The 57,671-nt window shown below is 65.9% G+C and carries 46 protein-coding genes (2 of these 46 only partly in view); 22 read left to right on the forward strand and 24 right to left on the reverse strand.

Translation table 11 applies throughout. The features are described from left to right. The 9 genes from metW to ACT53T_RS21570 all read right to left on the reverse strand — a co-directional run. A protein-coding gene (gene metW / locus ACT53T_RS21530; protein WP_018267116.1) for a methionine biosynthesis protein MetW crosses the window boundary here: on the reverse strand, positions 1–650 show its 5' portion. Its footprint begins 10 nt before the window's first position; 650 of the gene's 660 nt are visible here — the first part of the coding sequence; its start codon is at positions 648–650; the stop codon falls past the left edge of the window. Between the two features lie 3 nt (positions 651–653). Then, positions 654–1,817 (reverse strand): homoserine O-acetyltransferase MetX, encoded by a 1,164-nt coding sequence (gene metX, locus ACT53T_RS21535; protein ID WP_157235437.1) that lies wholly within the window; start codon positions 1,815–1,817, stop codon positions 654–656. 126 nt (positions 1,818–1,943) lie between these two features. Continuing rightward, a complete protein-coding gene (gene bcsN / locus ACT53T_RS21540; protein WP_476162760.1) occupies positions 1,944–2,927 on the reverse strand; it encodes a cellulose biosynthesis protein BcsN in 984 nt (327 codons plus the stop codon). Between the two features lie 22 nt (positions 2,928–2,949). Further along, positions 2,950–5,043: a hypothetical protein gene (locus tag ACT53T_RS21545; RefSeq protein WP_476162761.1), complete on the reverse strand. Its 2,094-nt coding sequence runs from the start codon at positions 5,041–5,043 to the stop codon at positions 2,950–2,952. Next, positions 5,028–6,170 carry a family 8 glycosyl hydrolase gene (locus ACT53T_RS21550; RefSeq protein WP_476162762.1) on the reverse strand — a complete coding sequence of 381 codons (1,143 nt, stop codon included), beginning with the start codon at positions 6,168–6,170 and terminating at the stop codon, positions 5,028–5,030. Before ACT53T_RS21550 ends, ACT53T_RS21545 begins: the two co-directional genes overlap by 16 nt. Continuing rightward, the gene (locus ACT53T_RS21555; protein WP_476162763.1) at positions 6,167–8,845 is read right to left on the reverse strand and encodes a cellulose biosynthesis cyclic di-GMP-binding regulatory protein BcsB; all 2,679 of its coding nucleotides are present in this window, start codon (positions 8,843–8,845) and stop codon (positions 6,167–6,169) included. The genes ACT53T_RS21550 and ACT53T_RS21555 overlap by 4 nt, the downstream gene beginning before the upstream one ends. A 44-nt stretch (positions 8,846–8,889) precedes the next feature. After that, positions 8,890–11,178, reverse strand: a complete 2,289-nt coding sequence (gene bcsA, locus ACT53T_RS21560; RefSeq protein ID WP_476162764.1) for a UDP-forming cellulose synthase catalytic subunit — start codon at positions 11,176–11,178, stop codon at positions 8,890–8,892. A gap of 66 nt (positions 11,179–11,244) precedes the next feature. After that, entirely contained in the window at positions 11,245–12,060 is an 816-nt protein-coding gene (bcsS, locus tag ACT53T_RS21565; RefSeq protein ID WP_476162765.1) for a cellulose biosynthesis protein BcsS, read from the reverse strand. Between the two features lie 185 nt (positions 12,061–12,245). Continuing rightward, on the reverse strand, positions 12,246–13,055 hold the full coding sequence (locus ACT53T_RS21570; RefSeq protein ID WP_476162766.1) for an alpha/beta hydrolase: 810 nt from the start codon (positions 13,053–13,055) through the stop codon (positions 12,246–12,248). Between the two features lie 177 nt (positions 13,056–13,232). Between ACT53T_RS21570 and ACT53T_RS21575 the strand changes: the two genes are divergently transcribed. Together ACT53T_RS21575 and lpdA are read left to right on the forward strand one after the other, a co-directional pair. Further along, entirely contained in the window at positions 13,233–14,450 is a 1,218-nt protein-coding gene (locus ACT53T_RS21575; protein ID WP_476162767.1) for a glycosyltransferase family 4 protein, read from the forward strand. A 105-nt stretch (positions 14,451–14,555) separates the two neighbouring features. Then, positions 14,556–15,968, forward strand: a complete 1,413-nt coding sequence (gene lpdA, locus ACT53T_RS21580) for a dihydrolipoyl dehydrogenase (RefSeq protein WP_476162768.1) — start codon at positions 14,556–14,558, stop codon at positions 15,966–15,968. A 148-nt stretch (positions 15,969–16,116) separates the two neighbouring features. On the opposite strand, the gene ACT53T_RS21585 is transcribed toward lpdA, so the two are convergent. Both ACT53T_RS21585 and ACT53T_RS21590 read right to left on the reverse strand, forming a co-directional pair. Beyond that, positions 16,117–16,386 (reverse strand): usg protein, encoded by a 270-nt coding sequence (locus ACT53T_RS21585; RefSeq protein WP_018267127.1) that lies wholly within the window; start codon positions 16,384–16,386, stop codon positions 16,117–16,119. 178 nt (positions 16,387–16,564) lie between these two features. Then, a complete protein-coding gene (locus ACT53T_RS21590) occupies positions 16,565–17,056 on the reverse strand; it encodes a GlcG/HbpS family heme-binding protein (RefSeq protein WP_084570762.1) in 492 nt (163 codons plus the stop codon). 214 nt (positions 17,057–17,270) lie between these two features. Between ACT53T_RS21590 and ACT53T_RS21595 the strand changes: the two genes are divergently transcribed. Beyond that, positions 17,271–17,840: a hypothetical protein gene (locus ACT53T_RS21595; RefSeq protein WP_476162769.1), complete on the forward strand. Its 570-nt coding sequence runs from the start codon at positions 17,271–17,273 to the stop codon at positions 17,838–17,840. Positions 17,841–17,861: 21 nt separating this feature from the next. On the opposite strand, the gene ACT53T_RS21600 is transcribed toward ACT53T_RS21595, so the two are convergent. The 3 genes from ACT53T_RS21600 to ACT53T_RS21610 all read right to left on the reverse strand — a co-directional run bounded on the left by ACT53T_RS21600 (position 17,862) and on the right by ACT53T_RS21610 (position 19,581). Continuing rightward, a complete protein-coding gene (locus ACT53T_RS21600; protein WP_018267130.1) occupies positions 17,862–17,996 on the reverse strand; it encodes a hypothetical protein in 135 nt (44 codons plus the stop codon). Positions 17,997–18,209: 213 nt separating this feature from the next. Further along, a complete protein-coding gene (locus ACT53T_RS21605; RefSeq protein ID WP_476162770.1) occupies positions 18,210–19,202 on the reverse strand; it encodes a tyrosine recombinase XerC in 993 nt (330 codons plus the stop codon). A 58-nt stretch (positions 19,203–19,260) separates the two neighbouring features. After that, complete coding sequence (locus ACT53T_RS21610; protein WP_018267132.1) at positions 19,261–19,581, reverse strand: DUF1476 domain-containing protein; 321 nt, start codon at positions 19,579–19,581, stop codon at positions 19,261–19,263. A gap of 328 nt (positions 19,582–19,909) precedes the next feature. On the opposite strand from ACT53T_RS21610, the gene purC reads away from it, so the two are divergent. Beyond that, positions 19,910–20,704 (forward strand): phosphoribosylaminoimidazolesuccinocarboxamide synthase, encoded by a 795-nt coding sequence (gene purC / locus ACT53T_RS21615; protein WP_018267133.1) that lies wholly within the window; start codon positions 19,910–19,912, stop codon positions 20,702–20,704. 230 nt (positions 20,705–20,934) lie between these two features. Here purC and hemA read toward each other — a convergent pair whose 3' ends face one another. Next, positions 20,935–22,221 carry a 5-aminolevulinate synthase gene (gene hemA, locus ACT53T_RS21620; RefSeq protein WP_018267134.1) on the reverse strand — a complete coding sequence of 429 codons (1,287 nt, stop codon included), beginning with the start codon at positions 22,219–22,221 and terminating at the stop codon, positions 20,935–20,937. A 266-nt stretch (positions 22,222–22,487) separates the two neighbouring features. Beyond that, positions 22,488–23,798: a histidine kinase gene (locus ACT53T_RS21625; protein ID WP_400770065.1), complete on the reverse strand. Its 1,311-nt coding sequence runs from the start codon at positions 23,796–23,798 to the stop codon at positions 22,488–22,490. A gap of 109 nt (positions 23,799–23,907) precedes the next feature. Between ACT53T_RS21625 and ACT53T_RS21630 the strand changes: the two genes are divergently transcribed. Beyond that, positions 23,908–24,528, forward strand: a complete 621-nt coding sequence (locus ACT53T_RS21630) for a response regulator transcription factor (protein ID WP_018267137.1) — start codon at positions 23,908–23,910, stop codon at positions 24,526–24,528. Between the two features lie 217 nt (positions 24,529–24,745). Here ACT53T_RS21630 and ACT53T_RS21635 read toward each other — a convergent pair whose 3' ends face one another. Further along, entirely contained in the window at positions 24,746–25,378 is a 633-nt protein-coding gene (locus ACT53T_RS21635; RefSeq protein WP_018267138.1) for a response regulator transcription factor, read from the reverse strand. Positions 25,379–25,481: 103 nt separating this feature from the next. Between ACT53T_RS21635 and ACT53T_RS21640 the strand changes: the two genes are divergently transcribed. The 7 genes from ACT53T_RS21640 (at position 25,482) to ACT53T_RS21670 (ending at position 31,804) form a co-directional block, all read left to right on the forward strand. After that, the gene (locus ACT53T_RS21640; protein ID WP_018267139.1) at positions 25,482–26,876 is read left to right on the forward strand and encodes an ATP-binding protein; all 1,395 of its coding nucleotides are present in this window, start codon (positions 25,482–25,484) and stop codon (positions 26,874–26,876) included. A gap of 93 nt (positions 26,877–26,969) precedes the next feature. Continuing rightward, positions 26,970–27,374 carry an EF-hand domain-containing protein gene (locus tag ACT53T_RS21645; protein ID WP_400770068.1) on the forward strand — a complete coding sequence of 135 codons (405 nt, stop codon included), beginning with the start codon at positions 26,970–26,972 and terminating at the stop codon, positions 27,372–27,374. Between the two features lie 28 nt (positions 27,375–27,402). Further along, positions 27,403–28,587, forward strand: coding sequence for an ABC transporter substrate-binding protein (locus ACT53T_RS21650; RefSeq protein WP_476162771.1), 1,185 nt, complete (start codon positions 27,403–27,405; stop codon positions 28,585–28,587). An 83-nt stretch (positions 28,588–28,670) separates the two neighbouring features. Further along, on the forward strand, positions 28,671–29,723 hold the full coding sequence (locus ACT53T_RS21655) for a YVTN family beta-propeller repeat protein (RefSeq protein WP_476162772.1): 1,053 nt from the start codon (positions 28,671–28,673) through the stop codon (positions 29,721–29,723). Continuing rightward, positions 29,720–30,466, forward strand: coding sequence for an ATP-binding cassette domain-containing protein (locus ACT53T_RS21660; RefSeq protein ID WP_476162773.1), 747 nt, complete (start codon positions 29,720–29,722; stop codon positions 30,464–30,466). The genes ACT53T_RS21655 and ACT53T_RS21660 overlap by 4 nt, the downstream gene beginning before the upstream one ends. A gap of 50 nt (positions 30,467–30,516) precedes the next feature. After that, positions 30,517–30,918: a hypothetical protein gene (locus ACT53T_RS21665; protein ID WP_476162774.1), complete on the forward strand. Its 402-nt coding sequence runs from the start codon at positions 30,517–30,519 to the stop codon at positions 30,916–30,918. 43 nt (positions 30,919–30,961) lie between these two features. Further along, positions 30,962–31,804, forward strand: a complete 843-nt coding sequence (locus ACT53T_RS21670; RefSeq protein ID WP_476162775.1) for an ABC transporter permease — start codon at positions 30,962–30,964, stop codon at positions 31,802–31,804. 10 nt (positions 31,805–31,814) lie between these two features. On the opposite strand, the gene ACT53T_RS21675 is transcribed toward ACT53T_RS21670, so the two are convergent. The 7 genes from ACT53T_RS21675 to fdhF all read right to left on the reverse strand — a co-directional run bounded on the left by ACT53T_RS21675 (position 31,815) and on the right by fdhF (position 42,443). Continuing rightward, on the reverse strand, positions 31,815–32,651 hold the full coding sequence (locus tag ACT53T_RS21675) for a nitroreductase family protein (RefSeq protein WP_476162776.1): 837 nt from the start codon (positions 32,649–32,651) through the stop codon (positions 31,815–31,817). Between the two features lie 50 nt (positions 32,652–32,701). Further along, the gene (locus ACT53T_RS21680) at positions 32,702–33,721 is read right to left on the reverse strand and encodes an enoyl-CoA hydratase/isomerase family protein (protein ID WP_400770073.1); all 1,020 of its coding nucleotides are present in this window, start codon (positions 33,719–33,721) and stop codon (positions 32,702–32,704) included. Between the two features lie 81 nt (positions 33,722–33,802). Further along, complete coding sequence (locus ACT53T_RS21685) at positions 33,803–34,447, reverse strand: hypothetical protein (RefSeq protein WP_476162777.1); 645 nt, start codon at positions 34,445–34,447, stop codon at positions 33,803–33,805. Between the two features lies 1 nt (position 34,448). Further along, positions 34,449–36,779: a GumC family protein gene (locus ACT53T_RS21690; RefSeq protein WP_476162778.1), complete on the reverse strand. Its 2,331-nt coding sequence runs from the start codon at positions 36,777–36,779 to the stop codon at positions 34,449–34,451. Positions 36,780–36,815: 36 nt separating this feature from the next. Further along, a complete protein-coding gene (locus ACT53T_RS21695) occupies positions 36,816–37,523 on the reverse strand; it encodes a polysaccharide biosynthesis/export family protein (protein WP_476162779.1) in 708 nt (235 codons plus the stop codon). Positions 37,524–37,603: 80 nt separating this feature from the next. After that, positions 37,604–39,205, reverse strand: coding sequence for a sugar transferase (locus ACT53T_RS21700; protein WP_476162780.1), 1,602 nt, complete (start codon positions 39,203–39,205; stop codon positions 37,604–37,606). 367 nt (positions 39,206–39,572) lie between these two features. Further along, complete coding sequence (gene fdhF, locus ACT53T_RS21705) at positions 39,573–42,443, reverse strand: formate dehydrogenase subunit alpha (protein WP_476162781.1); 2,871 nt, start codon at positions 42,441–42,443, stop codon at positions 39,573–39,575. Between the two features lie 444 nt (positions 42,444–42,887). Here fdhF and ACT53T_RS21710 point away from each other — a divergent pair, with 444 nt between their 5' ends. The 10 genes from ACT53T_RS21710 to ACT53T_RS21755 all read left to right on the forward strand — a co-directional run. Then, entirely contained in the window at positions 42,888–43,934 is a 1,047-nt protein-coding gene (locus ACT53T_RS21710) for an ABC transporter substrate-binding protein (protein WP_476162782.1), read from the forward strand. Positions 43,935–43,946: 12 nt separating this feature from the next. Then, positions 43,947–44,945, forward strand: coding sequence for a FecCD family ABC transporter permease (locus ACT53T_RS21715; protein ID WP_476162783.1), 999 nt, complete (start codon positions 43,947–43,949; stop codon positions 44,943–44,945). A gap of 136 nt (positions 44,946–45,081) precedes the next feature. Next, complete coding sequence (locus ACT53T_RS21720; RefSeq protein WP_476162784.1) at positions 45,082–45,894, forward strand: ABC transporter ATP-binding protein; 813 nt, start codon at positions 45,082–45,084, stop codon at positions 45,892–45,894. After that, the gene (locus ACT53T_RS21725) at positions 45,891–46,622 is read left to right on the forward strand and encodes a hypothetical protein (RefSeq protein WP_476162785.1); all 732 of its coding nucleotides are present in this window, start codon (positions 45,891–45,893) and stop codon (positions 46,620–46,622) included. The genes ACT53T_RS21720 and ACT53T_RS21725 overlap by 4 nt, the downstream gene beginning before the upstream one ends. Beyond that, entirely contained in the window at positions 46,622–47,329 is a 708-nt protein-coding gene (locus ACT53T_RS21730) for a hypothetical protein (RefSeq protein WP_476162786.1), read from the forward strand. The genes ACT53T_RS21725 and ACT53T_RS21730 overlap by 1 nt, the downstream gene beginning before the upstream one ends. A 171-nt stretch (positions 47,330–47,500) precedes the next feature. Continuing rightward, positions 47,501–49,816, forward strand: coding sequence for a TonB-dependent receptor (locus ACT53T_RS21735; RefSeq protein WP_476162787.1), 2,316 nt, complete (start codon positions 47,501–47,503; stop codon positions 49,814–49,816). Between the two features lie 165 nt (positions 49,817–49,981). Continuing rightward, on the forward strand, positions 49,982–51,937 hold the full coding sequence (locus ACT53T_RS21740; protein WP_476162788.1) for an autotransporter assembly complex protein TamA: 1,956 nt from the start codon (positions 49,982–49,984) through the stop codon (positions 51,935–51,937). Beyond that, positions 51,937–55,695, forward strand: coding sequence for a translocation/assembly module TamB domain-containing protein (locus tag ACT53T_RS21745; protein WP_476162789.1), 3,759 nt, complete (start codon positions 51,937–51,939; stop codon positions 55,693–55,695). The genes ACT53T_RS21740 and ACT53T_RS21745 overlap by 1 nt, the downstream gene beginning before the upstream one ends. A 120-nt stretch (positions 55,696–55,815) precedes the next feature. After that, positions 55,816–57,192, forward strand: a complete 1,377-nt coding sequence (locus ACT53T_RS21750; RefSeq protein WP_476162790.1) for a TldD/PmbA family protein — start codon at positions 55,816–55,818, stop codon at positions 57,190–57,192. Next, positions 57,189–57,671, forward strand: partial view of a TldD/PmbA family protein gene (locus ACT53T_RS21755; RefSeq protein ID WP_476162791.1) — the 5' end (the start) only. 813 nt of this gene lie beyond the right edge of the window; only the first 483 of its 1,296 coding nucleotides appear in the window; the start codon lies at positions 57,189–57,191; its stop codon lies off the right edge, out of view. Before ACT53T_RS21750 ends, ACT53T_RS21755 begins: the two co-directional genes overlap by 4 nt.

Genomic DNA, 57,671 nt, shown 5'->3' on the forward strand with positions numbered 1-57,671 from the left:
TTTTTCGGCGCATCGCGCTCGAGCAGGAAGATCGCCTGCGCGCCGAAGAGATTCCACACCCACCAGGGCGCGTTCACGCGGATGGGCGCGCCGGCGTGATCCAGCGCCACGCCGCGCTCGATATGCGCCCCCAGCGCTTCGACGAGATCGACGAAATCCCTGATCGTGCAAAGATGTATGTTGGGCGTGTCGTACCAGGCGTGCGCCAGCGTCGTGGTCTGCGGCATGCGGCCCTTGGCGAGCAGCGACAGCCGCACTTTCCAATGGCCGAAATTGGGGAAGGACACGATCGCGCGCCGGCCTATGCGCAGCATGTCGACCAGCACCTGACGCGGATGATGCGTCGCCTGCAGCGTCTGCGAGAGAATCACATAATCGAATCCATCGGTCGGATAGTCGCGCAGATCGGTGTCGGCGTCGCCTTGAATCACCGACAAGCCTTTGGCCACGCAATCATTGACGCCGCGCTGCGACAATTCCACGCCGCGTCCGTCCACCTGCTTGGTGTCTGCCAGCAATTGCAGCAGCGCGCCGTCGCCGCAGCCGACATCGAGCACGCGGCTGCCCGGCGCGACCATCGCCGCGACGGCGGCGAGATCGAGACGAACCGGGCGCTGCTGCGCGCTCTGCGGAAAGATGGGAGCGTTCATCGGCTAGGCCTCCTCGGCCCGCGGCAGGCCGCGCGCAGCGGCGGCCGCCTCCAGAAATCCACGCGTCGTCGCGATGAAATCCGGCTCATAGACGAGAAATGCGTCATGGCCCTTGTCGCTGTCGATCTCGACGAAGGAGACCGAGGCGCCGCCGGCGTTGAGCGCATGCACGATGGCGCGCGAGGCGGAGGTCGGGTAGAGCCAGTCGGTGTTGAAGGAGACGACGCAAAAGCGCGTCTTCGTGCCCTTGAACGCCTGCGCCAGCGAGCCGCCGTAATCGGCCGCGAGATCGAAATAATCGCAGGCGCGCGTGACATAGAGATAGGAATTGGCGTCGAAGCGATCGACGAAGGCCATGCCCTGGTGACGCAGATAATTCTCGATCTGAAAATCCGCGTCGAAGGAGAATGTCGGCGCCGCGCGATCCTGCAGCTTGCGGCCGAACTTGCGTTGCAGCGCCGGCTCCGAGAGATAGGTGATATGCGCGGCCATGCGCGCCACGGCGAGGCCCTTCTCCGGCCGCACGCCCTGCTCGAGATAGCGCCCGCCGCGCCAATCGGGATCGGCCATCACCGCCTGCCGGCCGACCTCGTGAAAGGCGATGTTCTGCGAGGAATGCTTGGGCGCCGTCGCGATCGGCATGGCGGAGAAGACGCGCTCTGGATAGCTCGCCGCCCATTGCAGAACCTGCATGCCGCCCATGGAGCCGCCGGCGACGCAGAAGAGCTGGTCTATCCCGAGATGATCGATCAGCATCGCCTGCGCGCGCACCATGTCGCGAATGGTGACGACCGGAAAATCGAGCCCATAGGGCCGGCCGGTCGTCGGATCGATCGAGGATGGGCCGGAAGTGCCGAGGCAGCCGCCGACGACATTGGAGCTGACGATGAAATAGCGCTCCGTGTCGAAGGGCTTGCCGGGGCCGACCATGACATCCCACCAGCCGGGCTTGCCGGTCAGCGGATGCACATTGGCGGCGTGCTGGTCGCCGGTCAGCGCATGGCACAGCAGAATGGCGTTGGAACGCTCGGCGTTCAGCTCGCCATAGGTCTGGTAGGCGATCGTCAAAGGCGCGACGCAGCCGCCCCCGTCGGTGAGGAGCGGCTGGTCCGGCGGGAACTCGACGATGCGCCCATTGAGCGGGTCCGATGAGGACAACGTCTCTATGGCTGGAAGCGCATTGGCCAAATTCTTCTCTCCTGTTCGATATGCCGAACAATTTGTTCGGCAACATCGGCGGCCGAGAGGAGAGTGTCAAGACCTCGAGCGTTCAGGGCGCGCGTCTGCGGCCCCTCACCGCGCCGCGGGCTTGGGCGGGCCGGCGAAGGCCTGAGGCGGCAGGCCGGGATCGAAATGGACCGCGGCGGCCCGCGTCTCCACCGGCTTGGTCTCCACCGATTTGGCCGGCTCGCTGTAGCGGCGAACCTCGGTCGTCGTCTCCTCATGGCGATGGAGAGGCTTGACCTTGGCCTTGTGGACCAGCGGCCGCTTGGCCGGGGCGGCGATGCTCGCCACCGTCGCCGGGGCCGCGGGACGCTCGCCGGCGGCGGGCGAAGGCGCAGGCGTATCGACGCCGCTGCGGGCGGCCTCGACGACGCGCTCCACATTGGCGGACTCTGTGGCGCGCAGCCGCGAGAACCAATCGGCGAATTGCTGCTCGGTGACGCCCTTGCGGCAGAGGCGCATGCGGATCGAGGCGGGAATCTCGTCGCCGCGAACGATGGTCGTGGCGGCGGCGTCCGGCCGAGCGACGGCGCGCAGATCATCGACCCATTGCCAGGCGAAGGCGCAGCGCGTTCCCTCCGGCCCCGGCCCCACGGCGAGGCCGAAGGGTCCGAGCTCATTGCGTAGCGGCTTGGCGATTATGCGCATGCGCGTCGTCGGAAAGCGCAGCGACAGCTCCTGACGCACGCCGACCTCGGTGGGCTTGCCCATGGGGATTTCGCCCTCATGGCCGCTCCCGGCGGCCGCCGCGCGAATGTCGACGGTCAGCTCGTTCCAGCCCTTGCCCATTATCGCGCGGTCCAGCGCGACGCTCTGGCGCCAGCCATTGGTGTAACGGCGCTCCTCGAGGCCGCCGCGCACGCGCGCTTCCACCGGCAGCGCCAGAATGGAGGCGGCGCCGCTGCGCGCCTCGACGCCCTGCGCCGGCGGCGGCGCCGCTGTGGCGCCCGTCGGCGTCGGATCGACGGCGAGAATGCCGCGCGTCGGGGAGCAGGCGGAAAGGCCGAGCGCCAAGAGCAGCAGCGGCGGCGAATGTCTCGAGAAACGGCTCATGACGAAACTCCGAAAAAGAAATTCAGCGGGACTGGCTCTGCTTGGACGACGGCAATGAAAGCACCGCGGCGAGATCGGGCGGCGGCGGCGCGGCGCCGTAGCGATTGCGCGGCGCCATGGCGGTGGCGACATGCTCGGCGGCGCTGGCCGTGAGCTGCGTGGCGGCGTCGGCCTTCTGCTGGCCGATCCAGGCCGGATCGGCCTCCTGATTGGCCCATTGCGTGCCGGCCGGAGCGACCTGCTCGGAGGCCGGCGGCCAGCTCGCCAGATCGACGGCGTTCCAGCCGGGCGAGAGGATGAAGCCGTAGCGCTCCGAGGGCATGGGTCCGACGCCGGGCACGCGCCGCGCCACCAGCGGCGCCTTGCCGGCGAGCGGCTCCGTCCGCAGGCCGACCGGAACGGCGGCGGCCGCGACCGGCGCCGGCTGAGCGGAGGACGAGCGCGCCGCGACGAGCGGCAGCGGCGCGAAGCGCAGCGGATTTTCCGCCGTCACCGCCAGCGGGAATTTGCCGCGCGCGGCTTTCAGCACGCGCTCGCGCTGCTGCTCCTGCGCCGCCACCTTGGCGGCGTCCGGCGTCGTCGCCTCCTTCTTCTCGGCCTCGACGCGCAGGCGATCACGCTCAGCGGCGAGCGCCGGCCCGGCCGGCCCCGGCACCACATAGCCGGCCATTTTCACCGCCGGCCCATGCGCCTTGGCGGCGACGCGCGAGTCGCAGGGGAAGGGCGGATGATAATAATCATCCGGGAACAGCAGCTCGACGAGCTTGGGGAACAGACCGTCATAGCGGTTGATGAGCTCCAGCGCCTCCTGATCCTTGCGCAGCCGCTTCAGCGTCAGCACATAGCCGTAGAGCGTCGCCTCCTTCGGGAACCAGGCGACCGCGCGCTCGAACCAGAAACGCGCGACGTCGAACTGACAGGAATTATAGGCGTACCAGCCGAGTCCCTGCGCGCCTTCGCCGGAGGCCGATTCGATCGTCACCGCCGCATAGCGGGCGAGGCGCGCCGGCTCGACATAGGGCGGCGTCTCCTGCGTGAGATCGCGCTCCAAGAGATCGAGAAAGAGAATGCCGTTGTTCACCAGCGGCGCGCGCCAGGCGTAGGAGACCTCCTCCGCCTCGCGGCGCAGATCGAGCGCGCGCAGCGTATGGGCGAGCCCATGCGCGATCATCGCGTCGCCGCCATTCTCGATCGCCGCCTTGAAGGATTCGAGCGCGTTACGAAAATCGCGGCGCTTGTATCGCAGCCAGGCGACGAGGCCGAGCTGCTGCGGCTCGCGCGTGAATTTGGCGAAATTCTCGAAGCGCTGCAGCTCGTCCGCGGAGATATCGTCCTTGCGCTCGTCGCGCAGAACGGCGACGATGCGCGCGCGGGTGATGTCGATCGCCACTTCGGCGAATTCGTCTTCCGACCCTTTCGAGCTCTTGCGCGCCTCGATCAGCAGCGTCTCGACATCGCTCATGCGCAGCGTGGCCATCGCCTTCTGCATGGTGGCGAGGCGAATATGCTTATCCTCATTGGAGGCGAAGATCGCCTTATAGACCTCGACCGCCTCATTGATCTGCCCGGTGCGCGCAAAGGCCTCGGCGATCGTCCATTGCGCCTCCGCATCGGCGTTGGCGATGAAGAAGCGGCTGTCGCGCGCGAAGGAGGCGATGTCGAGCCAGCGCCCCTCGCGCCAGAAGGCGAAGATCTGATTGCGCTGCTCCTTCTGCTTGAGCTTCTGCATCAGATCGTCGGACGGACGCCAGCCGGGCATGTCCTTGCGGCGCGCGGCGATGTTCTCGCGCAATTCGTCGAGCCTGTCGCTCGAGAACAGCTCCCACAATCCCGCCTCGTCGACATCGCCGCGACGCGGTCCGTAGAGATCGGCCGGCGGCTCGAAATTGGGATAGAGCCGCCGCAGCCGCGAGAATTCGGCGCGCACGCGCGCGCGCTGATCCAGCGATGCGTAATAGCGCAAGGCGAGATCGTCCGGCTTCTCGGACGCCGCGGCGGCGGGCGCCGGCGCGACGAGAATGGATTGGGGCGCGGCGCCTTGGGCGTGCGCGCGCGGAGCCGCCGCAAAGGAAACGGCGCAGGCCGCGAGGAGAAGGGCTCTCAATTGGCGAGACACGACGAATACCTCATTTGCGCGGCGAGCAGAGCCAGCAGATGCAGAGTGGCGGGGTAATAATCTTCATTGGCTTTGGGCGCGGCGAAATCGGCGGGCAGCTTGGCGCCGTCGACGACGCAGGCGACGAGCGCGGCGATCGACGCTATGCCGCTGCCGCCGAACTGGCCGACCTCCTTGCCGGACGCGACATCGACGATCGGCGGCGCCTCCTTGGCGCGCTGCGCCCAGGCGAGGAAGGGCGCGTAATGCGCGCGCTCGCCGACGCCGGCCCAGGCGAGATAGAGCGGAATGCGCACGGCGTTATAGGCGAACTCCGGCGCGAAGCCTTCGGCCGGCCGCGCGCGCCAGCCCTCGAGCGCGATCCAATCGGCGGGCAGAGCCTGCGGCGTCGGCCGCGCCGCTTCCAAAAGATCGAGACCCGTCTGGGTGAGCCCGGCCCAATCGACTTCCGGCGCGACGCTGTCGAGCCGCGCCAGGGCTGGGAAGACATAATACGAGAGATTGACCACCGGCCCGTCGGAACGATCCGAGGCGTTGAAGCCCGCAACCGCCGGCAGCAGCAGCGCGCCCATCTTGGTCTTGAACAAGACTGCCTTGCGCGACAGCTCGACGGCGATGCGCCGCGACGCCATGCGAAACGGCAGATCGTCCCAATATTCCGCCGCCTCCGCCAGCGCCCAGGCGATGAGGAGATCGCCGTCCGACGCGTTGTTCATGTCGCCAACGGCGGGACGACGCTGCGGATCGAAGCGCCAGGCGACCAGCTCGTCATTGCGCACCATGAGATTGGCGCGCGTCCAGCCCCACAGGCGATCGAATGTGGCGCGGTCATTGGCGGCGACGGCGAGCAGCATGGCGTAGCCCTGCCCCTCGCTGTGGCTCACCTGGTCATTGGCCGTGTCGATGACGCGGCCCTGCTCGGCGATGAAGCGCTTCTTATAGGCGCTCCACGCCTCCGGCGCGCGCAGCGCGCCGCCGAGCTTGATCTTATGCGCGTCGAGCGACAGCGGAACGCCGATGATCGCGGCGATCTCCGCTATGGGCTCGGCGCGCGACGGCGCCGGCGCCAGAGCGACGGCGAGGCCGAGGGCTGCGAGAACAGGCGCGGCGAGAGACGCAATTCTCATCTCGAGCTCCTTCCGATATTGCGCGTCAGCCACAGAGTGGAAGCGGCGAAGAGCGCTGCGATGAGAATGGAGAGGCCGACATAGACGCCGGGATGCAGCGACATCCAGCCGGCGGCGATGAGCCTCAGATTGCCGAAGGAGAGCGGCCGCGTGACGATGAAGCGCGCGCTCTCCGCCGGAGTCGCCACCATTTTTGCGTCCTTCATGTCCAGCATGGCGAGCTGGCCCTGCACGCGGCGCGACACGCGCGGATCGACGAGACAGGCGGAGGCCTCCGCCAGAGTCGCGGCGTTGGGCGCTGTGACCACGGTCCAGACATCCTTGGCCGTGTCGCCGAGAATGGATTGGCTCATCGCCAGCGAGGCCTGCTGCGTGGCGACTTGATCGGCCGCCTCCGCCTCGAAGCCCGCGCGCAGCCATTGCGCCGCGTCGGCGACGCGCGCCGCGCTCCACACGCCGGCGACGCGCAGACGCTCGACGACGCCATAGCCCCAGCGGCCCTCGCGGCGCAGATCATCGCGCCAGGCCTCCAGCAGATCCTGCTCGCCCTCGCCGCGCTCCGTGCTTCTGCGCACCGAGCCGACGGGCGCGAAATCGACGCGCTCCGGCTCGCCGCCCGGCGCCGGCGCAGCGGCCGCGCCGCCCGCCTGCGCGGTGATGGTCTTGTCGAGCATGTTGCGCGGCGCATAGCAGGCCATGGGAAAATTGCGCTGCAGGACGAAGCGATTGCGCGCGGCGATCTCGAGCGGCGAGAGCCGCTTCTCCGACGCCTTGCGACGATCGGCGGTCAGATTCGGCCCCCAAGCCTCGCGCAGAGTGTCGGCCGGCATGTCGAGACGTTGCAGCAGCGCAGCGTCGAAGGAGTCGAGCGGCGCCACGGCGAGCGTCGGCCCCTGCCCTTCGCCGGGCGGCGCATCGACGATCTCGAAATCGATCGGCCGTCCGGCGGCGACGGCGAAATGCGCGACGATCGTCGCCGCCGCGCCCACCGCATCCGTGTCGAGTGACGGCATGTAGAGCTTGGGCCGCCCCTTGGCGCCGGCGTAAGGAAAGCCGCCGGTCGCCGTCACCGCGAGATCGGGCATTCGCGCGATGCGCGCGATCGGCGGCAGCTCGATCTCCGTCTCGTCGAGGAACAGGAAGCGCTTGGCCGCGCGCATCGACGCGAGCGGATCGCAATCGGCGTCCTGGCGCGTCGGCACATGCGCCTCGATCTCGATGCGATTGAGGCCGGGCTTGAGAAAGCCGAGCGGCAGCGGCAGCGGATTGTCGCGGAAGACATCGCCCGCGGCCTTCAGAAGATTGAGGCTCACCGCCGTGCGCTCGTCCACCTTGACGACGATCTGCGCATTGGAGTCGAGCCCGGCCGCATAGCCGCCGGCGAGACGCAGCAGCGCATTGCCGTAATCGGCCGCGTAGAAATCCGGCGGCATGACGATGTTGAAGGCGGCGCGATAGAGATGGCCGGTGAACTCCTCGCTGGCGACGCCGAGATCGCGCAGCTTCACCTTGCGTCCGCCGTCGAGCCGATAGCCCGGAAAGGCGGCCGATGCGCGCAAGCCTTGCGGCGAGCCCTTGGGCGCGGGCGAGACCGAGAGACGGCGGATCGCCTCATCCACTTGCGCGGAAGTCGCGCCGGTCACGACGATGCTGACGCGACGGCCGGGCGCGGCCGGCAGCACGAAGGCGCGCGGCTCGTCTATGGGGCCGACGCGCGAGAGATCGATGCGGCCGACCAGCTCCGACGCGGGGCCGACGAAGAGATTGACGCCGTAACGTCCGCTCGCCGCAGGGCCGGCGTCGACGACCGGCTGCTCGAAACGTCCGGCGAGCGAGATCGCCTGCGCCGCGCGCAGCATGCGCTCGATCTCGAAAGATTTGGCGTTGACGCCGAGCACGGCGCGGATCGGCAGCGCGCCTTGCTCATCCGGCGGCAGCGCGCCGAGATCGGAAATGCTGGTGACGCCGGCGTCGTCCTCCGGCAGCACCAGGCCGGTCTCGGTCGGATCGATCTGCGTCCATAACTCGTAAGTGGCCTCAAGCGAGCAATCGACCCGATGACGCTGGCTCGTCGCTATGCGCACGGAGTTGAAGCCCGGCCGCATCACGCCCGGCGGAATGTCGAAGACGATGGTCTCCACCTCCTGCACCGCGCGAATCTGCGTGTCGCCGATCATCTGATCATTGATGGTCAGAGTGAGCGCGGAGGCCTCCGGCATCACCGACACGGCGGCGAGATAGCCGATGCGAAATTGCAGACGGCGCGACGCCTGCGCCTCGGTGACATAGATCGGCCATTCCGAAGAGCCGATCTCGCCGGCGAGGCGATAGCCCTGAATATTATTGGTGAGATGCCGCAGCATGGCGCCGGCGACGGCGGGCCGCGACGCGACCGGCGCGACGGCCGCAGGTTGCGGCGCTTGCGACGGCGCGATCGACGGCGCGGGCGTCGACGCGGCGGGCGGCTCCACGGCGGCGATGCGGGCAGTCTCGCGCGCGGCGAAACGCGCGGGGATGATCGGCTGGAGGCCGGAAATCGTCGGCCTCGGCCTGTCGACTTTCAGATGAAACAGCTGCTCTTGCGGCGCTGTCGTGAAGATCGCCTGGGCGCCGACCGCGATCGGCGTCAACGCCGTCGTGGTCGCGAGCAGAAGGGCGAGGACTCGGAACTGCATCTTGGCACTCTTTTTTTTGCGAGAATGTTTTGTGAGGAAAAGGATCAGACGTTCTCGTTCTTCGAAGACGGCGCGCGCTCCGCCGCTCGCGGGGCTTTCGCTTCCGTTGGCGGTCGCAGGCGCGGCTGGCGCCGGCCGAGGAGATTGGAGAGATCGGCGAAGGGCGGCGGCTCGCGCAACGCGGCCTCGCTGGCGCGGGGGCGCAGATAGGCGAAGGCGCGCAGCGGCTCGATCACGCCCCACCAGAGAAACTGCACCGTGCCGGCGATAATGCCCTTGTGCTTGCGGCGCGCGGACTGGAAACGCTCGAGCGCGGTCGCGTCGCCATACATCAGATCGGCGAGCGCGAGATGATCCTGCGGCTGCGACAGCGCGAAGGCGATGTGGCGGCGTCCATCCGGCGCGACGCCGACGATGCGCGCGGCGAGACTCGGACGACGCGCGGCGTCGGCGATAGAGTCGATATAGAGGCGCCCTTCCGTCTCCTTCGCCGCGGCGAGCGCCTTGGCGTCGGCCTCGGTGGCGGCGCGCAGGCGGCAGCCGCCGGCGGAGACCTCCTCTATGGCGACGCGAACATGCTCCTCGCCGAGAGCGAGCGCGCCGCGCCGCTCTACCAGAAGACGCGGATGCGTCTCGCGGCGGCGGCGCTCCGCCACAGCGCCGAGCGCGACGCCGGCGGTGACGAGATTGAACATGTTCCACAGGCCGACGAAGAACATCAGCTGACGCACGCCGGGCTCCGCCACGCAGCGATAGACGGCGACGCCGGCGCCGAGCGCGAGCAGCCCATAGATGGCGAAGAAGGGCCAGGCGAGCTCGCTGAGACGATCCTGCGTCGGCGCGGCGCCTTTGGCGGTCACATTGAAGGAAGGGCTGCGCGGCCGCAGAAAGACCGAGACGATGGCCTTGGACAGAAACACGCCTTGGCAATATTCATACAGCTCCGACACCCAGGGCCAGCGCACCTTGCCGAAGAGATAATTCTGCAGCATGGCGTTCACCACGACATAGGTCGCGGTATAGGCGATCGCCTCTTCTATGTTGGAGACGAAGATCTTCACATCGAAGAGAATGAAGGCGAGCGGCGCCAGCATGAAGACGAGGCGCGGGAAAGGAAAGAACCAGAAGCTCATGCTCGACAGATAGCCGAGCCGCTGCAGCGGCTCGAGGCCGCGCTTCAGCAGCGGATTGCGCAGCAGGAAGATTTGCAGCATGCCCTTGCACCAGCGCACGCGCTGGCCGATGAAGGAGGCGAAAGTGTCGGGCTGCAATCCGGCGACGAGCGGCTTGTCGACATAGACGCTGGTCCAGCCGCGCGCATGCAGCTCCAGCGCAGTCTCGCAATCTTCCGTGACGGAGACGCCGGAGAAGCCGCCGGCCTCGTCCAGCGCGGCGCGGCGCAGCAGCGCCGCAGAACCGCAGAAGAAGGCCGCATTCCATTTGTCCAATCCGCGCTGCGTGACGCCATAGAACATCTCGTTCTCGGACGGCATGCGACGGAAGGTGCGCAGATTCTGCTCGATCGGATCGGGATTGAGGAAGACATGCGGCGTCTGCACCAGGAAGAGCCGATCATCCTCGAAGAAATAGCCGATCGTCTCGCGCAGGAAGGAGCGGAACGGCGCATGATCGGCGTCGAGCACGACGACGATGTCGCCATCGACATGCTCCAGCGCCGCGTTGAGATTGCCGGCCTTGGCGTGCTCATTGCGCTCGCGGGTCAGATAATAGCAGCCGAGCGCGGCGCAGAGCTCCTGCAGAGCGGCGCGGCGGGCGCGGGCGCGCTCGGCGATCGCCGGATCGGGATGCGCGCATTTTTGATCCGTGCCGCCATCGTCGAGCAGAAAAATGTTCAACCGATCGGCGGGATAATCCATGGATTTCGCCGCGGCGAGCGTCGTCGCGAGAATGGAGACGTCCTCGTCATAGCTCGGCGTCAGCACATCGACGATCGGCAGAGCGTCATCCTCTATCTGCGGCGCCGGCTCGCGCTTCAGCGGCTCGGCGTTGACGACGAGGGTGAGAAGCAGCATCGCGACGCAATAGAGCTCGGCGGCGAGCAATATGGAGCCGCAAGCAAAGCCGACCGGGTCGGACAGCGGCGGCAGAGTGGAGGTGATGCGCCAATAGACATAGCGCAGCACCACGAAGAGCGCGAGCGCGATGAACAGCTGGCGCGCTTCCGCGCCGCGCGAGAACTTCCACAAGAGGGCGAGGAGGAAGATGACCGAAACGCTGGTCGCCAGCTGCGCCTGCACGCTCACCGGCTGTGTGGCGAGAGCGACGGCGACGCCGCCCAGAAGGAGGAAGGAGAGAAAACGCAAGAGAGACATGGCGACGCCCATGAGCAAAGACGAACAACGAAACGGCGGCGAGGAGAAAAATCTGCGGCGGTAGACTTAGAAAGCGATATGCGTGTCGAGAATTCCATAGGCGCCGCTCCCCCGCACGCGATCACGCAGATAGCCGCTGGAAAGACCGATCTGCAGCGCGCCGAATTTCAGCCCGGTGAGATGCGCGCCGGCGCGCCATTGCGAGAAATAATCATCGCCGAGCGCCAGCGCCTCCGGGCCGACATAGACATAATCGGCGAGCTCCACGCCGAACTTCAGCCGCGTGTAATAGGAATTATGCACGGTGGAATAATAAGCGATGAGCGCGATCATGGTGGAGTCGGTCGGCCGCGCGAAAGCCTCGACGCCGACCTTGGCGCCGGCGGAGACGCCGCGCACCTGATTGCCCGGATCGAAAGGCGACAGGCTGTGATTCATCACATCCGGGCCGACATAGAGAGCGACGCCGCCTTGATTGGTGACGACCTCATAGCCGACCATGAAGGAGCCGTCCTCCAGCGTTCCATGCACGCGGCCATAGCCGGTATTGCTCGGAATGAAAGCGGCGCCGACGGGAACGTAGACGGGCAGATCGCTGGCGTCATAAGCGTATTTGCCGACGACGGTGGAGACGCGAATGCGCGGTCCGCTCTCCGCCAGCGAGCCGAAGGGCGCGATCTTGCCGATAGCGGCGCCGGCGATGGAGCTGCGCGACGTGCCGTCGACGGAAAGATCGATGGAGACCGTCGGCTGAGGCGTCGCCGGAGGCGGCGGCGCCGACGCCTCCGGCGCAGGGACGCCCGTATACCAATCGGCGGCGCGCGCCGTCGACCAAATCGCCGCGAAGAACACCAGCGGCAAAGCTGTTCTCGAGAGCATCATGACTCTTCATTCCCAGGCCCGATCGGGCGACGCGCGCGGGAATGTCCGCGAATATTCGCGTCTCTCGATCAAGAGCGCCTGACATGGCGCCTTCCTTAAGAATGGAGGTTAATGGGACAATGTTTATTGAATGCTTTCGCGCTTCGCAAAGAAGCCGTTATGCCTAATGCGCGGTACTGCTCAGCTCACGCGCGCTGTTTCGAGAGCGCCTCTATCGTGGCTGTGAGATGCGCGAGATCCTCGCTGCGCGAGAGACGATGATCGCCTTCCATCACCAAGGTCAGCACGACAGGATCGCAGGCGAGACATTCCATCAGCCGCAACGCATGACGATAGGGCACGTCCTCGTCGCGCATTCCCTGCATTATGTGCACGGGCGCATTCACGCGAATGACGTCCTCGAGCATGAGATGCGCGCGACCTTCCTCGATGAGCCGACGCGTGATCGGCGTCGGCTCCGGCGAATAGGGCGAGGGACGCATCCATGCGCCCTCCTCGAAAATCGCGCGACGAATAGCGTCGTCGGCGTTCTTCCAGATGAGCTCCTCGGTGAAATCGACGGCGGGCGCGATGAGCACGAGAGCATGCGGGCGACGGCCTTGCTCGACGAGTCGACGCGCCATCAGCAGAGCGAGCCAGCCGCCCATCGAGCTGCCGACGAGAATCTGCGGGCCGCGCGTCGAAGCCTCGAGGACGGCGAGACTCTGCGCCAGCCAATCGCCGATCGTTCCATCCTCGAAACGGCCGCTCGATTCGCCATGGCCCGAATAATCGAAGCGGACGAAAGCACGCCCCTCGCGCTCCGCCCAGGCGTCGAGATGCGCGGCTTTGGAGCCCTGCATGTCGGATTTGAAGCCGCCCAGCAGCATCACGCCGGGACGCTCCGCCCCCGCGCCGCGCGCCGCGCGAATGCGCCGGGCGATGCGCCAGGGCTCCCGCCCGGCGAGGGAAAGATCGACGAAGCTCAGCCCCTCCTCGACGCCGTCCACAGCCATCGTCTCCCCGCCGCGCGGGCGCGCCGACCCGCAAATTAAAGGAATTTCATCGCTTGCTCAGTAACATGGTCCGATCCAGGGACCAAAGGGGCCACATTGCCGGCCCATTTCTGGGGCGAAGAGGGCCCCCGCCTCTCGACCAAGACGACGATCTCGTTTACTGGGCAGGTTGGCTCCATGCTAGAGAATTTCCACGCTTTCCCCTCGACCAGCCGTCCCCTCGCCGGTCGCGCCGTTCTGCAGATCGTGCCGGCTCTCCAATCGGGCGGCGCCGAACGCACGACGATCGACATCGCCGAGGCGCTGCATATGGCCGGCGCGCGGTCGCTCGTCGCATCGGAGGGCGGCCGCATGGTCAGCGAGCTGCAGGCCAAGGGCGGCGTATGGCTGCCGTTTCCGGCCGCGACGAAAAACCCGCTCTCCATGGCGCTGAACGCCTACCGTCTCGCCCGCATTCTGCGCGAGGAGAACATCGATATCGTGCATGCGCGCTCGCGGGCCTGCGCCTGGGTCGCGCATCACGCCGCGCGGCGGGCGGGCGCGCGTTTCGTCACCACCTATCACAGCATTTACGGCGGCGCCTCCGCCATCAAGCAGCGCTATAATTCCATCATGGCGGCGGGCGATCTCGTCATCGCCAACTCGCGTTTCACCGCCTGTCATATCGCCGAGCTCTATCCGCAGGCGACACAGCGCATCGTCGTCATCGCGCGCGGGCTCGATCTGCGCGCCTTCTCGCCTTTCGCCGTCGAGCCCGCCCGCGTGGAGCGCGTGCGCTCCTCCTGGGGCGTGGCGCGGCACGAGCGCGTCGTGCTGCTGCCGGCGCGGCTCTCGGCGCGCAAGGGCCATGGGACGCTGATCGAGGCGGCGAAGCTGCTCGTCGCCGAAGGTTTTGCCGATGTGCGCTTCATTCTGGCGGGAGACGCGCCGAGCGCCGCTTTCCGCGCCGAGCTGGAGGCGCATATCGCGCGCGCCGGCGTCGTCGGAATCGTGCGCGCGACCGGCCATTGCGCCGATATGCCGGCCGCCTATCTCGCCGCCGCCGTCGCCGTCGCGCCCTCGACGACGCCGGAGGCCTTCGGCCGCGTCGCCATAGAGGCGCAGGCGATGGGCGCGCCGATCGTCGTCTCGGACATCGGCGCTGCGGTCGAAACCGTGCTGGCCCCGCCGCAAGTGGACGCGGCCGATTGCACCGGCTGGCGCGCGCCGCCCGGCGATTCCGCCGCGCTGGCGCGCGCGATTCGCGAGGCGCTGGAGCTGCGCCCCTCCGCGCGCGAGGGGCTGACGGCGCGAGCGCGGCTCCATGCGCAGACGCATTTTTCCGTGGAGCGCATGTGCGCCGCCACGCTGGACGCCTATGAGCGGCTGCTGGCGCCGCAATCTGCGGGCGCATGACGCGCACGCGGAAGAAATGGTTCGACCTCACCCCTGCGAAGCGGATATTCTCCTTGCATAAAAGCTATCTAGCGATCGATCGCAGCGCGACAAAGGAGTTGGCGGATGGCATATGATCTCATCGTCATCGGCACGGGGCCGGGCGGCTATGTCTGCGCGATTCGCGCGGCGCAGCTCGGCCTCAAGACCGCCGTCGTCGAGAAGCGCGCGACCCATGGCGGCACTTGCGGCAATGTCGGCTGCATCCCCTCCAAGGCGCTGCTGCACGCCTCGCATATGTTCGAGGAGGCGGGCCACGGCCTTTCCGATCTCGGCGTGATCGTCGAGCCGCCGCGGCTCGATCTCCAGAAAATGATGAAGCACAAGGCCGACACGGTGGCGGCCAATGTCGGCGGCGTCGCCTTTCTGTTCAAGAAGAACAAGATCGATTCCTACCATGGCGCCGGCCGCATTCTCGGCGCCGGCCGCGTCGAGGTGACGGACGAGAACGGCGCGACGCAAATTCTCGAATCGCAATATATCGTCATAGCGACGGGCTCCGCCGTGGCGCCGCTGCGCGACGTCGACGGCAAGGAGATCGCCTTCGACGAGAAGCAGATCCTCTCCTCCACCGGGGCGCTGGAGCTCGAATCGGTTCCGAAGCATCTCGTCGTCGTCGGCGCCGGCGTCATCGGCCTCGAGCTCGGCTCGGTCTGGCGGCGGCTCGGCGCGCAGGTGACGGTGATCGAATATCTCGACCGCATATTGCCGGGCGCCGACGCCGAGGTCGCGACCCGCTTCCAGAAAATTCTCGAGAAGCAGGGCTTTTCCTTCCATCTCGCCGCCAAGGTCACCAAGATCGACAAGACGCCGGAGGGCGTCGCCGTCTCCTACGCCTCCACCAAGGGCGGCGGCGGCACGCCGATCACCGCGGACGCCGTGCTGATCGCCACCGGGCGCATTCCCTATACGGCGGGCCTCGGCCTCGAAGAGACGGGCGTCGCCACCGAGCGCGGACGCGTCGTCATCGACGAGCATTTCCGCACCAATGTGCCGGGCATTTTCGCGATCGGCGATGTGGTGCGCGGCGCCATGCTCGCCCATAAGGCGGAGGAGGAGGGCGTCGCCGTGGCGGAAATCCTCGCCGGCCAGGCCGGGCATGTGAATTACGGGGTCATTCCCTCTGTGGTCTATACGATGCCGGAGATCGCCTGGGTGGGCCTGACCGAGGAAGAGGCGAAATCGGCGGGAATCGCCTATAATGTCGGCAAATTCCCCTTCTCCGCCAACGGCCGCGCGCGCGCCAGCCGGCAGACGGAGGGATTCGTCAAAGTGCTGGCCGACGCAGCGACCGATCGCGTGATCGGCGTGCATATTCTCGGCTCGGACGCCAGCGAGCTGATCGCCGAAGGCGGCGTGCTGATGGAATTCTCCGGCGCGGCGGAAGATCTCGCCCGCACCTGCCACGCACATCCGACTCTGTCGGAGGCGATAAAGGAAGCGGCGCTCGGCGTCGCCAAGCGCTCGATCCATTTGTGACAGGCTCGCAATTCCAGTCCCCTCGTCCCGAGGCGCGTTTTGCGGAACGCGAAAAGCCTCGAAGGACGCTCCAGTAGCGGGGCGAGGCCGCCCTTCGAGACGCCCGCTAAGCGGGCTCCTCAGGGCGAGGGGGCCGGCCTCGACGCGCTCAATGAAAACGGAACTCCTTGTCCACCAAGGAGATTTCCGCCGGGCGAATGAGCCCGCTATGCGCCACCTGCACCGAGTGGAGCCGCCCGTCGAGGCTCCTCTGCCAAAAATCCAGAAACTTCCGCAATTGCGGAAATTCGGGCTGCAGATCGTAGTCCTGCCAGATGTAGGACTGCATGATCGCGGGGTGATCGGGCAGACGGTAGAAAATATTGGCAGTCGTCAGCCCATAGCCTTCGAGCATTCGGCGAAATTCGCGCGACGCCATGAGACGCCTCCTCTTCGATCGCATGAGAACGATAGGTTCGACTGCGATCATCATGCAAGGCGAATGCCGAATAATCTTTTAAAAACAAATCACTAGCAGCAGTAGTGAGCGAGTGCTGATGATAAGGGCGTCCGCGCTCCGAAAATTCGGGGAGCGCGGACATCCTCGCGTGCGAAACTCACTGCGTGAGAGTGTCCGCGCCGATTTTCGCGACTTGCGCGTCCTGCTGCGAGGTCGCGCCGGAAACGCCGATCGCGCCGATGATCTCGCCCTTGTAGACGAGCGGCACGCCGCCCTCGAGCGGGGTGACATTGGGCAGGCTCAGCAGAGCGACGCGGCCGCCGGCGACGGCGTCCTCGAGCGCCTTGGTCGGGCGCTTGAACAGCGCCGAGGTGCGCGCCTTGCGCGTCGCCGTCTCGGAGGAGGAGGCCTGCGTGCCGTCGAGGCGCTGCAGATAGAGGAGATTGCCGCCGTCGTCGACGATGGCGATCACCACATTCCAGCCGTTCTTGACGGCTTCCGCCTCGGCGGCGGCGGCGGCCTTCTTGGCGCCGTCCAAAGTGAGCGAGAATTTCTGCTTCACGCCCTTGTTGTCGCCCTCCGCCGCGGCGGCGCCGGAAAGGGTGAGGAAGAGAGCGCCGAGAGCGGCGGCGGCCGTGAGGAAGCGCATTTGTTGTCTCCAATGTCTATAGAACTACTATAGTAGAATACGCCAAAAGGTTCTCGTCAAGGCGCGGACTGCGCCGAAAGCCGCCCGTGATCGCCGCGAAGTTGTGGCGCGGCCGGCGGAGAGCGCATATTTCTGTTCACGGCCCAACCCTTTGCGCATCGGCGCCACGATGGAGCGGGACAGGACGAAACGCCCGGGAACAGGACGAAACGCCATGGAATCGATCGGCCGCCGCCTCACGCGCGCATTCTGGTTCAGCCTCGCCGTGCTGTTCCTCGTCGAGAGCTGGCTGTGGGACCATGTGAAGCTGTGGCTGCTGCGCCTTGCCGCCGCGCTGGGCGTGAAGGAGCTGGAAGCGCGGCTGCGCGGCTTCATCGCCGGCCTCACGCCCATTGCGACGCTGGCCGTCTTCGCCCTGCCGGCGATCACGATCCTGCCCTTGAAGCTGCTGGCGGTCGCGGCCATCGCCCATGGCCATGTGCTCACCGGGCTTGCGGTGATCCTCGCCGCCAAGACGCTGGCGCTCGGCGTCACCTCTTTCCTCTTCGACGCCAGCCGCGAGAAGCTGCTGCAGCTCGCCTGGTTCGCACGCGTCTATGATCTGACGTTGCGCGTCAGCCGCTGGGCGCATGAGCGGGTCGAGCCGTTCAAGCAGAAGATTCGGGAGGCGAAGGATTATCTGAAGGCGCACATCGCCCGCATTCTGGGCGAGGAGGGCCGCTCGCTGTTCTTGCGCAAGCTGGCCCTGCTGCGCGCCCGCGTCCGCCGCCGCGACGCGGCGTGACCGAAAGCTCGGCTCCGCCGCTCAGCGGCAGAGCGCATAGCCGAGACAGGCGTCGGCCGAAGCCGCCTGTCCCGAGGTGACGATGATCCACACGCCATAGGCGAAAGCCATGACGAGCACCACTCCGAGCAGAGACAGTCTCGGCGTCTGACCCATTTTCCCCTCCACCGATCGTCGGCGCCCGTCCCCGTACGGGACGCCGTCAACCTGCCTGAGCCGGAAAATCGCGCGCGTGCGCGAGAGCACGATGCGAAAAACCAGCGGCTTCGCAAGGAAGGAAGGGCGGAGCCAGAAAAAGGCGAGACCTCGCCAGGATTCAAAATTTCAGCGAGGAAGCGCTTGACGAGATCATTCGGAATGTAAGCGAAATCAATTCGATTTCGAATTGTCGCGGCCGCGGGGATGGGCCGAGCGCCAGGCGTCCAAAAGCCGGCTCTTGTCGACGGCGGCGTAGATCTGCGTCGTCGAGAGCGAGGCGTGGCCGAGCAGCTCCTGAATGCTGCGCAGATCGCCGCCGCGGCCGAGCAGATGCGTCGCGAAGGAATGGCGCAGCGCATGGGGCGTGGCGCTCGCCGGCAGGCCCAGCGCGCCGCGCATGCGCTCCACGGCGAGCTGCAAGATTCGCGGCGAGAGCGGCCCGCCGCGCGCGCCGACGAAGAGCGGCCCGCCGGCGAGCTGATAGGGGCAGAGCGAGATATATTCCTCTATCGCGCGGCGGACCGGCTCTATGACCGGGACGACGCGCGTCTTGCCGCCCTTGCCGGCAATGGCGATGCGGTCGATGGCTCCGATGGGCGCGCGGTCGCGCTCGATCGACAGCGCCTCGGAAATACGCAATCCCGCGCCATAGAGCAGCGCCAGAGCGGCGGCGTCGCGGGCGAGGACCCAAGGCTCGCGCGCCTCCCCGGCGCGGGTCTCGGCGCGGGTGAGATCGCGCGCGTCGGCGACGCTCAGCGCCTTGGGCAGGCTGTGCGGCTTTTTGGGCGCGTGGACGGCGCCGAAGACATCGGTCTTGGCGAGGCCCTTTTTCTCGAGGAAGCGCATGAGCGAGCGCACCGCCGCCAGCGCGCGCAGCAGCGAGCGATTCTCCAGCCCCTCGGTCCGCCGCCGCGCCATGAAGGCGCGTATGTCGGCCGGAGCGAGCGCGCTCAAAATGGCGGCGTCGGCCGGCGCGCCCTTGTGCTCGGCGAGAAAGGCCAGAAAAAACCGTGCGTCCCGCGCATAGGCGTCGAGCGTATGGCGGGAGGCGCGCCTTTCCCCGGAGAGATGCTCCAGCCAGGCGAGCGCCGCCGCGACGATATCGGGCGCCGCCGGAAAGGCGGCGCCCGATCTTTTGGTTGCGGCTCTTGGGGAATCGCGCATGGGATAAGTGGTGGCCTGCGCGGATAAAGGAAGGGTAAAGCCGCGGCTCCTCGCGCGCTCAGCCCTGTTTCAGCTCGAGCCGCGCCTTCTCCAGCAATTCGTCGAGAGTGCGGCGAAGCTGATGGTCGGACTGCTCGACGCCCGCCGCCGCGAAATCCGCCTTCACCGAGGAAAACACCCGCTCATCGGCATTGGCGGAAGCCTCGGCGACGACCAGAGCCTCGGCGTAGGCTTCCGCCTCCGGCCCTGATTTGCCGAGCTTTTCCGCCGCCCACAGGCCGAACAGCCTGTTGCGCCGCGCCTCCGCGCGGAACTGGAGCTCCTGATCGTGGACATAGCGCTTTTCGAAAGCCTCTTCCCGGTTGTCGAATATGCTCATGACGACCCTCGGATGTTTCTCGGGATATTTCTTTGAGATGCTTCCTCGGCCCGCGCTCGGACGGACGCAGGATGGGATGTAGGGGAATCGGCCCCGATTCCAATGATATTCGCGCAATTAGCGAAAAATTCAGTCAAGTTGTGTCCGCCCCTCGATTCGGCTAGTCTCTTCAGGCGGGTTGTAACCGCGGCTGGAACAGGATAGGACCCGGTTCGATCCGCGGCCATGCGAACGCCGCTTCGGATGGGACGCCGCTTTTTCCCGAGCTCAGCGCTCTGGACGAGACGAGCGTCGCGCCGGAGCCGAACCGAGGAGCCACGGGCCCGTAATGGATTTTCTCAAGCCCCGGTTGATCCCGATGAATCGCCGCCGCCGCATCTACGAAGGCAAGGCCAAGGTCCTCTATGAAGGCCCGGAGCCGGGCACCTTGATTCAGCACTTCAAGGACGACGCCACCGCTTTCAACGCCAAGAAGCACGAGGTCATCGACGGCAAGGGCGTCCTCAACAACCGCATCTCGGAATTCGTCTTCCAGCACCTCAACGACATCGGCGTGCCGACGCATTTCATCCGCCGGCTGAACATGCGCGAGCAGCTGATTCGCGAGGTGGAGATCGTTCCGCTCGAGATCGTGGTGCGCAATGTCGCCGCCGGCTCGCTGTCCAAGCGCCTCGGAATGGAGGAAGGCACGCAGCTGCCGCGCTCCATCATCGAGTTCTATTACAAGAACGACGCGCTCGACGATCCGATGGTCTCCGAGGAGCATATCACCGCCTTCGGCTGGGCGAGCCCGCAGGAGATCGACGACATCATGGCCTTGGCCATTCGCGTCAATGATTTCCTCTCCGGCCTCTTCCTCGGCGTCGGCATCCGCCTCGTCGACTTCAAGATGGAGTGCGGACGGCTGTGGGAAGGCGACATGATGCGCATCGTCGTCGCCGACGAGATTTCCCCCGACTCCTGCCGCCTGTGGGACATCAAGTCCAACGACAAGCTGGACAAGGACCGCTTCCGCCGCGACATGGGCGGCCTCGTCGAGGCCTATACGGAAGTGGCCCGCCGTCTCGGCATTCTTCAAGAGAATGAGACGCCCCGCCCGAGCCAGCCGAAGCTGGTGCAGTAAGGCGGAATAATCGAGCGCGCTTCCTTCTCCCACGCGTGGGAGAAGGTGGCCCTCGCGTCAGCGAGGGTCGGATGAGGGCCCGAGCCGCTCGAGGCCCCAATATCTATATCCCGGAAAATCGTCAGGCGCGCTCATCCGACCCCGCTTCGCGGGGCCACCTTCTCCCGCGGGCGGGAGAAGGAGACGCGAGCTTTCCTAAATTCTCGATCTGTCCCGAGAGAGCCCGCCGCTCACTGAGCGGCGAGCTTGATCTCGGGATAGGTACAGCGCTCGCGGCTTTCCGCATCGATATGCAGATGCTGCGGCGCCTCGACGAAGGGGATGCCCAGCGTCTGCCACACATCCGCCACCGCCTCCACCAGAGCGACAATATGCTCCGGCGTGTGGCGCGGGGTCGGGGTGATGCGCAGACGCTCCGATCCGCGCGCGACGGTCGGATAGTTGATCGGCTGAATATAAATGTCGTGGCGCTCGAGCAGCATGTCGCTCGCGGCCTTGCACAGCTCGGCGTCGCGCACCATCACCGGCACGATATGCGAGCCATTCTCCAGCACCGGCAGTCCAGCGGCGGCCAGCGCATGCTTGGTGATGTGCGAGGCGCGCTGATGCGCGGCGCGAAGATCGGAACGCGCCTTCAGCAGCCGAACGGCGGCGGTCGCCGCCGCGGCCACGGCCGGCGGCAAGGCGGTGGTGAAGATGAAGGAGGCCGCATAGCTGCGAATGGCGTCGATGACGACGCGATCGCCGGCCACATAGCCGCCGAGCGTGCCGAAGCCCTTGGCCAGCGTGCCTTCGATGACGTCGATGCGATGCATCACGCCCTCACGCTCGCAGATTCCGCCGCCGCGCGCGCCATACATGCCGACGGCGTGAACCTCGTCGATATAGGTCATCGCGCCATAACGCTCGGCCAGCGCGGCGATTTCGGCGACCGGGGCGATATTGCCGTTCATCGAGTAGAGGCTCTCGAAGACGATGAGCTTGGGCCGCGCGCCGGCCTCGATCAGCAGCTCCTCGAGATGGGCGAGATCATTGTGGCGGAAGATCTTGCGCTCGGCGCGCGAGCGCTTCACGCCCTCGATCATGGAATTATGGTTGGAGGCGTCGGAGAGGATGACGCAATCGGGCAGAAGATCGGCGATGGTCGAAATGGCCGCGAGATTGGAAATCCAGCCCGAGGTGAAGACCAGCGCGGCCTCCTTGCCGTGAAGGTCGGCGAGCTCGCTCTCCAGCTCCACGATCGCATGACTGGTGCCGGAGATGTTGCGCGTGCCGCCGGAGCCGGCGCCGACGCGCGAAGCGGTCTCCACCATTGCGGCGATCACATCCGGGTGCTGCCCCATGCCGAGATAGTCATTGGAGCACCAGATCGTCACATCGCGAATCGAGCCGTCGTCGCGATGCCAGACCGCTTGCGGAAAAGTTTCCACACAGCGTTCGAGATGGGCGAAGACCCGGTATCGGCGTTCCTCCTGGAGACGAGTGACCGCCGTCTCGAAAAAGCGCCGATAGTCCATGTGACGACCCTTCATACCGCGATAGGAGGCCGATACTCTTGGCCCCGCGCGGGACGCCTACGCGATGGAACCGCGCTGCTCCCGCTTTGTGCGTTTTGCTACATAAACCATCCGAAGAGGCTTGGCGAGAGGCAGATCGTCGCGCCGAGACGAAGTCACGAAAAGGCCACGAATCCTTTTCTCTGCACGAGCGTGAGCGTGAAAAATTTTCCCGTTTCGCCGCGCAATTTCATTTTGCGCCGCACAATGGTCGACGGACGATATCTCTAGAGAGGGAGACGCGCCACCAGCAGCGCGCCGCGCGGCTCCGCGGATTCGAACGTCAGCCGTCCGCCGAGCGCTGCGACGCGCTCGGCCATGCCGCGCAGCCCTATGCCTTCGCGCGCGCCCTGCGCCACGCCGGCGCCGTCGTCGCGCACGGCGACGCGCAATTCCCTCTTGCCACAGGCCTCTACGCGCTCCACCGTCACATCGACGCGCGTGGCGCTCGCATGGCGGAACACATTGGTGAGCCCCTCCTGCACGATGCGATAGGCGGTGAGGGCGATCGACTCGTCGAGCGGCTCCCCGGCCTCGTCGATATGGAGGCCGATCGCGACATCGGCGTCGAGATCGCGCCAGCCTTGGGCGAGCGCCTGCAGCGCGCCCTCGAGGCCCATCTCGTCCAGCGCCGCCGGCCGCAGCCGGCCGAGAATGCGGCGATTGACCTGCTGCAGCGCGCCGAGCTGCGCGTCTATATTCAGGCAATCTTCCCGGCGCGCGCCCTCGAGCTTGCGGGCGAGCGCGCCGAGCCCGGCGCGAATGCTGAACAGAAACGGGCCGATCTCGTCATGGAGATCGCGCGCGATGTCGCGCCGCTCCTCGTCCTGCACATGAATGATGCGCTCGACCAAAGCGCGGTTTTCCGCGTCGAAACGCGCGAGCGTCTCCGCCAGCGCATCGACCCGGCCGGCGATGGCGACGAATTCCGGCGCGTCGCCGGCGACCATGCGCACGTCGCGATCGCCATGCTCGATGCGCCGCAGCGCCTCGGCGAGAGTGGAGACCGGCGCGAGGGCGCGCGAGACGACGACCGACACGACGCCGAAGCCGGCGAGCGCCAGGGCCGCCGCGCCCAGGGCCAGCGCCCAAACTTCTTCCCAAATCTCGTCGATCTCGTCGCCGGGCTCGGCGACCAGGGCCAGCTCCCCGCGCAGCCGGCCGCGCCCGTCCAGAGCGATGCGCGTCTCGCTGGGCGACCCGGCGACCAGCGCCGCGAACCAGGCCGGCGCGCGCCGCTCCTCGACCGAAGCCCCCCGGGCCTCGCCGGAGCCGACCATGAAGATATGAATGTGCCGCAGCCGATCGACATCGGCGAGACGGCCGCGCAGCGCGGCGAGCGGATCGTCGCTCTCCTCGACGCTGGCCAGCGCCGTCGCCACGAACTCTCGCGCGAGGCGCGCCGTGCTGTCCGATTCGGCGCGCACGCGCGCGGCGGCGTGCAGCGTCAGCAGGCCGACGCCCAGGGCGAGGCCGGCCGCGAGCGTCGCGCCGAGCAGCGCCAGCAGCCTGGCGCGCAAGGACAATCCTTTCAGCATGGACCCCGCCTTTGCAAAGCGCGGCGACTTTACGTAAGGGTAGCCGCAGGTCAATCCATGCCGGCGCTTCCGAGCGAAGCGTCCCGAAACGAGGCGTCGCGAGCGAAGAATGCGTGTCCTGATCGTCGACGATCATCCGATCATCGTCTCCGGCTGCGCTTCCATGCTCGCCGGCGAAGGCGACATAGAAGCGCGCGACGCCGGCGACGCGGAGACGGCGCTGACGCTCTTCGTCGAATGGCGGCCGGATGTTTCCGTCGTCGACATCAACCTCCCCGGCGCCTCCGGCTTCGAGCTGACGCGCCGCATGCTGCGCCACGACGAAGAGGCGCGCATCGTCATCTTTTCCATGAACGACGATCCGATCTTCGCCGCGCGCGCGATAGAGGCCGGCGCCCGCGGCTATGTGACGAAGAACGACGATCCGTTTCTGCTGCTGCGCGCAGTGCGCGAGGTCGCGGCGGGCGGCGTGTTCATGATGCCGCGGCTCGCCAATCGGCTGGCCTTCGACAAGACCGCGTCGCTCGCCAATCCTCTGGCGGAGCTGAGCTCGCGCGAGCTGGAGATTTTACGTCTGCTCGGCAAGGGCTCGAGCATGACCGAGATCGCCGACGCCGTGCATGTGTCCTACAAGACCATCGCCAACACATGCTCGCTGCTGAAGCGCAAGCTCGGCGCGCGCACGCCGATGGATCTCGTGCGCATAGCGATAGAGCAGCGGCTGGCGTGAAGGGGCGTTTCTCCCTTCTCCCGCTCGCGGGAGAAGGTGTCGCGCGAATGCGCGACGGATGAGGGTCCGCGGATTTCGCGTTCCAAATTTTCCCGCGCGTGACGTCTAAAAATTCCCGATGATGAATCGGCAATTCTGAACACGCAGAGCCCTCATCCGACTCCGCTTCGCGGGGCCGCCTTCTCCCGCGAGCGGGAGAAGGAGCGTGCGCCGAGATTCACACCAATTCTTTCGCCAATTTATTCTCGACGGCGATGCGGATGAGATCGGCGCGCGAACGCGCGGCGAGCTTGCGCTTCAGCAAGGAGCAGCTGTTGGCCACCGTCTTGTAGGACACGCGCATGATATGCGCGATCTCCGCCATTCCCTTGCCTTCGGCCAGCAGGCGCAAAATCTCCAGCTCCCGGCCGCTCAGCCCCTCGAGCGGATTGGCGCCGTGCTTCTGATCGAAGAAGGCGAGCTTTTGCGCCACCTGATTGGAGAGATAGCGCTCGCCCGCGGCGACCATGCGCACCGCCTTGACGAATTGCGAAGGATCCTCGTTCTTGGCGAGATAGCCCTTGGCGCCATGCTCGATGGAGCGCGCGGCGAAGACGGGATCGTCATTCATAGTGAAGACGATCGCTTTCGTATCCGGCTTGCGCTTCAGCATGCGCCGCAGCAGCTCGAAGCCCGAGAGCCCCGGAAGATTTATGTCCAGCACAATGACGTCCGGCTGCGCGGAGGCATGCGCCTCGAGCGCGGCGTCGGCGTCGCGCGCCTCCAGCACTTCTATGTCGGATTGCCCGGACAACATGCCGCGGCATCCGGCAATCACCATGGGATGGTCGTCGACGATCAGCACGCGCATCGGGCATAGCCATTGTTCTAGAGAAGATTACTATGCGAATGCAAAAGCTTGTTTGTCAATCTTCGGCGCTCGCGCCGACGCGACGCCAAAGTGGGAGCGTTCCATGTCCTTGAAGGCGAGGCTCGGCTGGCTCATCGCCATCGTCCTCACGGCTATGCTCGCGGTCAATGTAGCGATCATGATCGGCCACGCCGGCCCGCGCGTGCGCGCCGAGGCGGAGAGCATAGAGCATTTGTCGCATGAGCTGGTCGAGACCGCGCTCGCCAGCGTGCAGGAGACCAAGGATCCTATCCCCTCGCTGCGCCGGCTGTTCGACAATCTGCGCAATCTGCGCCACATAGAGATAGAGATATTGCCCAATGACGATATCGCGCCGAGCTTCGACTCGAAATTGCGCAAGGAGATGCAGACGGGCGTGCCGGACTGGTTCGTGAGCCTGTTCGCGCCGACGCCCAAGATCGACATCATTCCGGCGCGCATCGGCGACGTTCAATATGGCAATATCGCCATCATCTTCGATCCGGTGGACGAGCTCGCCGAAATATGGTCGGACCTGCTCTGGCTCGGCGCCATCAGCCTCGCCGTCACTTTGCTGATGCTGGCGCTGGTGCTGACGCTGCTGAGCCGCACGCTCTCGCCTTTCGATTCGCTGGGGCGCGGCTTGGCGCGGCTCGAGGCGGGCGAGAAGGATGTGCGTCTCGATCTGCGCGGCGCCTCCGAATTCAGGAATATTTCCCAAAAGCTCAATTCGCTCGCCGCGACGCTCGATCGCGTGACGGAGGAGAATCATTCGCTCATCGATCGGCTGTTCGCCGTGCAGGATTCCGAGCGCCGCGACATCGCCCGCGATCTGCATGACGAAGCCGGCCCCTGTCTCTTCTCCATCCGCGCCGGCGCCGCGACGCTCGTCGCCGCCGCCTCGGGAAATTTTCCCGATCCCGAGCTGCTACGGCGCACCTGCGCGAATATAGACGCCGCCGGACAGGCGCTGCAGACCTTGCTGCGGCGAATGCTCGAGCGGCTGCGCCCGCCCGCGATGAGCGAGCTCGGCCTCGAGACCGCCTTGCGCGGGCTCTTCGCATCCTGGAGCGACAGCCGCGCCGATGTGCGGCTGTCGCTGCGCATCGCGCATGATCTCTCCTGCCTCGACGAGAAGATCGCGCTCACCGCCTATCGCGTGGTGCAGGAGGCGCTCACCAATATTTTCCGCCATTCTTCGGCCGCCAACGCCGAGGCGCGGCTCGAATTCGTCGAGGCTCCGCCCGAGCTCGCCGGCGCCGAGGCGCTGCGCGTTCTCGTCGAGGACGATGGCGTCGGCCTGCCGGAGGAGCGCAGATTCGGCCTCGGCCTCATCGGCATGAGCGAGCGCGTTCATACGCTCGGCGGCGTGATGCGCATGGAGCGCCGGCCGGAGGGCGGCACGCGGATAGAGGTGCTGCTGCCGCTGCCCGAGGTGGAGGAGGCCGAGGCGGAGGAGCGCGAGAGCGACGATCTGTAGCGGAGCCACGCGCGAAGGTACGCTTTGTGCGATCGGCCGGCTCCGACTATATTGGGAGAATCTCGCGATATTCGTCGGGAAAAGGAGGCAAGAATGACGACCAAATTTCACATTATCGCTCTCGGCGCCGGACTTTGCTTCGCATCGGCCATGGTCGCGCAACCGGTTTTCGCCGCGCCTTCGCCGATCAAGAGCTTCGACACGGATAATGACGGCACGCTCGATCTCGCCGAGGTGAGCAAGGCGGCCGAGGCGGTCTTCGACAAGCTCGAGAAGGACAATGACGGCACGGTCGACCGCAAGGAGGTCGGCGCGCGCATCTCCAAGAAAGATTTCGCCGCCGCCGATCCCGACGATGACAAAACGCTCACGAAAGAGGAATATCTCGCCCTCGTCGCCAAGCTGTTCAAGGCGGCGGACAAGGACGACGAAGGCACGCTCGACGCCAAGGAGCTGAAGTCCAAGGCGGGCCAGGCGCTGCTGAAGCTGATTCGCTGAGCGAAAGAAGGAGCGGCCGACTAGCGTCATGATAAAGCGTTGCGTCATCGGGGCGTCGGTCGCCGCCTTTCTCGCCATAAATCCCGCCGCCGCCGAGCCGCTGCGGGTGAAGCTCGGCGTGCTGCGCCAGCAGCACCCCAGCGAAACATTGTCGATCCTCGACCTGCCGGCCGAGGACGACACTTTGGCCGGCGCGCTGATCGGCGTCGCCGACGACAACACCACAGGCCGCTTCACCGGCCAGAGCTATGAAGCCGTCGACGAGAAGCTCGCGCCCGGCGACGATGCAGTCGCCGCCGCGCAAAAGCTGCTCGACCAGGGCGCCGTGGCGATACTCGCCGATCTTTCCGCCGACGATCTTCTGCATGTCGCCGACGCGCTGAAATCGCGCGACACGCTCGTCCTCAATGTGAGCGCGGCCGACGACAGGCTGCGCGAGGAAGATTGCCGCGCCAATGTCATTCATGTCGCGCCGACGCGCTCCATGCTGACCGACGGGCTCGCGCAATATCTCGTCTGGAAGCAATGGCGCCGCTGGCTCGTCATCAAAGGCTCGCACCCGGAGGACGAGCTGCTCGCCGCCGCCTATCGCGCCAGCGCGAAGAAATTCGGCGCCAAGATCGTCGACGAGCGCGTCTATGTCGACACCGAGGGCGGGCGCCGCTCCGATTCCGGCAGCGTGCAGACACAGCGGCTGATTCCGCCGCTGACGCAGGGCTCTGGCTATGACGTGCTGATCGCCGCGGACGAGAGCGAGGTGTTCGGCAATTATCTGCCCTACCGCACTTTCGATCCGCGCCCGGTCGCCGGCGCGGCCGGGCTCGTTCCGACGAGCTGGGACGCCTCGCACGAGCAATGGGGCGCGGTGCAGCTGCAAAACCGCTTCCGCGCGCAGTTTCATCGCGGCATGAACGCGCGCGATCATCAGGCCTGGATCGCCGCGCGCATGGTCGGCGAGGCCGTCACGCGCGCCGCCTCGGCCGATCCGAAGGCGCTGCGCGACTATCTTTTGGGGCCGGAGTTCACCATTGCGGCCTTCAAAGGCGTGCGCCTGTCGCTGCGGCCCTGGAATCGTCAGCTGCGCCAGCCTATCCTGCTCGGCGACGGGCGCATGATCGTCTCGGTGTCGCCGCAGGACGGCTTCCTGCATCAAACCTCCGAGCTCGACACATTGGGCGTCGACAAGCCCGAAACCAAATGCAGGCTGAAATGAAAACGAAGACGCTGGCCAAAAACCTTCGTGCGCGACTCCTTCTCCCGCTCGCGGGAGAAGGTGGCCCCACGAAGTGGGGTCGGATGAGGGTCCACGACAAAGCTGCCCCGAACGGCCCCTCATCCGTCGCGCATTCGCGCGACACCTTCTCCCTCGAGTGGGAGAAGGGGAGAGCGCTGGTTCAGCCGCTCGCTATTTTCGCTCTTCTTCTCGCCTCTCCCGCGCAGGCCTTCACCGCCTATGTCAGCAATGAGAAAGGCAATAGCGTCACCATCATCGACACCGACAAGATGGAGGCGATCAAGACCATCAAGGTCGGGCGCAGGCCGCGCGGCATAGAGATCTCCAAGGATAATTCCGAGGTCTATATCTGCGCCGGCGACGACGACACGATTCAGGTGCTCGACACCAAGACGCTCAAGATCACCGGCAATCTGCCCTCCGGTCCCGATCCCGAGCTGATGATCCTGAGCCCGGACGGCAAGACGGTCTACGTCTCCAACGAGAACGACAATCTCGTCACCATGATCGACACCAAGACCAAGCGCCAAGTGGGCGACGTGCCTGTCGGCGTCGAGCCGGAAGGCATGGCGGTGAGCCCGGACGGACGCATTCTCGTCAACACGTCCGAGACCACCAATATGGCGCATCTCATCGACACGCAGACGAAGCAGATCATCGCCAATGTGCTCGTCGATGCGCGCCCGCGCTTCGCCGCCTTCAAGCCGGACGCCTCCGAGCTGTGGGTGTCTTCGGAAATCGGCGGCACCGTCGCCGTCATCGATCCGCAGAGCCATAAGGTGACGCAGAAAATCCGCTTCGAGGTTCCCGGCCTCTCGAAAGAAGCGATCCAGCCGATCGGCATCGCCTTCACCAATGACGGCAAGCGCGCCTTCGTCGCGCTCGGCCCCGCCAATCGCGTCGCGGTCATCGACACGGCGACGAAGAAAATCGAAAAATATCTGCTCGTCGGCCAGCGCGTCTGGCATCTCGCCTTCACGCCGGACGAGAAATATCTCCTGACCGCCAATGGCGTCTCCAATGACATCTCCATCGTCGACGCCGCCAGCCTGAAAGTACTGAAATCCATTCCCGTGGGCGCCTTCCCCTGGGGCATTGCGGTCGCCACCAAATGAGCACGGAACCGCTCGCGCTCGACGTCGCGCATATCGGCCACAGCTATGGCGCGCGGCGCGCGCTGGACGATGTGAGCTTCTCCGTCGCCGCGGGAAGCTTCACCGTTCTGCTCGGCCTCAATGGCGCAGGCAAGAGCACGCTCTTCTCGCTCGTCACGCGTCTCTACGCCGCGCGCGAGGGACAGATCGCGATCTTCGGCCATGATGTCGCGCGCGAGAGCGGCGCGGCGCTGCGCCGGCTCGGCGTCGTCTTCCAGGCGCGCACGCTCGATCTCGAATTGAGCGTGATGCAGAATTTCATCTATCACGCCGCGCTGCACGGCATCGGCCCCGGCGAGGCGAAGCGACGCGGCGCCGCGCTGCTGGAGCGCGCCGGCCTCGCCGATCGCGCCAAGGACAAAGCGCGCGATCTCTCCGGCGGCCAAATGCGCCGCGTCGAAATATTGCGCGCGCTGCTGCATGAGCCCCGCCTGCTGCTGCTCGACGAGCCGACCGTCGGCCTCGACATAAAGGCCCGCGCCGATATTCTCGCGCAAGTGCGCGCGCTGGTCGCCGAGCGCAAGCTCGCCGTGCTGTGGACCACGCATCTCATCGACGAGGTCGCGCGGAGCGACGACGTCGTCGTGCTGCATCAGGGCAAAGTGCTGGCGCGCGGAAGCGCGAAGGATATCGTCACGCAAAACGGCGTCGCCGACATCGGCGCGGCGTTCACGGCGATCACCGGTCTTGCCGCAGCGAGCTAGGCTGCCTTTTTCGACGCGCCGCCAGACGAAAGAAAGGCCGCAGAGTGGAAATGCTGCAAAACGCATTCGGCGCGGTCTTTGCGCTTACGCTGCTTTTCGGCGGCAGCGCCTTTTTGTTTCGAAGGCCGCTGCGCTTTCTGACACGCGCCCCGATCGAGACGATGGCGAAAATTTCCCATGTCGACAGAAGGTGCGATGATCGCGGCGAAGCCGGCTACCACGTCTATTACCGCTGCGTAGCTGAATATGCCGTCGAGGGTGGGAAATTCGAGCTGGCGGTCGCGCGCGAGGCGCCGCCGCTGATCGGTGCCGAGCTGCCGATCGTCTACCCTCGCGGCCGGCCGGGGGACGCGATAGAGGGGAGCCGCAAGAAAGTGAGGACTTTTCTGGTCCAGTATGCGATCGCCATGTCGATCATCGTGCTGATCATCGCGAGCGCACGCGTATCGTAACGACGCGCTCGAAGTAAGAAAGACAATCGGAAAGGATATGCGCATGAAAGCGGCGACGACTTCTCCATCGACGCTGGCGCCATTCTCCATTCGCCAATACGCCATCTGCCTCACCGGCGTCGTCTGGCGCGAAGCCTTGCGTTTCCTGCATCAGCGAGAGCGCTTCGTCTCCGCGCTGGTGCGGCCATTGGTTTGGCTGCTCATTTTCGCCGCTGGCTTTCGCCAAGTGCTCGGCGTCTCCATCATCCCGCCCTATGAGACCTATGTTCTCTACGAGGTCTATATCACGCCGGGATTGATGGCGATGATTCAGCTCTTCAACGGCATGCAATCCTCGCTGTCGATGGTCTACGACCGCGAGATGGGCAATATGCGCACGCTGCTCGTGTCGCCCTTTCCGCGCTGGTATCTGCTCGGCGCCAAGCTTCTTGCCGGCGTCGCCGTCTCGATATTGCAAGTCTACGCCTATCTCTTCATCGCCTATTTCTGGGAGATCGAGCCGCCGACGCCGCTCGGCTATCTCACCGTGCTGCCGGCGCTCATGCTCGCGGGCTTGATGTTCGGCGCGCTCGGCATGCTGCTCTCCTCCGCGATCAAGCAGCTGGAGAATTTCGCGGGCGTGATGAATTTCGTCATCTTTCCGATGTTCTTCGCCTCTTCCGCGCTCTATCCGCTGTGGCGCGTGCAGGAGTCGAGCCCCGTGCTCTATTGGATTTGCCTCGTCAATCCTTTCACCCATGCGGTGGAGCTGATCCGCTTCGCCTTTTATGAGAAAATCTCCTGGGATTCGCTCGCCGCCGTCGCCGGATACACGACCTTCTTCTCCGCCGGAGCGCTCATCGCCTATGATCCCGCCAAGGGAATGCTGATGCGCAAGGGCGGCTGAGCCGCCCCGCTCATTCGGCCGCCTCGAAGACACGCGCGTCTCGACGCGCTGCGACGGTCCCGGGCGTCGTCTCGATCCACTCGACCGCGACGGGCTTGCGCGTTCGGAACATCTCCGGCGCCGGCAGCGCGTCATCGGCCTCATAGCCGATCAATATGGAAGCGACGATGTCGATCTCCGCGCCGAGGCCGAGATAGCGTCGAAGATCGCGCTGCACATTGAGATAATTGGACTGGATGCAGGTGGCGAGGCCGCGCGACTGCGCGGCGAGCGTCACCGCGTAAGTGAAATTGGCCAATCCGAAAGTGCGCGTCAACGCATTGACGCGCACCAGCACAGGCACATTGCGCAGCGATGTGAAGAAGCAGCGCAGCCCTTGCAGAAGGCCCGGCTCGCCCGCCGCGCGCCGCAGCAACGCGGTGAGCGACAAGCGCACGAGATCGACATATCTGCGCCTGTCCGCAGTGCGATAGACGAGCAGTAGCCGCGGCGCGCCTCTGACCTCGAAGAAGCGCCGATACATGCCGGTCACATAACGCCTCCAATCATCCGCCGTCGCGAGCCCGCGATCGTCATTGGAAGGTGGCGCCGCGCCGCCATTGCGCAACACCTGCTCGAGCACAGGAAAGACCGACTCCCATCCCGCGAGCTCGAAGCGCGCGATCACATCCTTCGAGGCCTCCTGGCCGAGCGCGATCACCTTCCAGGCTTGCGTGTTGCCCGGCGAAGGAGCCCATGACGCGAGCTCGAATATTTCCGCGAGCAATGCGTCATCGACCGGCGCATCGCTGTAATGCCGAATGGCTCTTCTTTCGCGCAATCCCCGCTCGAGATCGATCTCGTCCATGCGCTCACTCCTTCGCTTCCATTGACGCTGCGCTTCCATCGCCGGCCGCCTCAATTCGGCATAGAGACGCGAACGCCCTCGCCGTCGCCCGATTCCTCGCCAGCGCCGATCGCTTTCGAAAAATGGCGATTGAGACGCTTCGGACGCTGACGATGCGCCGCGATCGATTCCGCCAGTCGCGCTCCGACGCAAGACGATGCGCGAATGCGCGGCGCGTCGATGATCTCGTGCAGCGCGGGCGACAGATCGTCCATCTCATCCGCGAAAGCGACATGGACGAGAATTTGCAGCAGATGCGCTTCCGCGATATTGCGCGTCTCGCCCGTTCGATCTTCGACCGTGAAGAAGGCGTCGCCGATGCGCGCCGGACGCCCCTGGAAAACCGCCGCCATGCGGTCGATCGCAATTTTTGCGTCGGCGATCCGCTCCGCCGCGGTGAAGCGCTCTACCCTTTCGCGATCCGCGAGAACCTCTGACAGAAGCACGGGAATCGCATCCGTCACCATGGCGCGCGACATCACGTCCCATCCAATCAGCCCGGCCATATGGCAGAGCCCGAGGGTGTGATAGGGAACGCCGATCCGCAAATGCGGCATCAATATTTTGACGTCCGATCGCACGCAAACGACCTCGCGGCAGCTGAGCGCCAATTCGACGCCGGCGCCGACGAGATGGCCTTCGACGCGCGCTGCTGTCGGAACGCTGCGGCCGAGCTCGCGCAGCAGCTGCGTCAGGCGAACAAAATAATTGTCCTCGCCCAGCAAATCTTCGCCCGGGCTGACGCGTCGCGCCGCCGCCTCGAAATCGTGGAGATTGAGACCTGCGCAAGCGACCGAGCCCGAGGCCGTATCGAAGGAGATCTGCAAACGATCGAAGGGCAGCTCGTGAAAGCGGCGAAGCGTCTCATAGAGACTATCGGTCGCCGCTTTCGTCAGCGCATTGTGGTTCGGCGGGTCCGAGACGATGGCGTGAAGCACGCCCTCCCCGACCTTGTAGCGCAGGCCCGCGACATCGACGAGCCCGAGCATCGCGCGCTTCGCCTCTTGCTGAAAATTGACGTCGTGCTGCATTTTGAAAGCTCCGATCGGCATGAAATCGCGTCCGTCGAAACGGACGCGTGATAGATGAATGTTCGGCTGCGCCGAGCGCGCCTATGATCCGGCGCTCGATTTCGACGCCTCGACCGCGCGAAGCAGAAATGTCGCGAGCCAGGACGTCTCCGCCTCGACGAGGCTGCTCGGGATCAATATCGCGATCACGACGATCGCGACCGCGATGAGGAAGAGCGACGGGATCAGCAATCTGGAGCGGCGCCGCTCGATCGGTCGAGGCACCCAGGGGATATGGCGGATCGGCGGCGCCGCGCGTCGCGCGCTCGTCTGCATCTCGCCTCGATCCGGCGCCTTTTGCGCATCCCGCCAAGCCGCGAGCACACGCCGCGCGAACACGGTCTTCCATTCGGCATGGGCGTGATCTGGATGCAGCCAGATCATCAGCCACCGCATGTGCTTTCGCATATCCGCGCGGCTCGCGCCGGGGCGCACGCCGAGTATCCTATGGCTATCGGCCGTGGGAAAGAACAAGATCTGCTGCACATAGAACTCCGCCGCCGCTTTCACATAGCCCCTGTCCTTGCCGGAACGACGCGCGGCCTCCTCGAGCGTTTCCTCGCAGCCGGCCGCGATGCGAATGACCTCGAGCACGTCGTCTGGCAAAGGCAGCTCGCGCGCGCGCGCCGCCATCGGCGGGATCGACGCGAGATCGAGCGCGCATTGCAATGCCCGGCTTCTCGGCACGTCACTGTTCCATCGCTGACGAAATCGCGCGATCCTTTTGGTCCTTTGCGCCATAGCCGAAATATTCGCCGCCATAGGGCTGGCCGGGGCCGTAGGCGTCGCCATAGGCGTAGCCATAGGAGTGACCGACATTGGTCGCGTCGAACTTGTTCAGCAATCCGCCGAGGATTCTCGTGCGCGCGAAGTCGAGCCGCTTGACCGCCGCGCGGACGACGCGCCGGCGTGTGCGCATCGAATCGACGACGAAAATCGCGCCGTCCACCATGCTCCCGAGCAATGGCGCGTCGGCGAGACCGACGACGGGCGGGCCGTCGATGACGACGATGTCGAATTTCTCACGCGCCAGCGCGAGCAGCGAGGCGAAGCGCGGCCCCGCCAAAAGCTCCGCGGGATTCGGCGGCACAGGACCGGACGACATGAAGGTGACGCCATAGATGAGATTTTCGGTGACGGCGGCGGAGGCGTCCAATGCCCCGGTCAGCACATTGGCGAGGCCGACGCTGTTGTCGACGGAGAGCACGTCATGCAACGATGGCTTCCGCATATCGGCGTCGATCAGAAGCACCTGCATTCCGAGCTGCGCAAAATTGGCTGCGATGCAGACGGATGTCGTCGACTTGCCTTCGCCGGGCCGCGAGCTGGTGACGAGGAGCGTCTTGGGCGCGCCCGTCGGCGTCGAGAATTGCAGCGACGTTCGCAGAGAACGATAGGCTTCCGCCATCGAGGAGAGAGGATTGTCGATGACCTCGCTCGCGACAGAATAGGAAGGATCGCGGGCTTTCTCGTCATTCCCCTGCGCAAGGGGAATGACTCCGAGCACGGTGAGGCCGAGCGCCTCCTCCATCTCTTCGGGAACCTTGAACGTATCGTCGAGAAATTCGCGCACCGCGATCGTCGCGACCGAGGCGATCACGCCGAAGGCGATGGCGAGGCTGAGATTCAGCAGCAGCCGCGGGCTCGATGGAGTCTTCGGCCGCTCCGCCTTGTCGATGACCGAGACATTGTTGGTCCCGATCGCGCCAGTGACGCCGACCTCCTTATATTGCTGCAGCAAGCCGTCGTACAGAGATCGGTTCGTGTCGACCTCTCTTTGCAGAATATTATATTGAATGCTGCGATCTCGCAGATCGAGCGCATCCGCCTTCAGGCTTTCGATGCGCTTGATGAACGACGCTTCCTGATCGCGCGCGGCCTCGTAGCGCGCCTTGATCGCCTGCCGAATGAATTCGACATGCTCCTTGATCTGTCGATCATATTCCGCGATCTGCGCCCGCAGCTGTCGCATCTCGGGAAAATCCGGCTTCATGACGCCGAGCTTGTCCTGATAATCCGCCATCAGCTCGGTGCGACGCTCGCGCGCCTTCTGAATGCTCTTGTCGTCGAGAACCTGCGGCAATCCCAATCCGCTGCCGCTCTGCGCCTGCGCCCACAGCTGCTCTTCCTTGATGCGCTGGGCCATGGCGACGCCGAGCGAATCGTTGAGGGATTTGAGATTGGCGCCGGCGATGGAGAGCTTGTCGTCGACATTCACAATGCCTTCGCGCTGCGCGTAGGCGACGACCTGCTTCTCGGAATCTTCCAGCTTGACCTTCACCTGCGCCAGCTTCTCCTCGAGGAAGCTGCGCGCATAGGCGGAGGCGCTGTAACGGCGATCGAGCGTCATCGCCACGAAATTGTCGGCGAGCCCTGCGCTGATCTGCTGGGCGAGAGCGGGATTTTTGTCGCTGAAGCTGACCTTCACGATGCGCGACATCGGAATGGGCTGGACGGTGAGCCCTTTCAGCACCGCTTCGACCGCCATGCGTCGCCTGCGGACATTGTCGGGCTCCTCGTCGCGTCGCTCCGACAAGCCGCGCAGCACGCGCCCGAGCAGAGAGACCTCCAAATCGACGAAGCTCTTCTTATCCGCGAGCGCGAGCGAGGATACGACCCGCTCGGCGAGCGCGTGACTCTTCAAAAGCTCGTATTGAGTCGTGTAGAATTGCGGATCGTCGGTTTTCTCCACCAGCGCGTCTTGAGTGCGCACGACCTTCGCGGCCTCGCGATCGATCTGTATCGTCGTCGTCGCCGTATAGATTCGCGGCATCAGGAAGGTGACGACGAAGCCGCAGAGCACGGCGCCGGCACAGATGGCGGACACGAGAATGCGGTGCTTGATAAACAGGCCGACATATTTGAGGAAGCTCGAGGCGCCGCTATTTTGTTCGGCGCCCATCTGATATTCGTCATAGGCGACAGAATAGCGCCGGCCGGCGACGATCGCACGCTCCGGCTGCCTGGCGTCGAGAGCGACGGCGGAGTCGCCTGTCTCTGGCCTTTGATCCGCGCTCATTGCAAAAGCGACCTTTCTATTGTTGCGCTTGGACCATCACCACGGTCTCGCTCCGATGTTGACGATTGCCGGCACGGCCGATTTGAGGACTTGCACGCTCGTGCGCGCGAGCGACTCGTCGACGACGATCGTATCGCCGCCAAAGACCAGCGGATCATCCGCCTGGCCGGAACGAATCGCGGCGACGTCGAATTTCGCGCTGACGCGCTTTTGATCGGACACGCGGATCAACGTCACCACGGAGTCGCCGACCTCGTTGATGCCTTCCGCCAGCGCCAGCGCCTGCAGCAGCGTGTTCTTGCCCTTGAGCGCATAAACGCCCGGCTTCTTCACCGCGCCTTCGACCGTCACCCGAAGCCCGACCGAGTCTTTCACGAACACGGACACCTGTGGCGATTGCAGATATTTCGCTGCGAGCTTGCGCGTGAGCTCGGCTTCCAGCTCGCTCACCGTTCGACCAGCGGCGACGACGCCGCCGATCAAGGGGAAGGAGATACGGCCATTGCCGTCCACCTGGGCCACGCGGCTGAGATTGGTGAAGCCGAATATATTTATTTCCAGCACATCCTGCGCGGAGATGCGGTAGTCGCTCTGCGTGAAATCCGTGCTCGCCTTCGCCGTGTCCGGCTCTGGAAGGCTTGCGGTGTAGGACGGATCGACGCCCACGCCTGCCTGTGGCGCGCATGCGCCAAGTGTGACGCAAATGGCGGCGAGCGCCCAAAATCGAAAGTTACGCACAATCATAATCTGGCCTTTGCTCCCGTGGGCGCGCGGTCTCGGCTCGTCGAAATCTCTCAGTGAAAAAAATGCTCGCGAATAGCTGCTCAGCCGGGCTCGACGGCGCGATAGGGATAATCCAACGCCACTGCGTCGAGCGCCGGAAGCCTCTCGGCGCGCTCGGCGACGACGCTGCGGCGGCGGTCACGCGGCGTTTCGTGCTTGGAGTCAGCGTCGCGGCGCAGCTCGGCCTGCGCTGTGAACTCCTGCCGATACCAGCGGATCGCATGCTCGACCGCGCGTCCGTTCAGCTTCTCGCCAGCGAGCGCGACGAGCAGCGTACCGATGACGATGTCGAGATCGAGCCGGAGGCAGGCGTGCTTTATATACCAGAGGTCGAGCGCGTTTTTTTCTTCCGGCGTGACGATGGTGCCGCCATTGATCTGCGCCCAGCCCGTGACGCCCGGGCGAACGCTGAGCCGCGGTCCGGGGTCGGCGGGCTGATCCTGCGGCAAGAGCGGCCGCGGACCGATGAGCGACATATGGCCCGCGAGCACATTATAGAGCTGCGGAATTTCATCGAGGCGGCTCGCGCGGATGAAGCGGCCGACGCGAGAGAGACGCCGCTCCTCCGGCACAGGACGGCCCTTCTCGTCGAATGGCGCGCGATAGGTGCGGAACTTGTAGAGCAGGAACTTCTGGCCATTCTTGCCGATGCGCTGCTGCCAGAAAAATACGGGCGCGCCGACGTCGATGAAGACGACATAGGCGACGCAGATCGCGAGCGGAAAGGTCGCGAGGAGCAGCAGGCTCGCGGCGCAAATGTCGATGACGCGCTTCGCCGCGAAATAGGCGGGCGCCTCGAATGTCTCGAACGCTTCGAGCTCGCGCGCCGCAACGGGCGGCGACGCGATGAATCTCAGAGCCTCGGCCGCGCTATGGATCGGCACGCCGCGCGTCGCGCATTGCGCCACGACCGCAGCGCGAAGGTCGGCATGCAGAAAATCCACATCCTCGGCGAGCCACACCTCGTCGACATCGACGCCATGGACGGCGTATTCGTCGATGACGGCGCCGATGTGGCCGGGATCGCCGACGATGGAGACGCCGGCGATCTTGCGGCCGATGAGCATGGGGCGAGCGTCGAGCGCCGCGACGATCTGGGTCGTGCGCGGCCGCAGATAGTCGGTCAGCTTGATCGCCGCCGAGGCGAAGCGATCGACGCCGACGACGATCACGCGGCGCAGATCGGCCTCGGCCTCCGCGCTGTCGCGCTCATGCGCGAGGTCCTTATAGAGCGCGCACGTCGCCATGCGCGCGGCGATCATGCCGGCGGCGAGCACCAATCCGAAGATCAAGGGCGTCGAGCGCGGCACGCCTTCGAAGCGCGTGGCCGTGAAAAATAGGGCCGAGCTGGAAACGACCGCGCAAGCGGCGGCGGCGCAGAGGGCGAAGGCGTCGCGCGCGGAGAAGAACTGCCCCATGCGGTCGCTCAGCCGAAAGGCGAGGATCATTACGATGGCGCAGCCTGCGGAGATGATCGCATATCGATAGGGAGCCGGAATATCCGACGGAAAGCCGAGGGGATCGAGCAGCAGCGGATCGCGCAGAGCGAGCGCGATGAAAGGGGCTGTGATCGCCGACAGAAGATCGGCGGGCTCGATACGAAAGCGAATGCGGTCTCTCGATGCTGGCGAAGCCAATCGCATGGCGCAAATTCTCCGATCGCGATCGGAAACTGGCGCGCATTTTTCGAAAAGTCACTCCGGGCTGGCGTCTAAGTCCAATGACGGACGCGCGCATCGGAGAGCGCGCGCGGGCGCGGACGCGCAATCGCGAAATGGCCGAAAACCATTGTCGGAAGGTGTGGCGCAGTCGCGGCGAGAGACGCGCGGGATGACGCCGGCGACGCGGCCGGAGCTGCGGGAAAATTCGGCGCGTTGAGGCGCCGCGCGAGAGAGTTGTTTGTGGATAAGCTCGCTGGCGTCGCCGTCGGCGAGCGACATTGTCGCGACGGCCTCGCCGCTCGAGCGGCGAGGCCGGGCGATCGGCGAAGATCGCGCGGCGGAATCGGCGCTATTCGCCGGCGGCGACGATCTGCCGGCTCCGCTCCGCCATCTCGCGATAGCGTTCCTGCCATTCGGTGGGGCCGTTGGAGGGCGAGACCTGCACCGCCGTCACCTTATATTCCGGGCAATTGGTCGCCCAATCGGAATTATCGGTGGTGACGACATTGGTCTGGCACAGAGGATGGTGGAAGGTGGTGTAGACGACGCCCGGCGCGACGCGATCGGTGATCTTGGCGTGGAGCGTCGTCTCGCCGGCGCGGCTCTGCACGCGCACCCAATCCCCCTCGCGCACGCCGCGCACCTCGGCGTCATGCGGGTGGATTTCCAGCACGTCCTCTGGATGCCATTGGCTGTTCTCGGTGCGGCGGGTCTGCGCGCCGACATTATACTGCGAGAGAATGCGGCCGGTGGTCAGTAGCAGCGGGAAGCGCGGCCCGGTGCGCTCTTCCGTCGGCACATATTCGGTGATGACGAATTTGCCCTTGCCGCGCGCGAATTTGTCGATGTGCATGATCGGCATGCCTTCCGGCGACAGATCGTTGCAGGGCCATTGCACCGAGCCCACCTCGTCGAGCTTGGCGTATGAGACATGGGCGAAAGATGGCGTGAGCTTGGCGATCTCGTCCATGATCTCGCTCGGATGCGTGTAATTCCAATTGCAGCCGAGCGCATTGGCGAAGAGCTGAGTCGCCTCCCAATCGGCATAGCGCGCCTTGGGGCTCATCACGCGGCGCACGCGCTGAATGCGGCGCTCGGCGTTGATGAAGACGCCGTCCTTCTCGAGGAAGCTCGCGCCGGGCAAGAAGACATGTGCGTAATTGGCGGTCTCATTGAGGAAGAGATCCTGCACGACGAGACATTCCAGCGCGCCGAGACCGGCGGAGACATGCTTGATATCCGGGTCGGACTGCAGAATATCCTCGCCCTGCACGTAGAGGCCCTTGAACACGCCATCGACGGCGGCGTCGAACATGTTGGGAATGCGCAGGCCCGGCTCGCCGTCCAGCGGCACGCCCCAGGCCTCCTCGAACAGCTTGCGCACATTGTCGTCGGAGACATGGCGATAGCCGGGGAACTCATGCGGGAAGGAGCCCATGTCGCAGGAGCCCTGCACATTATTCTGCCCGCGCAGCGGATTGACGCCGACGCCAGGGCGGCCGAGATTGCCGGTCGCCATTGCGAGATTGGCGATGGCCATCACCGTGGTCGAGCCCTGGCTGTGCTCGGTGACGCCGAGGCCGTAATAGATGGTGGCGTTGCCGCCGGTGGCGTAGAGACGCGCCGCGCCGCGCACCAGATGCGCGGGAACGCCGGTGAACTTCTCCACCGCCTCCGGGCTGTTGCTCTCCTCGCCCACAAAGGCGGCCCATTCCAGATATTCGTCCCAATCGCAACGCTCGCGCACGAAGGCCTCGTTCACCAGCCCCTCTTCGACGATCACATGGGCGAGAGCGGTGACGATGGCGACATTGGTTCCCGGCCGCAGCGGCAGATGGAAGGCCGCGCTGATATGCGGCGAGCGCACCAGCTCGGTGCGGCGCGGATCGACGACGATGAGCTTGGCGCCCTCGCGTATCCGCCGCTTGATCTGCGAGCCGACGACCGGATGCGCGTCGGTCGGATTGCAGCCGATGATGAGAATGACGTCGGCCTCGGAGACCGAGTCGAAATCCTGCGTGCCGGCCGAGGTGCCGAAAGCCTGGCTGAGGCCATAGCCGGTCGGCGAATGGCAGACGCGCGCGCATGTGTCGACATTATTATTGCCGAAGCCGCTGCGGATGAGCTTCTGCACCAGAAAAGTCTCCTCGCTGGTGCAGCGCGAGGAGGTGATGCCGCCGACGGCGAGCCGGCCGTATTTCGCCTGAATGCGCTTGAACTCGGAGGCGGCGTGAGAGATCGCCTCCTCCCAGGACACTTCGCGCCAGGGGTCGGTGATCTTCTCGCGGATCATCGGGCTGGTCACGCGGTCGCGATGCAGCGCATAGCCATAGGCGAAGCGGCCCTTGATGCAGCTGTGGCCGTGATTGGACTTGCCGTCCTTCCACGGGACCATGCGCACGATCTCCTCGCCACGCATCTCCGCCTTGAAGGTGCAGCCGACGCCGCAATAGGCGCAAGTGGTGACGGCCGAATGCTCCGGCTGGCCGATGGCGATGACGGAGTTTTCGGTGAGCGTCGCGGTCGGGCAGGCCTGCACGCAGGCGCCGCAGGAGACGCATTCCGATTCCATATAGGCCTCGCCCGCGCCCGGCGAGACGCGGCTATAGAATCCGCGGCCTTCGATCGTCAGCGCGAATGTGCCCTGCACTTCCTGGCAGGCGCGCACGCAGCGATTGCAGACGATGCATTTCGACGGATCATAGGTGAAATAGGGATTGGATTTGTCCTTGGGCTTCCAATCCTCGTTGCGGCGGCCCTCGCGACGCGCCGTGACATGATTGCGCCCGCTATAGCCATAGCGCACCTCGCGCAGGCTCACCGCGCCGGCCATGGATTGCAGCTCGCAATCGCCATTTGCGGGGCAGGTGAGGCAGTCGAGCGGATGGTCGGAGATATAGAGCTCCATTATGCCGCGGCGGATGGAGTCGAGCCGCGGCGAAAAGGTCTTCACCGCAATGCCGGGCATGACCGGCGTGGTGCAGGAGGCGGAGAGATTGCCGCGGCCCTCGATCTCTATGAGGCAGAGGCGGCAGGAGCCGAAGGAATGGAGATTGTCGGAGGCGCAGAGCTTGGGGATCTCTACGCCGATCTGCATCGCCGCGCGCATGATCGACGTGCCTTCCGGTACGGTGATCTCCGTCCCGTCGATGGTCAGAGTGACTTCCTTCTCAGAGCGGGAAGCCGGCGTTCCATAGTCGATTTCCTTGATGAGGCTCATGATTCTGGTCCCCGCGGGCCGGAAGGATTCGATGTAGTATAATTACATAACGGTCGAGAGAGAGGTTTTTGTCAATATCCGCGAATCGTCGCTCGATAGGCGAAACCTATAAATTCGTCAGTGCGCTGCCGATACGCGGGACTGGCCGCAGCTGTTCAGAAACATATGCGCCGAATATATCGACACGAAAGACAATGTCCCGGGGCGCTCGATGCGAGCCCGAAGGCTCGCGGTCCAATCCCCGGCCCAGGACCGCGAGCCTTCAGGCTCGCTCTTTTCCGACGATCGGCGGAACAGCAGGCCACCGCCTCGAATAGGACAGCCGAGGCTAGAATTTGGCCTTGCGCGGCGCAGCCTTCGGTCTCTATGGTCGCTATATATATAAGACGCATACATATCGGATGCGCCCTCCCGCCACCGCCGAAGGTCGAAAGGCCTCGTCCCATGCCATCGACATCCCGCCTCGCGCCCGTCCGCCTGCTGCTCTGCGCCCTGCTGGCGCTGTTCGCCTGCGCCCCGGCGCATGCGCAAACGCGCGAGGTCACGGACATGGCCGGCCGCAAGGTCGCGATACCGGCCGATCCCAAGCGCATTTTCGGCGCGGCGCCGCCGGTAGCGGTGACGCTCTACGCCATAGCGCCCGAGCGGCTGATCGGCATCAATGTTCCGATGCGCGGCGACGAGAAATCCCTCTATCGCAAGGAGGCGCTCGATCTGCCCGTGCTCGGCAGCAACGCCGGCATGGGCCGGCAGCTCAATCTCGAGGAGATCGCGGCGATGCGCCCTGATCTCATCATCGCCTGGCTCGGCTTCTATCAGGAGAAGGCGAAGGTGGTGGAGAGCTTCGCCAAGATCGGCGTTCCGGTGATCTTCCTGAAGCTCGACACGCTGGACGATTATGCCGACGCTTTCACCTTTCTGGGACAGGTCGTCGGACGCGAGAGCCAGGCCGCCGAAATGTCCGCCTATATTCGCGACGCGCTGGCCCGCGTGCGCGAGGCGACCGCCGATATTCCGCCGGCCGAGCGACTGCGCGTCTATTACGCCGAATCCGCCGACGGTCTCGCGACCGATTGCGACAAGAGCTTCCATACGGAGCCGATCGTCATCGCCGCGGGCGACAACATCTATCATTGCGAGCAGAGCTCGCATGTCGGCATGGACAAGATCAGCGTCGAGCAGATCGTCGCGCTGAAGCCGTCGCTGATACTGACGCAGGACAAGAGCTTCCCAGCGCTCGCCAAGAGCAGCGCGCTCTGGCGCAATGTGGAGGCGGTGAAGAACGGCCGCATCGTGAATGTCCCGCACGCGCCCTTCAACTGGCTCGATCGTCCGCCGAGCTATATGCGCGCGCTCGGAATCCAATGGCTGGCAAATCTCTTCTATCCGTCGCGCTTTCCGCTCGACGTGAAGGCGGAGACGAAGAAATTCTACCGGCTCTTTCTCGGCGTCGATATTTCGGACGCGGACTTCACCCGCATAATGGAGTGAGCGACGGTTCCGATGCGCCTCGCCCTTCTGCCTTTCCTGCTGCTGGCGGTCGTCGTTCTGGCGCTCTCGGTCGGACGCTATCCGCTCGCGCCCGCGGATATTTTCGCCTATCTCGGCGCCGTTCTGGGGCTCGTCGAGCTTCCCCCGGAGCGCTTCGATCTCCTGCATAATCTCATCGTCGAGATCCGCCTGCCGCGCGTGCTGGCGGCGGGGCTCATCGGCGCGGCGCTCTCGGCCTCGGGGGCGTCCTTCCAGGCGGTGTTCCGCAATCCGCTGGTGTCGCCGGGTATTCTCGGCGTGCTGGGCGGCGCGGGCTTCGGCGCGGCGCTCGGCATTCTGCTCTCCGGCGATTTTCTCACCATTCAGCTCTCCGCTTTCGCCATGGGGCTGGTCGCGGTCGGCGTCGGCGTCATCGTCGCCAATCTCTTCGGCGCCGCCTCCATGGTGACTCTCGTGCTCGGCGGCATGATCTCCGGCGCGCTGTTCACCTCGGCGCTGTCGCTCGTCAAATATGCCGCCGATCCTTACGATCAGCTGCCCGCGATCGTCTATTGGATGATGGGCAGCCTCGGCGCCGTCGATCTGAAGCAATTGCGCGGAGCCGCTCTGCCCATCCTCGCCGGCGTCGGCGCTCTGGCGCTGGCGGGCCGCGCGCTGGACGCGCTCTCCATGGGCGACGACGAGGCGCGCTCGCTCGGCGTGCCCGTGCATCTGACGCGCTATGGCGTGATCGCCGCAGCGACGCTGGTCTCCTCGCTCTCCGTCTCGCTCGCCGGCATGATCGGCTGGGTGGGGCTGGTCGTGCCGCATGTGGCGCGGCTCGCCATAGGGCCGACCAACAGCCGGCTGCTGCCGGCGAGCGCGCTGCTCGGCGCGATTTTTCTCATCGCCGCCGATTGCGTCGCCCGCAACATCACACGCGCCGAAATCCCGATCGGCGTCATCACCGAATTGCTCGGCATTCCGGCCTTCATCCTCGTGCTCGGCCGGGCGCGGAGGGCGTGGGCGTGAGGCAGGGGGCAGTGGAGCGCCCCCTCCTTCGCCCTCGCCCGCAGCGCGGGAGAGGGGGCGCCAGCGATAGGCGCGCGCGCCGTCTCGGCGCGGCGCGACGCCTGCCCCCTCTCCCGCATCGCCGCGAGGCCCAGTCGTGAGAGAGCCCCGCGCGACCGCGCAGCTGCAAGGCGTCGATCTGCATTTTTCGCGCGGCAAGCGCAGCGTGCTCAGCGGCGCGACGCTCGGCTTCGGAACCGGGGAGATCGTCGCCCTCCTGGGCGCCAATGGCGCCGGCAAGAGCACATTGTTCCGCCTGCTGCTCGGCTTTCTGAGCGCGAGCAGCGGCGAGGTTCGGCTCGACGGCGCGCCGCTCGCCTCGCTGTCGCGACGCGAGATCGCCAAGCGCGTCGCCTATGTGCCGCAAGGCCATGTCACGCCCTTTCCCTATACGGTGCGCGAGGTGGTCACGCTCGGCCGCCTGCCGGAGACCGGGCTTTTGCGCGCGCCCCGCGCCGAGGATCGCGAGATCGTCGAAAGCGTCATCGTCCGGCTCGGCATGGAGCGGCTGATCGACCGGCCTTATACGGAGATTTCCGGCGGCGAGCGGCAGCTCACGCTCATCGCCCGCGCGCTGGCGCAAGGCGCGCGCCTTTTGGTGATGGACGAGCCGGCGACGGGGCTCGACTATGGCTATCAGCTGCGGCTGATGCGGCATTTGTCCGATCTTTCCGCCGACGGCCATGGCGTGCTGGTCAGCACCCATCATCCCGAACATGCGATGCAGCTGGCGACGCGCATCGCTATATTGAACGAAGGCCGCATCGAGGCCGATGGCGCGCCGCGAGCGGTGGTGACCGCGGAGCGCATCTCGCGCCTCTATGGCGTCGAGGTGGCGGTGTTCGACGATCCTTTCGGCGCGCGGCGGCTCGCGCCCGTCGCCGGGCGCAATGGAAGGGCCGAAGGATGAAGCTCTATATGGGCTTCGACGACACCGACGTCGCCGGAGCGAAAATCGGCACCGGCCGGCTGGTGCGCATGTTCGAGCGCAAGCTTCCCGAAGGCGCGCGGCTCTGGGGCGCGCTTCGCCATCAATTGCTCGTCGATCCGCGCATTCCCTTCACCTCGCACAACAGCCCGGCCTGCGCCGTTGTGGAGATAGAGGACGAGGCGCTGATCCCTTCCCTCGCCGCCCGCGCCATCGCCCATATCGCCGAGCTCGCCAGCGACGGCTCCGACCCTGGCCTCTGCATCGCGCGGGAAACCGACGATCTCTCCGAGATCATCGAATTCGGCCTCTCCTGCACGCATGAGATCGAGACGCAAGATCATGCGCGAGCAGTCGCCGCCCGCGCCGGCGTCGAGCTGCTCGGCCTCGGCGGAACCAATGACGGAATCATCGGCGCGCTGGCCGCCGTCGGCCTCTCCGCCTATGGCTGGTGCGGCCGCTTTCTGGAATATGGAAGGCTGCGCCGCCTGCCCGATCCGATCTCTGTGACGGCGCTGGCCGAGGCCGGCATAGAAGCGACGGCGATCGACAAATATGCACGCGCGCTCGATGCAGAGGCGCTGATTCATACGGGCGGCTGGCTGTCGCCGCGGCTCTGGGGCGGGCGCGCCGTCGCGCCGGTGGAGGAGAAGGACGGCCGCCTCATCGCCATTGGCAAGCGTCCGCGCGACGCCGAGGTCGCCGACTGATGCGCCTCCTCATCGGCATCGACGACACGGACGGCGCCGGCTGGGCGGCCAGCACGGCGCGGCTGGCGCGCGAATTCGGCGACACGCTCGCGGGCGAGACGCGCTTCATCGGCTCGGTCGGCCATATTCTCTTTTCCGGCGTGACGGCGACGACCAATAACAAGGCCTCTTGCCTCGTCGTCGAGAGCGCGCGCGCCGACGCCGCCGATTTTCTGCTCGCCCAGGCCGCCGCCTATGTGGAGGCCAATGCGGCGCCCTCCAGCGCGCCGGGAATCATCGTGGCCGGCGCGGAGGCGGAAGCTCTCGTCGTCTTCGGCCGCGCCGCCAGCCGGCGCGAGATCAGCGCGGAAGAGCTCGCGCCTGTGCTCGGAGGGCTGCGCGCCGCCGGCCTGCGCGGAGGCCGCGGCCTCATCGGCGCGGCGGCGGCGGTGGGGCTGACGGCGCGCGGATGGTCCGGCCGCTGGCTCGAATTCGGCGGCCTGCGTCGGCTCGGCCGCGCCGTGCAGGCGCGCGAGCTGAGAGCGCTCGGCATTTTCCTCGTCTCGCTCGAAACGGACGCCGAGGCGCCCGCGCCCGACGATTGGATCGACACACATGGCCGGCTGCGGCCGCAGCTCGCCGCCGGCCGCGCCGTCCTGCCGTTGCGCCGTATCGGCGAAGGAATGTGGGAGGCGGCCGGCGCCGAGCCAATGAAGAAATCTCGATAGCGAACGAAACTACACGCCCTCTATATCGCGGATGATGACGGTATTTGCGCCGTTTTGCCGTCATAATAGACTTGCCGTCACGCCTACGCCTATTTACGTAATTGCGTTACATCACGAATCGAGCGGCGGGCGAGCGGCGCGTCGGCCGGGGGCGGCAAAAGGCTGACAGCAATGACGATGTTCGCGCGCGAGAGACGCGGCTCCTCCCTTCTTCTCGGCGGCGCATCCTTGGCCGCTCTGCTCGGCGCCGCCCATGGCGCCGGCGCGCAGAGCTTCACCCCGCTGCCGGAAATCTCGATCGGCGCAGCGCCCGCCACGCCGCCCAAAAAGCCCGAGAGCTCTATTCTCGGCTCCGCCTCCGACACATCGACCGCCTATGCCGCCGATGCGCGCGGGCTCGATCTCGCCAGCGGCGGCGGCGGCTCCAATCCCATCCGCGGCATTTCCTGGCTGCCCTCCGTCGATGCGCCGGCGATCGATCCTTACGGCCTCGCCAATATGGGCGGCGGCAACAAAGGCATTCGCATTCGCGGCGAGAACAGCCAGCACGGCAACAGCATCGGCACGGTGGACGGACTGCCGCTCTCCGGCATCAATCCCGGCCCCGGCGTCACCTGGCTCATCGACAATGAGAATCTGAGCCGTATCGTCCTGCACCAAGGCCCCATGCCCTCCGACGTGAATTCCTATTTCACCGTCACGGGCAGCTTCGACAGCCAGATTCGCTGGCCCGAGAAGAAATTCGGCGGCGAGATATCGCAGAGCGTCGGCTCCTTCTCCTTCCTGCGAACCTTCGCCCGCATCGACTCGGGCGAGATATTGAACGGAACCACCAAGGTCTTCGTCTCCGGCTCCTTCACCGACGCCGACAAATGGCGCGGCTCCGGCAAGGACCCGCAAGGCAAATCCGGCTTCGCAGTCGGCATAGACACCAAGCCGGTCGACTGGCTGGAGGCGAAATTCTTCGCCGCCAAGAGCAGCTTCGACGAGCACAGCTACGCCGGCCTCAATTTTCAGCAGGCCAGCAATCTCGGGGCCTTCCGCCGCTTCGACTTCGCCGCCATTCCCGGCGTCGCGCCGACCAATTACTACGGCTACAATCTCCAGCACTTCGACTCCTGGACGGCCTTCTCCGAGATCGCCATCAATCTCAACGAGACGACGCGCTTCGTCGCCAAGCCTTATTACTTCCGCGAGGACGGCTATTATCTCGACGGCCAGGCCAATGGCCGCATCCGCAAATGGCTCATCGGCCATGATATGTGGGGCGTGGTGAGCGAGGCGCAGACGCGCGTGCTCGATACGGACGTCAAGCTCGGCTATTGGCATGGCGTGCAGAACGCCCCCGGTCCGCCGACGGCCTGGGAGACCTTCGCCCCCAATGCGCTCGGCGGCCTCACCGGCGCCAACTGGTCGATCCTCGCCCAGCAGACCTCGCCCCATACGTTCGACGCCGCCTATGGCATGGCGAGCCGCGACTTCGGCCCGCTGCATGTGGAAGCCGGCGCCCGCTATGTCTGGGAGCATATGCCCGGTATAAACGCCTATAATTCGACCGGCATAGGCGATGTGACTCTGGATACGGCGCTGGCGATGTCGGGGAGCGTCATCCTTCCCAATCGCAGCGTGACACCCTTCACCATCGGCACCTTCCTTCCCTATGGCGCGCTCAGCTATCGTCTGACCGACGATCTGCTGCTGAAATTCAGCGGCGGCGGCGGCTATGGCGGACCGGGCTACGACGCCTTCCCGACCTCGCAGCAAAATGCGCCGGCTTTCGCCGCAGCCGGCATAACGGCCAATCAATTGTGGCATTCGATCCGGCCGGAGACCTCGACGCAGCTCGATCTCGGCCTGCGCTGGTCCTATTCGGGCGCCTATGGCTCCGGCTTCATCGAGCCGACGGCCTATTACTCGCGCAACCACAATAAGCTCGTCTCCTATGATCCCGGCATAGGCGTGCCATTCGGCCAGAATGTCGGCGAGAGCCAGAGCTATGGCGGGCAGCTGATCGCCCATTACGATCCGCTGGAGAAAGTCGGCCTGTTCGCGTCGCTCGGCTATCAGCGCGCGGAATTCGTGCAGAATCTGCCGATACTGCCGACCGCCTCATCGGCGATCTATTGGGGAACGCGCGTCGTCGGGCGGCAATTGCCGGATGTGCCCTATTGGATCGCGACCGTCGGCGGCGACCTGCGCATAGAGGAATTCACCATCACGCCGGTCCTCCATATCGTCGGCTCGCGCGCCGGCGACACATCCGGCTTCCAGCCGATCGCCGGCTATTCGACCCTCGATCTCACCGTGAAATACGAGCACAAGATCGATTGGGGAACGATCACCGCCAGCATCACCTGCATGAACATGTTCGACACCGCCTATATCGGCCAGATCAGCAATGGCTATTATCAGCAGACGTCGAGCAGCGGCATCTACTTCCCCGGCGCGCCGCGCACTGTGATCGGCAAGGTCGGCTTCAAATTCTGACCTGCGCGAGGAGGGCGCGGCGCCGACGGCCGCGTCCCTCTCCGAGCCGCATTAAGACCCGCTTAACCATAGGTTGTATCGTTAAGCTTAACGCGATGGACCGCTTGCAAGGCTGCGCTTATGGTGCGGCAATCCTCGGTTCGGGTCGTTGGCGAAGTGAAATACGTGAAGCGTTTTCTGGGCGTGACGGCGCTCTTGGCGTTCGGCGGCCTGGGGGCAGGCTCTCCCGCCCGCGCATTCGATTTTTTCGGCCTCTTCGGCGCCGCCGAGGAGACGCCGGAGCCGAGCCGCGACGCCCTGCCCTATAAAATCGAATTCGCCGGCCTCGACGAGGCCGAGGGCCTCGCGCGCAATCTGCAGGACGTCTCCAGCACATGGCGGCTGCGGCTGCAGGCTCCGCCCACGGGGGCCGGCGTCGCGCGACGCGTCGTCGCCGATTTCCCGCGCCTCGCCGAAGCGCTATGGGCGAGCGGCTATTATGACGCGGAGATAAAGGCCACGGTCGCCGGCGTTCCGGTGCGGCCGGACGGGCATGGCGCCGACGCCGCTGCAGCGGCGGCCGAGCGGCTGCGCGGCCAGGCGCTGGCGCCCATCCGCATAGAGATCACGCCCGGCCCGCTGTTCCATTTGCGCAAGGTCGTCCTGCTCGACGCGCGCAGCGGCAAGCCGCTGGACGAAGCGCTGCTCACGAAAAAATCGCTGGAGCGCGACGAGGAGGAGCCGGCCCGCGCCGCGGCGCTGCAAGCCATGCAGGCCGGCTGGATCGACGCGCTGCGCGCCAATTCCTATCCGCTCGCCAAAGTGGCGACCGCGAAGCCGACGATCATCCATCCCGAAAAGGCGATGGATGTGGTGGTGACGATCGATCCCGGCCCGCGCGCCGGCATAGGCGAAGTGAAGACCAGCGGCTCGCCAGGCATAGACGACGAGGTCATTCGCTCCTACATCTATCTGGAGCAGGGCGAGCCCTATAGTCCGAAGAAGCTCGCCGAGCTGCGCAAATCCATCGGCCGTCTCGAGGCGGTCGGCTCGGTGAAGGCGGAAGACGGCGAAAAGCTCGACGCCAATGGCGATCTGCCGATCTTCGTGCAGACCAGCGAGCGCAAGCCGCATGCGGTGGGCGCGGACGCTTTCTTCTCCAATGTCGACGGGCCGGGCCTGCGCGCCTATTGGACCGATCGCAATCTCTTCGGCGGCGCCGAGCGGCTGCGCTTCGATGTCGAAGGCGGCCTCGCGCCTTTCGGCAGCTCGGCGCGCTACAACGGCCTCTCCTCCATTCGCCTCGAGGACGTCATCGGCCGCGCCAAGGCGAGCTTCGTGAAGCCGGCGCTGTTCGGCTCCCGCAACGATCTGCTGCTCGACGCCGGCTTCGTGCGCGAGAAGACCGATTATTACTGGGCCAATTACGGCAATGGCTCGGCGGCGATCCGCCATCGCTTCAGCGATACGGCCTCCGTGCAGGCGGGGCTCGAATTCGAGCGCGGGCATACGTTCGACGCCTTCGGCCCGCATGATTATTCGCTGCTCGGCTTTCCGCTCTCGGCCAATTACGACGGAACCGACGATCTGCTCGCGCCCACCAACGGCTTTCGCGCCATCGCCAATGTCACGCCCTATGTGAAGGCCTTCGGCGACAGCGTCGGCATGGTGCAATCCAAGACGCAGATCACCGGCTACAAATCGTTGGACGAGGACGGCTGGTATGTGCTCGCCGGCCGCATGGCGGCGGGCTCCATCGTCGGCGCGAGCATAGAGAATATTCCGGCGAGCCATCGCTTCTTCGCCGGCGGCGGCGGCTCGGTGCGCGGCTATCGCTATCGCTCGCTGAGCCCGGACGCCGGCCTCGGCTTTCCCGTCGGCGGACGCAGCCTGCTCGAAGGCTCGGCCGAGGCGCGCATCAAGGTCACGCGCGAGATCGGCGTCGTTCCCTTCTACGACATCGGCTCCGCCTTCTCGTCACCGTATCCCGATTTCCGCTCGTCCATGCGCTCGTCCGTCGGCATAGGCCTGCGCTATTACACCGGCATCGGCCCGGTGCGTCTCGATGTGGCGACGCCGCTCGGCCGGCGTCCGGGCGAGAATAAATTCGCGATCTTCATCGGCGTCGGGGAGTCGTTCTGATGCGCTTTCGCCGCATTCTCGCCTATGCCTTCGGCGCGCTGGCGCTGCTCTCCGTCGCCGGAACGCTCATGCTGCGCATGCAGACGCGCACGGGCAAGAGCTTCCTCGCCGATCTCGTCTCGCGCGCCGCCTCCTCCGCCGATATGAAAGTGGAGATCGGCGCCTTCGAGGACCCGCTGTCGGCGCATCCGCTGTTGCGCGACATTTCCATCGCCGATAGGGACGGCCCCTATCTGAAGATCGACCAGATCGCGCTGGACTGGTCGCCTTCCGCGCTGTTCTCGCTGCGCGTCGATATAGAGAAGCTCGCCATAGGCGCGATCGACATGGCCCGCCTCCCGGCGCCCGCTCAGGCTGCGACGGCGACGCCGAAAAACGGCGGCGGCTTCTCGCTCCCCGATCTGCCCGTTCGCATCCGCCTCGGCCGGCTGGCGCTGGAAACCCTGTCGCTCGGCGCGCCCGTTCTCGGAACCGCGGCGAAGTTCGCCGCGACCGGCGAGGCGTCGCTCGACAAGGGCGCGCATCTTGCGCTCGACATTCGCCGGCTCGACGCGCCGGGCGCCATTACGGCGAAAGCCGATGTCGCGGCGGGCGGCCAGAAGATCGCGCTCGCCCTCACGGCGCAGGAGCCGGAAGGCGGCGCCATCGCCCGCCTCGCCGCTCTGCCCGGCCTGCCGCCCGTCGATATTGCGCTGACCGGCGAAGGCGCGCTCGACGATTTCGCCGCGCATCTTTCCGCCAAGGCCGGAGAGAAGATCGGCGCCGAAGGCGCGGCGCATGTCATTCGCAAGGATGCGGCGCGGCGGCTCGATTTCGATTTGGGCGTGCGCCTCGCCCCGCTGCTGCCGCCCGCCGCCGTTCCGCTGCTCGACGGCGTGACGCAGCTCGCCGGCTCCGCCACTCTGCGCGACGATGGCGCGCTGGAAGGCGATATCGCCATACGCAGCCGCTTCGACGCTGCGCCGCGCCCGCTCGATCTTTCGATCGCGCTGAAGGGCGTTCCGAAAGACGAGCGCGTGAGCGCGACTCTGAGCGGAACGCTGGCCGTTCCGTCGCTCGAAGCGCCTGCGCTGGAGAAGCTGCTGGGCGAGCGCGTGACGCTCGGCGGCGCGGTCGCCTCGCTGCCCGGCGGCGGACTGCGCTTCGACGGGCTCGAATTGCGCGGCGCGCATCTCGCGGCAAAGATCGACGGCGCGGCGATGCGCGAGACGCTCGACGTCGGCGCGAAGGTCACGATCGCCGATCTGAAGCCCGCCGATCCGCGCCTCTCCGGCCGCGCGGAAATCTCCGTGAAGGCGACCGGCTCCGCCGACAAGCCCAACGCCGATTTCGAGGCGCTGCTCAGCGGCGCGCATCTCGACGGCCATGCGATCCAAAAGCTCGCGCTGCACGGCGCCGCGCGCGATCTCACCGGCGCGCTCGTCGCGACCGCGACGCTGGACGGCGCCATAGACGGCGCCCCGGCGCGCGGCAAATTGAACGTCGCGCATAAGGACGCCGGCTGGGCGGCGAACGACCTCGATCTCTCCGTGGGCCGCGCGACTCTCCGCGGCGCGCTCGCGCTCGACGCACAAAAGCTCGCCAGCGGGCGATTCTCTCTCGCCGCGCCCGATCTCGACGATCTCTCCGCGCTCGCTCTGCGCAAGCTCTCCGGCGCGCTGAAGGCCGACATCATCCTCGACGCTTCGCAGGGCGCGCAGAACATATCGATCGACGCGCAGGGAACGCGCATTCGCGCCGCCGACGCCACGATCGAGAAGCTCGGCGCCAAGCTCTCCGGCCGTGATCTGCTGCGCCGACCGTCGCTCGACGGAAACATCGCCGTCGATGCGCTCCATATCGGCGGCAAGACCATCTCCAAGACGCGCCTCACCGCCACGCCCGCCGGCGCCGCCACTGCGCTCGACCTCACTGTCGATGCGGAAGGCTTCGCCATTGCGAGCCGCTCCACGCTGACGCCGGGCGAGAAGACGCGACTCGACATTCAGTCTCTCTCGGCGCAGCGCGCCGGCAAGCGCATCGCCCTCGCGGCGCCGGCGAGCGTCACGCTCGGCGGCGGCGCGGTGGAACTGAGAGGATTGGCGCTCGCGCTCGGCGCCGGCCGGCTCGACATTGATGGAACCATCGGCGAGCGGCTCGATCTCACCGCGCGCGCGCGCGCCGTTCCGCTCTCCATCGCGTCCATCGCCGACGCCAGCCTGGCGCTCGACGGCGCATTGGACGCGGAGGCGCGCATCACCGGCGACAAGAAATCGCCGAGCGGCGATTGGAAGATCAAGATCGCCAAGCTCTCCGCGCCGCAATTGCGCAGCAATGGCCTGCCGCCGCTGGATATGGACGCGCATGGCGCGCTCGCCGGCGCGCGCACGAGCCTTAACGCCAATATCGCGCTCGGCGCCGGTGGGCGCTTCGCCATCACCGGCTCGGCGCCGATCGACGCCACTGGCGCGCTGGATTTGAAAGTGAAGGGCGAGGCGGACGCCAAGCTCGCCGACACGGCGCTCTCCGCCAATGGCCAGAGCCTGCGCGGCAAGGCCAATGTCGATCTGCGCATCGCCGGCTCCATCGCCGCGCCGGCGATCGAAGGCGGCGTGACGCTCGCCAATGGCTCCTTCTCCGATCCGCTGAACGGCGTCTATCTCGACCACATCGACGCCAAGCTCGACGGACATGGCCGCGAGATCGCCATCACGCGCCTGACCGCGCTCACCAAAAATGGCGGGCAAATCGCCGCGACCGGCAAAATCGCCGTCGAGCCGCAGGCGGGAATGCCCGGCGCCATTCGCATCAAGGCCAAGAATGCGCAGCTCGTCAGCAGTGATCTCGCCTCGGCGACCGCCGATCTCGATCTCGACATAGGCGGCCCGCTCGCGCGTTCGCCGAAGGTCGGCGGCCGCGTGACGCTGACGACGATGGAGGTCAACGTCCCCGATCGCCTGCCCGCCTCCTTTCAGGCGCCGCGCGGGGCCGTGCATGTTTCGCCGCGCGCTTTCGCCAAGGAGATGCTGGCGCTGGAGGCCAAGGAGAAAGCGCGCGCCGCAAAGCGCTCGCCCTTCGACGCGACGATCGATCTCGCGCTCGCCGCCCCCAATCGCATCTTCGTGCGCGGACGCGGCATAGACGCCGAATTCGGCGGCGAGCTGAAACTGAGCGGCACGATCCAAAAGCCGGCCGTCAACGGCGCTTTCGATCTGCGCCGCGGCAAGCTGCAATTGCTGACCCAGCGTATCGATCTCACGCGCGGCAAATTGAGCTTCGCGGGCGGCCTCGTTCCGCAGCTCGATTTTTCCGCCGAGACGACCGCGGGCGACGTCACCGCCAAGATCGGCGTCTCCGGCCCGGCCTCGCTGCCGAATTTCTCCTTCTCCTCCTCGCCGGAGCTGCCGCAGGACGAGGTGCTCTCGCGCCTGCTCTTCGCCAAGGCGTCGGGCTCGCTCTCCGCCTTTCAGGCGCTGCAGCTCGCAACGGCGCTCGCGCAATTCTCCGGCGCCGGAACCGGCGTCGACGCTTTCGAGAAAATGCGCAAGGCGCTCGGCGTCGACTCGCTCGATCTCGAGGCCGGCGGCTCCAGCGGGCCGACGGTCGGCGCCTCGCGCTATATTTCCGACAATATCAGCGTCGGCGTGCGCACGGGCGCCAAGCCGGAGCAAACCGCCGTCAGCGTCGGCGTGGACGTCACCAAGAATGTCCGCGTGAAGGGCGAAACCAAGGTCGACGGCAAATCCTCGCTCGGCGTCGGCGTCGAATGGGAATATTGACGGAGCGCCGCTATTCGCAAATGATGTTCCGCGACCGCGGCCGATAGGCCGTCATTCCACTCGCTGACTTGTTCCGCTATATTGCCGCCAGAAGCTCATTTTACCCGAAAGGCCGCGAACATGCTCGACCGGCTCGTCGCGCGCGCGGCGCAATTGCCCGCCTATGGGGAATTACGCTGGCACGCCAATCATTCCTCGCGCATCATGATGCGCAAAGGCGTGCTGCTCGCCAATGGACGCTCGCGCGACAGCGGCCTCTCGGCGCGGCTCTATCATAACGGCGCCTTCGGCTTCGCCGCCGCGCCCGGCGATGACGAGGCCAGCCTCACCGCCGTCATCGCCACGGCGCGAGACAATGCCGAATTCGCCGGCGGCCACGCCGCGAGCGGCGCGCTCTCCACAGCGGCGGGAAGCGGAAGCTATGATTATCGCAGCAAGCGCGCGCCGCTCTCGGCGGAAGAGCGCGTCGATATCGTGCGCCGGCTCGACGAGGCGATCCGCGCCCGCTATCCGGGCCTCGTCAATGTCGACATCTCGCTGTCCAGCCATGCGAGCGAGAAGATCCTCGCCAATAGCGACGGCGCGGCGACCTGTTCCTTCGTGCCGCGCGCGGCGCTGGTCGTCTCGATGAGCGTCGCCGCCAATGACGGAATCGTCGAGCTCTATGACATTCTCGGCGGCTTCGGCGAGATAGAGGACCAGTCCTTCGACGAGGCGACGCTCGCGCCCTGGCTCGAGGATCTGCACGAGAATTTGCGTCGCAAGGCCGAGGGCGGACAATGCGAGGCCGGCGATCACGATGTCGTGCTCGACGCGGCGCTCGCCGGCATTCTCGCCCATGAGGCGATCGGCCATACTTGCGAGGCCGATCTCGTGCTCGCGGGCTCGGTCGCCGGCGATCATCTCGGCGAGCTCGTCGCGAGCGAGAAGATCACGCTCGGCGATTATGGCGGACGCGGGCCGGACGGCAAATCCTCCTTCGCCATTCATGTCGATGACGAAGGCACGCCCTGCCGCGACGTGGCGATCATAGAGAATGGCGTGCTGAAAAACTTTCTGCACAATAAGCGCACCGCGCAAATGCTGGGCGCGGAGCCGGCCGGCAATGCGCGCGCCTTCTCTTTTCAGGACGAGCCGCTGGTGCGCATGCGCAACACATGCATCGCCAAGGGAAACGACAAGCTCTCCGACATGATCGGCGCCATAGAGCGCGGCTATTATCTGAAGCGCTCCACCAATGGGCAGGCGGACGCGACGAGCGAATTCATGTTCGGCGTCAATTGCGGCTATGAGATTCGTGACGGCAAGCTCGGCCGCGCCATTCGCGACACCACCATCTCCGGCGTCGCCTTCGACATGCTGAAGAGCGTCACCCATGTGGGCGATGATTTCCGCTGGGCGGCGGGCGGCGGCTGGTGCGGCAAGAAGCAGCCGATCGCCGTCGGCATGGGCGGCCCTTCGATCAAATGCCGCGTCACTCTGGGAGGACGCGGATGAGCGCGCCGACGGACGACTTCCTCGACCATATTCTCGCGAGGGCGAAAGACGCCGGCGCCACGGCGGCGCAGGCGATCCGCAGCCGCACGCGCTATTTCGAGATCGAGTTCGATCATCGCAGCGTCGATCTCGTGCGCTCCACCGAGAATGAGACGACGACGATCACGCTCTTTCGCGACGGCAAGCGCGGCGGCGCGACGCTCAACGGGCGGCGGCCGGAGGAGGTGGAGGCGGCGATCGCCGCCGCGGCGACGGCGGCCGAGGCGGGCGTCGCCGATCCCGCCAATGGAATAGCGGAGGGGCCTTCGCTGCCGCCGGGCGACCACGGCCCCGCCGAGCCGGACCGCGCCGCCATGCGCGCGCAGGTCGATGAATTTCTGGCGAGCCTGCCCGCGCGCCATCCGCTGCTGCGGCTGCGCGACAGCCTCTACACTTTCACCGACCAAGAGACGGAATTCGCCAATTCGAACGGGCTGCGC

This window comes from Methylosinus sp. DMC45 (assembly GCF_056313885.1).

Coding starts and splice junctions, on each gene's coding strand:
- ACT53T_RS21610 (WP_018267132.1), bottom strand. CDS start 19,581: ATGAGCATATTCGACAACCGGGAAGAGGCTTTCGAAAAGCGCTATGTC.
- ACT53T_RS21630 (WP_018267137.1), top strand. CDS start 23,908: ATGCGTGTCCTGATCGTCGACGATCATCCGATCATCGTCTCCGGCTGC.
- fdhF (WP_476162781.1), bottom strand. CDS start 42,443: ATGAGCCTCATCAAGGAAATCGACTATGGAACGCCGGCTTCCCGCTCT.
- ACT53T_RS21700 (WP_476162780.1), bottom strand. CDS start 39,205: ATGCGATTGGCTTCGCCAGCATCGAGAGACCGCATTCGCTTTCGTATC.
- ACT53T_RS21585 (WP_018267127.1), bottom strand. CDS start 16,386: ATGGCGTCGCGCGAATTTCGCCGAATGCTCGAAGGCTATGGGCTGACG.
- ACT53T_RS21640 (WP_018267139.1), top strand. CDS start 25,482: ATGTCCTTGAAGGCGAGGCTCGGCTGGCTCATCGCCATCGTCCTCACG.
- bcsS (WP_476162765.1), bottom strand. CDS start 12,060: ATGATGCTCTCGAGAACAGCTTTGCCGCTGGTGTTCTTCGCGGCGATT.
- ACT53T_RS21665 (WP_476162774.1), top strand. CDS start 30,517: ATGCTGCAAAACGCATTCGGCGCGGTCTTTGCGCTTACGCTGCTTTTC.
- ACT53T_RS21725 (WP_476162785.1), top strand. CDS start 45,891: ATGAAGCTCTATATGGGCTTCGACGACACCGACGTCGCCGGAGCGAAA.
- ACT53T_RS21670 (WP_476162775.1), top strand. CDS start 30,962: ATGAAAGCGGCGACGACTTCTCCATCGACGCTGGCGCCATTCTCCATT.
- ACT53T_RS21695 (WP_476162779.1), bottom strand. CDS start 37,523: ATGATTGTGCGTAACTTTCGATTTTGGGCGCTCGCCGCCATTTGCGTC.
- ACT53T_RS21735 (WP_476162787.1), top strand. CDS start 47,501: ATGACGATGTTCGCGCGCGAGAGACGCGGCTCCTCCCTTCTTCTCGGC.
- ACT53T_RS21605 (WP_476162770.1), bottom strand. CDS start 19,202: ATGCGCGATTCCCCAAGAGCCGCAACCAAAAGATCGGGCGCCGCCTTT.
- ACT53T_RS21745 (WP_476162789.1), top strand. CDS start 51,937: ATGCGCTTTCGCCGCATTCTCGCCTATGCCTTCGGCGCGCTGGCGCTG.
- lpdA (WP_476162768.1), top strand. CDS start 14,556: ATGGCATATGATCTCATCGTCATCGGCACGGGGCCGGGCGGCTATGTC.
- ACT53T_RS21625 (WP_400770065.1), bottom strand. CDS start 23,798: ATGCTGAAAGGATTGTCCTTGCGCGCCAGGCTGCTGGCGCTGCTCGGC.
- ACT53T_RS21600 (WP_018267130.1), bottom strand. CDS start 17,996: ATGGGTCAGACGCCGAGACTGTCTCTGCTCGGAGTGGTGCTCGTCATG.
- ACT53T_RS21710 (WP_476162782.1), top strand. CDS start 42,888: ATGCCATCGACATCCCGCCTCGCGCCCGTCCGCCTGCTGCTCTGCGCC.
- ACT53T_RS21595 (WP_476162769.1), top strand. CDS start 17,271: ATGGAATCGATCGGCCGCCGCCTCACGCGCGCATTCTGGTTCAGCCTC.
- ACT53T_RS21730 (WP_476162786.1), top strand. CDS start 46,622: ATGCGCCTCCTCATCGGCATCGACGACACGGACGGCGCCGGCTGGGCG.
- ACT53T_RS21575 (WP_476162767.1), top strand. CDS start 13,233: ATGCTAGAGAATTTCCACGCTTTCCCCTCGACCAGCCGTCCCCTCGCC.
- ACT53T_RS21550 (WP_476162762.1), bottom strand. CDS start 6,170: ATGAGAATTGCGTCTCTCGCCGCGCCTGTTCTCGCAGCCCTCGGCCTC.
- hemA (WP_018267134.1), bottom strand. CDS start 22,221: ATGGACTATCGGCGCTTTTTCGAGACGGCGGTCACTCGTCTCCAGGAG.
- ACT53T_RS21680 (WP_400770073.1), bottom strand. CDS start 33,721: ATGCAGCACGACGTCAATTTTCAGCAAGAGGCGAAGCGCGCGATGCTC.
- ACT53T_RS21655 (WP_476162772.1), top strand. CDS start 28,671: ATGAGGGTCCACGACAAAGCTGCCCCGAACGGCCCCTCATCCGTCGCG.
- ACT53T_RS21590 (WP_084570762.1), bottom strand. CDS start 17,056: ATGCGCTTCCTCACGGCCGCCGCCGCTCTCGGCGCTCTCTTCCTCACC.
- ACT53T_RS21675 (WP_476162776.1), bottom strand. CDS start 32,651: ATGGACGAGATCGATCTCGAGCGGGGATTGCGCGAAAGAAGAGCCATT.
- ACT53T_RS21555 (WP_476162763.1), bottom strand. CDS start 8,845: ATGCAGTTCCGAGTCCTCGCCCTTCTGCTCGCGACCACGACGGCGTTG.
- ACT53T_RS21570 (WP_476162766.1), bottom strand. CDS start 13,055: ATGGCTGTGGACGGCGTCGAGGAGGGGCTGAGCTTCGTCGATCTTTCC.
- ACT53T_RS21690 (WP_476162778.1), bottom strand. CDS start 36,779: ATGAGCGCGGATCAAAGGCCAGAGACAGGCGACTCCGCCGTCGCTCTC.
- bcsN (WP_476162760.1), bottom strand. CDS start 2,927: ATGAGCCGTTTCTCGAGACATTCGCCGCCGCTGCTGCTCTTGGCGCTC.
- ACT53T_RS21645 (WP_400770068.1), top strand. CDS start 26,970: ATGACGACCAAATTTCACATTATCGCTCTCGGCGCCGGACTTTGCTTC.
- ACT53T_RS21635 (WP_018267138.1), bottom strand. CDS start 25,378: ATGCGCGTGCTGATCGTCGACGACCATCCCATGGTGATTGCCGGATGC.
- ACT53T_RS21650 (WP_476162771.1), top strand. CDS start 27,403: ATGATAAAGCGTTGCGTCATCGGGGCGTCGGTCGCCGCCTTTCTCGCC.
- purC (WP_018267133.1), top strand. CDS start 19,910: ATGGATTTTCTCAAGCCCCGGTTGATCCCGATGAATCGCCGCCGCCGC.
- ACT53T_RS21715 (WP_476162783.1), top strand. CDS start 43,947: ATGCGCCTCGCCCTTCTGCCTTTCCTGCTGCTGGCGGTCGTCGTTCTG.
- ACT53T_RS21750 (WP_476162790.1), top strand. CDS start 55,816: ATGCTCGACCGGCTCGTCGCGCGCGCGGCGCAATTGCCCGCCTATGGG.
- bcsA (WP_476162764.1), bottom strand. CDS start 11,178: ATGTCTCTCTTGCGTTTTCTCTCCTTCCTCCTTCTGGGCGGCGTCGCC.
- ACT53T_RS21660 (WP_476162773.1), top strand. CDS start 29,720: ATGAGCACGGAACCGCTCGCGCTCGACGTCGCGCATATCGGCCACAGC.